Annotated in this window: 43 protein-coding genes; 24 read left to right on the forward strand and 19 right to left on the reverse strand. The window is 60.1% G+C overall.

Translation table 11 applies throughout. The features are described 5' to 3' along the window. Nucleotides 1–132: 132 nt before the first annotated feature. The 8 genes from ACM62Q_RS07210 to ACM62Q_RS07245 form a co-directional block, all read right to left on the reverse strand. Nucleotides 133–765 carry a DUF502 domain-containing protein gene (locus ACM62Q_RS07210; RefSeq protein ID WP_415035035.1) on the reverse strand — a complete coding sequence of 211 codons (633 nt, stop codon included), beginning with the start codon at nt 763–765 and terminating at the stop codon, nt 133–135. Nucleotides 766–780: 15 nt separating this feature from the next. Further along, on the reverse strand, nt 781–1,038 hold the full coding sequence (locus ACM62Q_RS07215; RefSeq protein WP_415035037.1) for an FmdB family zinc ribbon protein: 258 nt from the start codon (nt 1,036–1,038) through the stop codon (nt 781–783). A gap of 115 nt (nt 1,039–1,153) precedes the next feature. Next, nucleotides 1,154–2,551, reverse strand: a complete 1,398-nt coding sequence (locus tag ACM62Q_RS07220; protein WP_415035039.1) for an aspartate ammonia-lyase — start codon at nt 2,549–2,551, stop codon at nt 1,154–1,156. Between the two features lie 156 nt (nt 2,552–2,707). Then, nucleotides 2,708–3,736 carry a type I glyceraldehyde-3-phosphate dehydrogenase gene (gap, locus tag ACM62Q_RS07225; protein ID WP_415035041.1) on the reverse strand — a complete coding sequence of 343 codons (1,029 nt, stop codon included), beginning with the start codon at nt 3,734–3,736 and terminating at the stop codon, nt 2,708–2,710. 52 nt (nt 3,737–3,788) lie between these two features. After that, the gene (gene tkt / locus ACM62Q_RS07230; protein WP_415035043.1) at nt 3,789–5,804 is read right to left on the reverse strand and encodes a transketolase; all 2,016 of its coding nucleotides are present in this window, start codon (nt 5,802–5,804) and stop codon (nt 3,789–3,791) included. A 271-nt stretch (nt 5,805–6,075) separates the two neighbouring features. Continuing rightward, a complete protein-coding gene (locus ACM62Q_RS07235; RefSeq protein WP_415035047.1) occupies nt 6,076–7,089 on the reverse strand; it encodes a class 1 fructose-bisphosphatase in 1,014 nt (337 codons plus the stop codon). Between the two features lie 33 nt (nt 7,090–7,122). Next, on the reverse strand, nt 7,123–9,600 hold the full coding sequence (locus ACM62Q_RS07240; RefSeq protein WP_415035049.1) for an EAL domain-containing protein: 2,478 nt from the start codon (nt 9,598–9,600) through the stop codon (nt 7,123–7,125). 68 nt (nt 9,601–9,668) lie between these two features. Continuing rightward, the gene (locus tag ACM62Q_RS07245; RefSeq protein ID WP_415035051.1) at nt 9,669–10,226 is read right to left on the reverse strand and encodes a thioredoxin family protein; all 558 of its coding nucleotides are present in this window, start codon (nt 10,224–10,226) and stop codon (nt 9,669–9,671) included. 85 nt (nt 10,227–10,311) lie between these two features. Here ACM62Q_RS07245 and ACM62Q_RS07250 point away from each other — a divergent pair, with 85 nt between their 5' ends. The 4 genes from ACM62Q_RS07250 to fic all read left to right on the forward strand — a co-directional run bounded on the left by ACM62Q_RS07250 (nt 10,312) and on the right by fic (nt 14,601). Then, nucleotides 10,312–11,073 carry a 16S rRNA (uracil(1498)-N(3))-methyltransferase gene (locus tag ACM62Q_RS07250; RefSeq protein ID WP_415035053.1) on the forward strand — a complete coding sequence of 254 codons (762 nt, stop codon included), beginning with the start codon at nt 10,312–10,314 and terminating at the stop codon, nt 11,071–11,073. Beyond that, nucleotides 11,066–12,562: a polyphosphate:AMP phosphotransferase gene (gene pap / locus ACM62Q_RS07255; RefSeq protein WP_415035055.1), complete on the forward strand. Its 1,497-nt coding sequence runs from the start codon at nt 11,066–11,068 to the stop codon at nt 12,560–12,562. The genes ACM62Q_RS07250 and pap overlap by 8 nt, the downstream gene beginning before the upstream one ends. Before the next feature lie 27 nt (nt 12,563–12,589). Next, entirely contained in the window at nt 12,590–13,909 is a 1,320-nt protein-coding gene (argA, locus tag ACM62Q_RS07260) for an amino-acid N-acetyltransferase (RefSeq protein ID WP_415035057.1), read from the forward strand. Between the two features lie 86 nt (nt 13,910–13,995). Continuing rightward, nucleotides 13,996–14,601, forward strand: coding sequence for a protein adenylyltransferase Fic (gene fic, locus ACM62Q_RS07265; RefSeq protein ID WP_415035059.1), 606 nt, complete (start codon nt 13,996–13,998; stop codon nt 14,599–14,601). An 82-nt stretch (nt 14,602–14,683) separates the two neighbouring features. Here fic and ACM62Q_RS07270 read toward each other — a convergent pair whose 3' ends face one another. Then, complete coding sequence (locus ACM62Q_RS07270) at nt 14,684–15,523, reverse strand: ferredoxin--NADP reductase (RefSeq protein WP_415035061.1); 840 nt, start codon at nt 15,521–15,523, stop codon at nt 14,684–14,686. A 223-nt stretch (nt 15,524–15,746) separates the two neighbouring features. On the opposite strand from ACM62Q_RS07270, the gene icd reads away from it, so the two are divergent. The 3 genes from icd (at nt 15,747) to murI (ending at nt 18,203) form a co-directional block, all read left to right on the forward strand. After that, on the forward strand, nt 15,747–16,988 hold the full coding sequence (gene icd, locus ACM62Q_RS07275; protein ID WP_415035063.1) for an NADP-dependent isocitrate dehydrogenase: 1,242 nt from the start codon (nt 15,747–15,749) through the stop codon (nt 16,986–16,988). 84 nt (nt 16,989–17,072) lie between these two features. Continuing rightward, nucleotides 17,073–17,318: a hypothetical protein gene (locus ACM62Q_RS07280; RefSeq protein ID WP_415035065.1), complete on the forward strand. Its 246-nt coding sequence runs from the start codon at nt 17,073–17,075 to the stop codon at nt 17,316–17,318. 45 nt (nt 17,319–17,363) lie between these two features. Further along, on the forward strand, nt 17,364–18,203 hold the full coding sequence (murI, locus tag ACM62Q_RS07285; RefSeq protein ID WP_415035067.1) for a glutamate racemase: 840 nt from the start codon (nt 17,364–17,366) through the stop codon (nt 18,201–18,203). 113 nt (nt 18,204–18,316) lie between these two features. Here murI and ACM62Q_RS07290 read toward each other — a convergent pair whose 3' ends face one another. Continuing rightward, the gene (locus tag ACM62Q_RS07290; RefSeq protein WP_415035069.1) at nt 18,317–18,868 is read right to left on the reverse strand and encodes an energy transducer TonB; all 552 of its coding nucleotides are present in this window, start codon (nt 18,866–18,868) and stop codon (nt 18,317–18,319) included. Between the two features lie 113 nt (nt 18,869–18,981). Between ACM62Q_RS07290 and ACM62Q_RS07295 the strand changes: the two genes are divergently transcribed. Both ACM62Q_RS07295 and ACM62Q_RS07300 read left to right on the forward strand, forming a co-directional pair. Then, nucleotides 18,982–19,998, forward strand: a complete 1,017-nt coding sequence (locus ACM62Q_RS07295; protein WP_415035071.1) for an ankyrin repeat domain-containing protein — start codon at nt 18,982–18,984, stop codon at nt 19,996–19,998. Nucleotides 19,999–20,100: 102 nt separating this feature from the next. Continuing rightward, nucleotides 20,101–20,427 carry a hypothetical protein gene (locus ACM62Q_RS07300; protein ID WP_415035073.1) on the forward strand — a complete coding sequence of 109 codons (327 nt, stop codon included), beginning with the start codon at nt 20,101–20,103 and terminating at the stop codon, nt 20,425–20,427. 531 nt (nt 20,428–20,958) lie between these two features. Here ACM62Q_RS07300 and ACM62Q_RS07305 read toward each other — a convergent pair. From ACM62Q_RS07305 to ACM62Q_RS07315, 3 genes are all read right to left on the reverse strand, one after another. After that, nucleotides 20,959–21,147, reverse strand: coding sequence for a hypothetical protein (locus tag ACM62Q_RS07305; RefSeq protein ID WP_415035075.1), 189 nt, complete (start codon nt 21,145–21,147; stop codon nt 20,959–20,961). A gap of 142 nt (nt 21,148–21,289) precedes the next feature. After that, on the reverse strand, nt 21,290–22,888 hold the full coding sequence (gene aceB / locus ACM62Q_RS07310; protein ID WP_415035077.1) for a malate synthase A: 1,599 nt from the start codon (nt 22,886–22,888) through the stop codon (nt 21,290–21,292). A gap of 15 nt (nt 22,889–22,903) precedes the next feature. After that, nucleotides 22,904–23,677, reverse strand: a complete 774-nt coding sequence (locus ACM62Q_RS07315) for a sulfite exporter TauE/SafE family protein (RefSeq protein WP_415035079.1) — start codon at nt 23,675–23,677, stop codon at nt 22,904–22,906. Nucleotides 23,678–23,845: 168 nt separating this feature from the next. Between ACM62Q_RS07315 and ACM62Q_RS07320 the strand changes: the two genes are divergently transcribed. Beyond that, nucleotides 23,846–24,748 (forward strand): LysR family transcriptional regulator, encoded by a 903-nt coding sequence (locus ACM62Q_RS07320; protein WP_415035081.1) that lies wholly within the window; start codon nt 23,846–23,848, stop codon nt 24,746–24,748. Between the two features lie 38 nt (nt 24,749–24,786). Beyond that, nucleotides 24,787–25,140, forward strand: a complete 354-nt coding sequence (locus ACM62Q_RS07325; protein ID WP_415035083.1) for a YbaN family protein — start codon at nt 24,787–24,789, stop codon at nt 25,138–25,140. Between the two features lie 21 nt (nt 25,141–25,161). Here the strand turns inward: ACM62Q_RS07325 and ACM62Q_RS07330 are convergent, their stop codons facing one another. Genes ACM62Q_RS07330 through ACM62Q_RS07345 form a run of 4 tightly spaced genes read right to left on the reverse strand, consistent with a single transcriptional unit; the run spans nt 25,162 to nt 28,259 of the window. Beyond that, on the reverse strand, nt 25,162–25,857 hold the full coding sequence (locus ACM62Q_RS07330) for a DUF599 domain-containing protein (RefSeq protein ID WP_415035085.1): 696 nt from the start codon (nt 25,855–25,857) through the stop codon (nt 25,162–25,164). Between the two features lie 6 nt (nt 25,858–25,863). Beyond that, nucleotides 25,864–26,733 (reverse strand): HDOD domain-containing protein, encoded by an 870-nt coding sequence (locus ACM62Q_RS07335; protein WP_415035087.1) that lies wholly within the window; start codon nt 26,731–26,733, stop codon nt 25,864–25,866. Between the two features lie 20 nt (nt 26,734–26,753). Continuing rightward, on the reverse strand, nt 26,754–27,602 hold the full coding sequence (locus ACM62Q_RS07340) for a response regulator (RefSeq protein ID WP_415035089.1): 849 nt from the start codon (nt 27,600–27,602) through the stop codon (nt 26,754–26,756). 39 nt (nt 27,603–27,641) lie between these two features. Continuing rightward, the gene (locus ACM62Q_RS07345) at nt 27,642–28,259 is read right to left on the reverse strand and encodes a hypothetical protein (RefSeq protein ID WP_415035091.1); all 618 of its coding nucleotides are present in this window, start codon (nt 28,257–28,259) and stop codon (nt 27,642–27,644) included. Nucleotides 28,260–28,318: 59 nt separating this feature from the next. On the opposite strand from ACM62Q_RS07345, the gene mpl reads away from it, so the two are divergent. Continuing rightward, nucleotides 28,319–29,680 (forward strand): UDP-N-acetylmuramate:L-alanyl-gamma-D-glutamyl-meso-diaminopimelate ligase, encoded by a 1,362-nt coding sequence (gene mpl, locus ACM62Q_RS07350; RefSeq protein ID WP_415035093.1) that lies wholly within the window; start codon nt 28,319–28,321, stop codon nt 29,678–29,680. A 171-nt stretch (nt 29,681–29,851) separates the two neighbouring features. Here the strand turns inward: mpl and ACM62Q_RS07355 are convergent, their stop codons facing one another. Next, on the reverse strand, nt 29,852–30,391 hold the full coding sequence (locus tag ACM62Q_RS07355) for an NUDIX hydrolase (RefSeq protein WP_415035095.1): 540 nt from the start codon (nt 30,389–30,391) through the stop codon (nt 29,852–29,854). A gap of 178 nt (nt 30,392–30,569) precedes the next feature. Here ACM62Q_RS07355 and motA point away from each other — a divergent pair, with 178 nt between their 5' ends. The 12 genes from motA (at nt 30,570) to ACM62Q_RS07415 (ending at nt 45,014) form a co-directional block, all read left to right on the forward strand. Next, the gene (gene motA, locus ACM62Q_RS07360) at nt 30,570–31,427 is read left to right on the forward strand and encodes a flagellar motor stator protein MotA (RefSeq protein ID WP_415035097.1); all 858 of its coding nucleotides are present in this window, start codon (nt 30,570–30,572) and stop codon (nt 31,425–31,427) included. 21 nt (nt 31,428–31,448) lie between these two features. Then, the gene (gene motB / locus ACM62Q_RS07365) at nt 31,449–32,378 is read left to right on the forward strand and encodes a flagellar motor protein MotB (RefSeq protein ID WP_415035099.1); all 930 of its coding nucleotides are present in this window, start codon (nt 31,449–31,451) and stop codon (nt 32,376–32,378) included. Between the two features lie 91 nt (nt 32,379–32,469). Next, complete coding sequence (locus tag ACM62Q_RS07370; RefSeq protein ID WP_415035101.1) at nt 32,470–32,835, forward strand: response regulator; 366 nt, start codon at nt 32,470–32,472, stop codon at nt 32,833–32,835. Between the two features lie 78 nt (nt 32,836–32,913). Further along, on the forward strand, nt 32,914–35,064 hold the full coding sequence (locus ACM62Q_RS07375) for a chemotaxis protein CheW (protein ID WP_415035103.1): 2,151 nt from the start codon (nt 32,914–32,916) through the stop codon (nt 35,062–35,064). A gap of 10 nt (nt 35,065–35,074) precedes the next feature. Beyond that, a complete protein-coding gene (locus ACM62Q_RS07380; RefSeq protein WP_415035105.1) occupies nt 35,075–35,587 on the forward strand; it encodes a chemotaxis protein CheW in 513 nt (170 codons plus the stop codon). Nucleotide 35,588: 1 nt separating this feature from the next. Continuing rightward, a complete protein-coding gene (locus ACM62Q_RS07385) occupies nt 35,589–37,982 on the forward strand; it encodes a methyl-accepting chemotaxis protein (RefSeq protein WP_415035107.1) in 2,394 nt (797 codons plus the stop codon). Nucleotides 37,983–38,016: 34 nt separating this feature from the next. Then, nucleotides 38,017–40,842, forward strand: coding sequence for a methyl-accepting chemotaxis protein (locus ACM62Q_RS07390; protein WP_415035109.1), 2,826 nt, complete (start codon nt 38,017–38,019; stop codon nt 40,840–40,842). Next, nucleotides 40,843–41,844: a CheR family methyltransferase gene (locus ACM62Q_RS07395; RefSeq protein ID WP_415035111.1), complete on the forward strand. Its 1,002-nt coding sequence runs from the start codon at nt 40,843–40,845 to the stop codon at nt 41,842–41,844. Continuing rightward, nucleotides 41,819–42,430, forward strand: a complete 612-nt coding sequence (cheD, locus tag ACM62Q_RS07400; protein ID WP_415035113.1) for a chemoreceptor glutamine deamidase CheD — start codon at nt 41,819–41,821, stop codon at nt 42,428–42,430. Before ACM62Q_RS07395 ends, cheD begins: the two co-directional genes overlap by 26 nt. Nucleotides 42,431–42,449: 19 nt before the next feature. Continuing rightward, entirely contained in the window at nt 42,450–43,502 is a 1,053-nt protein-coding gene (locus ACM62Q_RS07405; RefSeq protein ID WP_415035115.1) for a protein-glutamate methylesterase/protein-glutamine glutaminase, read from the forward strand. A gap of 36 nt (nt 43,503–43,538) precedes the next feature. After that, nucleotides 43,539–43,874, forward strand: a complete 336-nt coding sequence (locus tag ACM62Q_RS07410) for an STAS domain-containing protein (RefSeq protein ID WP_415035117.1) — start codon at nt 43,539–43,541, stop codon at nt 43,872–43,874. 117 nt (nt 43,875–43,991) lie between these two features. After that, nucleotides 43,992–45,014 carry a chemotaxis protein gene (locus ACM62Q_RS07415; RefSeq protein ID WP_415035119.1) on the forward strand — a complete coding sequence of 341 codons (1,023 nt, stop codon included), beginning with the start codon at nt 43,992–43,994 and terminating at the stop codon, nt 45,012–45,014. Here the strand turns inward: ACM62Q_RS07415 and ACM62Q_RS07420 are convergent. After that, nucleotides 44,993–45,196, reverse strand: a 204-nt coding sequence (locus ACM62Q_RS07420) for an IS3 family transposase (protein WP_415035121.1), incomplete at its 5' end; no start/stop codon positions are given. The genes ACM62Q_RS07415 and ACM62Q_RS07420 overlap by 22 nt on opposite strands.

Here is a 45,196-nt window from a genome sequence, read left to right on the forward strand (position 1 = left end):
GCGCAGGTCGATGAAGATGACGCCGCCGTGGTCGCGGCGGCGATGCGCCCAGCCGCACAGGGTGACCGTCTGGCCGTTCAGGGAAGCGTTGAGTTGTCCGCAGTAATGGGTACGCATGAAAGTTGCCTTGGTTCAAGAAGCCGGATTTTTTGCCGGGATAGTTTTGTAAGGGCGCGGCGGCGGTGCCACCACACCCATGGAAATGATGTATTTGAGTGCTTCGTCCACGCTCATGTCGAGTTCGACGACATCGCTTTTCGGCAGCATGAGGAAAAAGCCGGAGGTCGGATTGGGCGTGGTCGGCACATAAACGCTGACGTATTCGCCGCTCAGATGATTGCGCAAATCGCCGCCTGGCGCGCCGGTAAGAAAGGCGATGGTCCAGGCATCGCGGCGCGGATATTCGATCAGGAGTGCCTTGCGAAAGGCATTGCCATTGGGCGCGAGCAGGGTATCGGAAACCTGCTTGATCGCCTTGTACAAGGAGTTCACCACCGGGATGCGCAACAATAGTTGGTCCCACCAGCCCACGAGCTTCTGGCCGATGAAATTGGCGGCCAGTAAACCGGTGAGCAAAATCATGGCCAGCGTGAGCAGCGCGCCGACGCCCGGCAAAGCAAAGCCGAGCAGGGTCTTGGGGTGGATGGCGCTGGGCAGGAGGCGTAAGGATTGATCCAGGGTGTCGATGATGAGCGATAGCACCCAGACGGTGATGACGAGCGGCACCCAGATCAGCAGCCCGGTGAGGAAGTAACGTTTGAGCACGGCGGCGAGGCGGCCTTAATTCGCCGCCGGGCAGGCGGCACAACCTGCGCTGTCGCCGGTCTGGCAAGGGGGCGCAGGCGGGGTTTGGTGGCCGCCCTTGAAGTCGGTGGCGTACCAGCCGCTGCCTTTGAGCTGGAAGCCGGCGGCGGAAAGTTGCTTGCTGTAAGCCTGCGCGCCGCATTGCGGGCAGGTGGTGAGGGCAGCGTCGCTCATTTTCTGCAAATGTTCCTGGTGAGCGCCACAGGCCGCACAGCGGTATTCGTAAATCGGCATGGGATTCTCCAAAACCTTGTATTGTAAATGAAAGCGGGTGGTTTTCGGCTTGTAGATGCGTGACAGCGCTCACAAAAAAGGCCTTCAAATGAAGGCCTCGGGGGAGCGGGCGGGCTCAGTTGCCCAGTGCGCCGGGAACGGTGAGTTTGTCGGCAACGAGCAGGGATTTCAGCTTGGCTTGATCCATGATGCCCAACTCTTCGGCGACGACGGCAATCGGTTTGCCGCTGGCAATGGCGGTTTTGACGATCTTGGCTGATTTTTCGTAACCGATCAGCGGGTTGAGCGCAGTGACCAGGGTGACCGATTCGGCGATGCGGTTCTCCAGCAGATCAGCGTTGGCTTCGATGCCTTCGACACAATTCACTTGCAGGGTGTGGCAGGCATTGGCCAGGTGTTTCAGGCTCTTGTGCAGCGACCAGGCCATCAGTGGCTCGAAAGCATTGAGTTGCAGCTGGCCGGCTTCGGCGCACATGGTAATGGCGACGTCGTTGCCAATGACTTCGAAACAGACCTGATTCATCACTTCCGGGATCACCGGATTAACCTTGCCCGGCATGATCGAGGAACCGGCTTGGCGGGCCGGCAGCTTGATGTCGCCGACGCCGGCTTGCGGGCCGGAGGAGAGCAGGCGCAGGTCATTGCTGATTTTCGAGAGCTTGACGGCGATGCGCTTCAGGATGCCGGAAATGTCGGCGAATGCGCCAGTGTCGCTGGTCGCAGCGATCATGTCTTCGGCTTTGACGACCGGCACGCCAGAGAATTCGGCAAGTTTCGCGGTCACGGCATCGGCGTAACCGACGGGGGCGTTGATGCCGGTGCCGATGGCGGTGCCGCCCATATTGATTTCGCACATCAGGAAGGCGGAATTTTTCAGGCGTTTTTCATCGTCGGCAATCATCGAGACGAAAGAGGCGAATTCCTGGCCCAGCGTCATCGGCACAGCGTCTTGCAGCTGGGTGCGGCCGATTTTCAGGATGCCGGAAAATTCGTCGGCCTTGGCCTGGAACGCGCCGCGCAGTGCCGCCAGGGCCTTGAGCAGGTCTTGTATGCCGTACCAGGTGGCCATTTTGACGGCGGTCGGGTAGGAATCGTTGGTGCTTTGCGAGGCGTTGACGTGGTCGTTCGGGTGGATCACGTCGTAGCGCCCTTTTTCCAGGCCGAGAATTTCCAGGGCGCGGTTGGCGATCACCTCGTTGGCGTTCATATTGGTCGAAGTGCCGGCCCCGCCCTGGATCACGTCGGTGACGAAATGGGCGTCGTAGTGGCCGGCAGCGACATCGTCGCAGGCCTGGGAAATGGCCTCACATTGACGGGTATCGATCATGCCCATGGCCAGATTGGCGTGGGCGGCGGCCTTTTTGACGTAGGCGTAGGCGCGGATCAGATTGGGCATTTCGGCCACGGTCTGGCCGCTGATGGGGAAGTTTTCGACGGCACGCTCGGCATGTACGCCCCAGTAGGCATCGTCGGGCAGGTTCTTGGAACCCAGAAAATCACTTTCTTGACGCATGGTGGATCTTTCAGTAGTGGAGGTTGAAAAAGTCGGGTGGACGGCAGGGCAAACAACGTCTGGCCATGAGTGTTTCCTTGGGGAGTGGCGGGATTACGTTGAAGAGGGTAAAACGCCCCGCTTGGACGGGGCGTTGCATGTGTGGAAAAACAGGGTTCAGCGGGCGTTCATCCAGGCGCGGGCGGCGTCAAGCATACGGCAGGAATAGCCCCACTCGTTGTCGTACCAGGCCAGCACCTTGACCAGGGTCGAGCCGTCGGCGGCCTTCAGCACCCGCGTCTGCGTCGCATCGAAGGTGGAAGAAACGGTGGTGTGGTTGAAATCGGACGACACCAGCGGCTCGTCATTGACCGCCATGATGCCCTTGAGCGGGCCGTTGGCGGCGGCGTTCATCAAGGCGTTGATTTCATCTTTGGTGGTTTCGCGTTCGGCGGTGAAGGTGAGATCGACCAGCGAGACGTTGATGGTCGGCACGCGTAGCGCGAAGCCGTCGAATTTTCCGACCAGTTGCGGCAGCACCAGGCCCACCGCCTTGGCGGCGCCGGTCTTGGTCGGGATGATGTTGGCGGCGGCGGCGCGGGCGCGGCGCAGATCCTTGTGGCGCACGTCCACCGTCACCTGGTCGTTGGTGTAGGCGTGCACCGTGGTCATCAAACCGGACTTGATGCCGATGTTGTCGGACAACACCTTGGCCACCGGGGCCAGGCAGTTGGTCGTGCAGGACGCGTTGGAAACCACGGTCATGCCGGCTTGCAGGGCGTTTTCGTTGACGCCCATGACGATGGTGGTGTCCACGTCGTCGCCGCCCGGGGCGGAAATCAGCACGCGCTTGGCACCTTGTTCGAGCAGCGCCTGCGCCTTGGCCTTGGTGGTGTAGGCCCCGGTGCATTCGAGCAGGACGTCGACACCGTGCTTCGCCCAGTCGATGTCTTTCGGGTTTTTGGTCGAATAAAAAGGGATTTTCTTGCCATCGATGATGATGCAGTTTTCGCCTTCGGTCGTCACCGGCGTCGTGAAACGGCCGTGCGTGGTGTCGTATTTCAGCAGATGGGCGTTGGTTGCCAGATCGCCGGAGGCGTTGATGGCGACGACGTCGAATTCGTTTTGCAGCCCTTGCTCGTAAATCGCGCGCAGGGTGCAGCGACCGATGCGACCGAAACCGTTGATGGCAACCTTGATAGTCATGGATGAATTCCTCTGTGTGGGTAGTACGAAATCAGGAGAGCAGCGCCTTTGATCAGGACAATAGCGCTTTCGTCTTGGCAACGACGTTGGCGACGGTGAAACCGAACAGCTCGAACAGCTGGTTGGCCGGGGCCGATTCGCCGAAGCGCTCGATGCCCAGCACGTCGCCATGTAAGCCGACGTATTTGCGCCAGAAATCTGGGTGCGCCGCCTCGATCGCCAGACGCGGCAGGTGCGCGCCCAATACCTCGAGGCGGTAGGCTTTGTCTTGGCGGTCGAAAATGTTGCTGCATGGCATCGACACCACGCGCACCGCGATGCCCTCGGCCGCCAGCGCCGCCTGCGCGTCGAGCGCCAGCTTGATTTCGGAGCCGGTGGCGATGAGCACGGCTTTGGCGTCGGCGGCCTCGGACAGGATGTAGCCGCCCCGGGCGATGTCGGCATTGCTGACGTTTTGCGTCACCGTTGGTAGGTTTTGCCGCGACAGGGCGAGCAGGGTCGGGCCGTCGGTGCGTTCGATGCCGCTCGCCCAGGCGATGGCGGTTTCGGTGGCGTCCGCCGGACGCCAAACGTCGAGATTCGGAATGATGCGCAGGCTGGGGATGTGTTCGATCGGCTGGTGCGTCGGGCCGTCTTCGCCGAGACCGATGGAGTCGTGGGTGTAGACCATGATCTGGCGCTGCTTCATCAGCGCTGCCATGCGGATGCCGTTGCGGGCGTAGTCCGAGAAAACGAGGAAGGTGGCGGTGTAGGGAATCAGGCCGCCGTGCAGCGCGATGCCGTTGGCGATTGCGGTCATGGCGAATTCGCGCACGCCGTAGTAACAGTAATTGCCGCCGCCGTTGGCACCACTTGCGCGGGTGACGCCTTTGCTGCCCTTGACGAAGGTCAGGTTGGAGCCGGCCAGATCGGCCGAGCCGCCGAAAATTTCCGGCACCGCCGGCACCAGCGCGGCGATGGCGTTTTGCGAGGCCTTGCGGCTGGCGATGTTCTCGGCCTTGTCGCGGCAACTGGCGAGATAGGCGGTCTTGGTCGCTTCCCAGGTGGCAGGCAGTTCGCCCCGGATGACGCGGCGCTCGAATTCGGCGGCCAGTTCCGGGAAGGCAGCCCGGTAATCGGCAAAGCGGCGCTGCCAGTTTTCCTCGAAAGTTGCGCCGCGCGCCTTGCCGTTCCAGGCGGCGTAGATATCGTCCGGGATCTCGAACGGCGGGTGGTTCCAGCCGATGTAGGCGCGGGCGGCGGCGATTTCGTCCTTGCCGAGCGGCGCGCCGTGGCAGTCGTGGCTGCCCTGCTTACCGGGCGAACCGGCACCGATGATGGTTTTGCAGCAGATCAGGCTGGGCTTGCCGGTTTCGGCGCGGGCGGCGAGCAGCGCTTTTTCGATGGCCTCGGCATCATGCCCGTCGACATTGGCGATGACGTGCCAGCCGTAGGCTTCGAAGCGCTTCGGCGTATCGTCGGTGAACCAGCCTTCGACGTGGCCGTCGATGGAAATGCCGTTGTCGTCCCAGAAGGCGATCAATTTGGAAAGGCCGAGCGTGCCGGCGAGCGAGCAGGCTTCGTGCGAGACGCCTTCCATCAGGCAGCCGTCGCCCATGAAAACGTAGGTGTGGTGGTCGACGATGGTGTGGCCGGGGCGGTTGAATTCGGCGGCCAGCACTTTTTCCGCCAGCGCGAAGCCGACGGCGTTGGTGATGCCCTGGCCGAGCGGCCCGGTGGTGGTCTCGACGCCCGGCGCATAGCCGTATTCCGGATGCCCCGGCGTTCTGGCGTGCAACTGGCGGAAATTCTTCAGGTCCTCGATCGAAAGATCGTAGCCGGTGAGGTGCAAGAGGGCGTAGATCAGCATCGAGCCGTGGCCGTTGGAGAGCACAAAACGGTCGCGGTCGGCCCACTGCGGGTTGGCCGGATTGTGGCGCAGATGACGCCGCCACAGCACTTCGGCGATTTCGGCCATGCCCATCGGCGCGCCCGGGTGGCCGGAGTTGGCCTGTTGCACGGCATCCATGGCCAGCGCCCGGATGGCATTGGTCAGGGGAGTGAATTTGGGGGGAAGACAGACGCTCATGATCCGGAAGCCCAGCTTGCTGAAAAGCCGGGATTATCGGCGAAAAAGGGGGGCGTTGGATAGATTGTGCTTGCTTAAAACCTTGGGGAAGCGCTTAACAAACCCGTTCGCCCTGAGCTTGTCGAAGGGCATCACCTGCAAAATCGGGGGCTTCGACAGGCTCAGCCCGAACGGTTTTGATTGATTCAGAACTTCCCAAGGTTTCCTCGGCGTTCTCCGCGTCTTTGCAGTGAATGCCGAGGTTTTAGCCCGGGTTTTAGCCCCCCAGGTTTTAGCCCACGTGATAGCTCGTCACCCGGTCCACTTCTTCCTTCGAACCGAGGATGACCGGCACCCGCTGGTGCAGGTCGTGCGGGATGATGTCGAGGATGCGCTGGCGGCCGGTGGTGGCGGCACCGCCGGCCTGCTCGACGAGAAAGGCCATGGGGTTGGCTTCGTACATCAGGCGCAGCTTGCCGCCCTGGGCGCGGACTTTTTCGTCCATCGGGTACATGAAGATGCCGCCGCGCGTCATGATGCGGTGTACGTCGGACACCATCGAGGCCACCCAGCGCATGTTGTAATCCTTGCCCAGCGGCCCTTCTTTGCCGGCCAGCATTTCGCCGACATAGCGCTGCACCGGGGCTTCCCAGAAACGCTGGTTGGACATGTTGATGGCGAACTCTTTGGTCTGTGCCGGAATTTGCACGTTTTCCTGGGTGAGCAGAAACTGGCCATGCTCGCGGTCGAGCGTGAACATGGCGACACCGCGCCCGACGCTCAAGACCAGCAAGGTGGTCGGGCCGTACAGCGCATAGCCGGCGGCGACCTGTGTCGTGCCGGCTTGCAGAAAGGCCTGGCGGGCGGCTTCCGGGGTGGAGAGGTCGGCGTTGTCCGGGCATTTCAGCACGGAAAAAATGGTGCCGATCGAAACGTTGACGTCGATGTTGGAAGAGCCGTCGAGCGGATCGAAGGTGAGCAGATACTTGCCTTTGGGGAAGCGGTTGGGCACCAGGTGGGGCAGATCCATTTCTTCCGAGGCCATGGCGGCCAGGTAGCCGCCCCATTCGTTGGCTTCGAGCAGGATGTCGTTGGACAGCACATCCAGTTTCTTCTGCGCTTCGCCCTGCACATTGTCGCTGCCGGCCTCGCCCAGCACGTCGCCCAAACCGCCTTTGCCGATGGCCACCGAGATGTGCAGGCAGGCGCGGGCGACGATCTTGATCAGAAAATTGAGGTCGGACGGTACGCAGCCAGCGCAGCGGTGTTCTTCAAGAAGATAGCGGGAGAGGGTCGGGCGTGCCATGCAACAGCTCCAGAAAGCGGGAAAAGGCGGATTTTACCCGCCTTGCTGGCGCGCGTGCAGAAAGGCAAAGGCGGCGGGGCCGTCAAGGGGCTTGCTGAAGAGGAAACCTTGCACTTCATCGCAATCGTTGCTGCGCAACAGTTCCAGTTGGTCGTCGGTTTCCACGCCTTCGGCGATGACTTTCAGGCCCAGGGAGTGGGCCAGCGCAATGGTGCCAAAGGCAATGGCGCGATCGTTCAGGTCATATTCGATGTCGCGCACGAAAGAGCGGTCGATTTTCAGGCGGTCGATAGGAAAGAGTTTGAGGTAGGCGAGCGAGGAATAACCGGTGCCGAAATCGTCGATGGCCAGATTGATGCCCATGCGCCCCAGGCGGGCGAGGATCAAGGTGGCGTCTTCCGGATTTTCCATTACCGAGCTTTCGGTGATTTCCAGTTCCAGTAATTCTGGCGGCAGCCCGGATTCGGCTAGCACGCCGGCAACAATTTCGCAGAAATCGCGCCGGCGCAGCTGGCGGGCAGAGACGTTGATGGCGATGCGCAGCGGGGCCAAACCCTGGTCGATCCAGCGTTTGACTTCGCGGCAGGCGGTGTGCAAGACCCAGTCGCCGATTTCGACGATGAGTCCGGTTTCTTCGGCAATCGGAATGAAACGGTCGGGGGCAATGACGCCATCCACCGGGTGATGCCAGCGCAGCAGGGCTTCGACGCCGGTCGGCATGGCGCTGGCGGTATCGAACTGCGGCTGGAATTGCAGGGCGAATTCCTGATTGCTGACGGCGCGGCGCAGTTTGCGCTCGATATTCATACGTTCCAGGGCGACCTGGTTCATGTTCGGGGCAAAAAACTGATAGTTGTTACGCCCGGCCGATTTGGCGTGATACATCGCGGTGTCGGCGTTTTTTAGAATGTCGTGGCTGTCGCTGCCATCGTCCGGGAAGAGGCTGATGCCGATCGAGGGGCTGGTGTGCAGTTCATTGCCGTCAGCCTGAATCGGCGGGGCCAGGCTGTTGATCACCTTGCTGGCAACCAGCGCGGCATCTGCCGGTGAGCTAATGCCGGGCAGGATGATGACGAATTCGTCGCCGCCCAGGCGGGCAACGAAATCGGTTTCGCGGATGACGGCGCTCAAGCGCGTGGCGACTTCGCGCAACAACAGGTCGCCGACCTGGTGGCCGAGGGTGTCGTTGATGGTTTTGAAACGATCCAGGTCGATGAACATCACGCCGACGCGCCAATCGTGCCGGCGTGCTTCCGGCAGCAGGTGGCTGAGGCGGGTGAGCAGGGCCAGACGGTTGGGCAGGCCGGTGAGCGGATCGTGCTGCGCGATGTGCTGCATGCGCGCTTCGTGTTCTTTGCGCTCGGTGATATCGGCAAAAATCCAGATATAACGCTGTGGCACGCCGTTGAGCTGGTCTTCTACCTGTTTGATGCGCAGGCTGGCGGGGAAGGTCTCACCGTCGGCGCGCCGCAAGCGGATCTCGCCACGCCAGCTGTGGTGCAGAGAAAGGGCGGTGTGTAATTCGTGTTGCTGCCAGGAGGTGCTGCGGTCGATGAAGTCGAAGGCCGGGCAGGCGATGATTTGCTCCGGGGTCAGGCCGGTCATTCTGCTTGCCGAAGGGTTGCTGGAGAGAATGGCCAGGCGCTCGTCGGTGACGAAAATCCCGGCCGGGGTGTGCTCGAAGACGACTTGGGCGAGTTTTTCTTTTTCTGCGCTGGCGACGCGGTCGGAAATGTCGGTGTAAATGGTGACCAGGCCGCCGTCGGCCATGGGCCGCCCGCGCACGTCGAGTGTCTGGCCGTTCGGGCGGGTGCGTTCGAAATGATGGGCCTGGTGTTGTTGGGCGCGCGCCAGCAGGCGGCTGACGATAAGCTCGGGTTCGCCCGGGCCGTATTCGCCGCGCTGCGCATTGAGCTGATAAAAATCGCCCAGGCTGGGGGCGGGTGAAGTGAAAAATTCGTCTGGCACGTCGAGCAGTTGGCGAAAGCGGGAGTTGGCCAATTGCAGACGAAAATCCTTGTCGAACATCGTGATCCCACAAGGCACGGATTCGATGACGGTTTCTAAAAGCTCGTGCTGCGCCTGCAAGGCGGCGGTCGCGGCTTTTTGCTCGCTGATGTCAGTGTAGGTGGTGATGAAACCGGCCAGTTGCCCGTCGAGCAGGAGCGGTTCGCCCTGTACCAGATGGGTGCGCCCGGCCGGGCGGGCGCGTTCGAAACGGTGCGGCAGAAATTGGCGGGCCAGAGCACAGATGTCGCGAATGTAATCTTCCGGGTTGCCCGGGCCGTATTCGCCGCGCTCGGCCGGAATGCGGATGAGGTCGGCAAATTCCACGCCTTCGACGACGATTTCTGGCGGCAGATCCAGTACTTCGATGAAGCGGGCATTCCATACGCGCAGACGCAAGTGCTGGTCGAATACGCTGATGCCTTGCGCCATGCTGGCAACGACGGCTTGCAGGTATGCCAGGTGCAGGCGGAGCGCGTCAGGGCTGGCCGGGGTTTGAGTCATGGTTGCAGCACAAAAAACAAAGTGGGGCGGATCATAGCGGAAAGTGTGTGTGTTAACAGTGTGTCAGATTAAGGCGTGCGCCATTTGATCGAGCAGCCGATCGAGGCGTTTTGTCGGGCTGGACCTCGGCCGTGTGCAGCAATGTCACGCAGCGCCAGGAAAAGTTCGCGTTCGGCATCGGCCGGTGCCGCGTGTCGCCCGCTGGCATCGAGCCGGCCGCGGTACTGTAGTTCGAGGGCGGCGTTGTAAGCAAAAAAATCCGGGGTGCACACTGCGCCATAGGCGCGCGCCGTGTCTTGTGTTTCGTCGAGTAGATAAGGAAAAGGGAAGTTGCGCTCGCGCGCCCAGCGCTGCATGTTGGGGAGGCTGTCTTCCGGATAGGCGGTGGTGTCGTTACTCATGATGGCGACGCTGCCGATGCCGTGCTGAGCCAGCTCGCGGCAATCGCGAATGAGGCGCTCGATGATGGCTTGCACATAGGGGCAGTGGTTGCAAATGAACATCACCAGAAGACCGCGCGGGCCACGGCAATCGGCGAGGCACCAGGATTTGCCGTCGACGCCGGGCAGGGAAAAATCTGCTGCCGGGCTGCCGAAGGCGCAAGTAGGCGGTTGCAGGGCGGCCATGTCTCTCTCCGTGCTGGGTGTCGCGTTGGCGTTTCACTGTTGGTCTGGCTGCGCACGACAGTCTGTGCTGCCGCATAATAGCAGGATGAATGCGCCACGTTTTTATTGTCAAGAAGCTTTAGCACCAGCCGCCGTGCTGGAATTGCCCGCACCGGTGGCACGCCACGCCGTACGCGTTTTGCGTCTTGGCATTGGCGCGGCCTTGTTTGTATTTGATGGGCAGGGCGGGCAATACCCGGCGCGGCTGTTGCGCATCGAAAAAGATCGCGTCTGGGTTGAACTGGGGGCCTGGCAGGAAATCGAGTGTGAATCGCCGCTCGACATCACCCTGGTGCAAGCTCTGCAGGCCGGTGAAAAAATGGATTTCACCGTGCAAAAAGCGGTGGAGCTCGGCGTGACGACGATCGTGCCGGTAGAGAGCCGGCGCAGCGTGCTGAAATTGGCGGGCGAGCGCGCCGCCAAGCGGGTGGCCCACTGGCAGGGGGTGGCGGTTGCGGCCTGCGAGCAATGCGGGCGAAATCGTGTGCCCCGGGTCGCCCCCTTGCAGCGTTTGGCGCATTGGCTGGCGCAGCCGGCATCCGATACATTACGCTTGGTGCTGGCACCGCAGGCGACACTCAGTTTGCACGCGCTGCCACGGCAGCGAAAAATTGAGCTTTTGATCGGTGCGGAAGGCGGGCTGGATCCGCAGGAAATGCGTGCTGCGCAGCAGGCCGGTTTTCAGGCGGTGAGCCTGGGGCCGCGCGTATTACGCACGGAAACGGCAGGATTGGCGGCGCTGGCCGCGCTGCAAACCCTGTGGGGCGATTGGGGTGGCGCAACATCATCGGGAGAAGGCAATGTTTGAATCGGCGGAACTCGGGCATTACATCGACAAAGACCTGTACAAGACAGAGGCACCGCGTTTGCGGGCGGAACTGCTCGACATTCAATACGAAGTGCTGGCGCAGAAGGCTTTCCCGGTCGTCATCCTGGTGTCTGGAGTGGATGGCAGCGGCAAGGGCGAAACCATCAACCTGCTGTATTCCTGGATGGATCCGCGCCACATCTCGACGCTTGCCTTTGCCGAGCCGAGTGACGAAGAGCGTGAGCGCCCCTATATGTGGCGTTATTGGCGGGCCTTGCCCGCCAAGGGCAAGATCGGCATTTTCGCCGGTTCCTGGTATTCGCAGCCGATTGCCGAGCGCATCCGTGGCGAGATGGGGCGCGCCGAACTTGCCGAACGGCTGGAAGAAATCAACCGTTTTGAAGCCATGCTGGTCAATGAGGGCGCACTGGTGCTCAAATTCTGGTTTCATCTTTCGCGCGAGGCGCAGAAAAAACGCCTGAAGCTGTTGGAAAGCAACCCGCACACGGCTTGGCGGGTGAGCAAAAAAATCTACGCCCGGCAAAAAACCTACGCGCAACTGCAGGCCGCGGCGAGCCATGTCTTACGCGTCACCAACACGGCCAAAGCGCCGTGGATCATCGTCGAAGGCACCGATGATGCTTACCGCTCGCTGACGGTTGGGCGGGTGATCCGCGATGCCATGCAGCGCCGCTTGAAACAGCCGGTGCTGCCGGTGCCGGTCGCGCCGCCGGTGCATCATGCGGTGGACAAACGTAGCGTGCTGGGCGAACTCGACCTCACGCAAAGCCTGGGCAAAAAAGACTACGAGCGCCAGCTTGCCCGCTATCAGGCCCGTTTATCGGCGCTGTTGCGTGATGCGCGCTTTACCCGGCGCTATTCCCTGGTGCTGGTTTTTGAAGGCTCTGATGCGGCGGGCAAAGGGGGAAGCATTCGCCGTCTGGTCGAGGCGATGGATGCGCGCCATTATCAGATCGTGCCGATTGCTGCGCCGACCGAAGAGGAACGCGCCCAGCCCTATCTCTGGCGCTTCTGGCGCAACGTGCCGCGCACCGGGCGGGTGACGATTTTCGACCGTTCCTGGTACGGTCGGGTGCTGGTCGAGCGGGTCGAGGGCTTTTGCAAAGAAGAAGACTGGCTGCGCGCCTATGCCGAAATCAATGATTTCGAACATCAACTGGAAGAAGATGGCGCTCTGGTCATCAAGTTTTGGCTGCAAATTTCCGCCGACGAGCAGTTGCGCCGCTTCAAAGAGCGCGAGGCGACCGATTTCAAACGTTTCAAAATCACCGCCGAAGATTGGCGTAACCGTGAAAAATGGGACGATTACCTGCTCGCCGCGTGCGACATGGTTGATCGCACCTCTACGGATCTGGCACCGTGGACCTTGGTGGAAGCCAATGACAAGAGCTTTGCCCGCATCAAGATTTTGCGCACTGTGTGCGAGCGCATCGAAGCGGCCCTGGCGGCTGATGAAAAAAATGACTAAAACGAGCCCTGAAACGAACCCTGAAAAATGAGCGACACGCCCTACGAACAGCATTTCGTCACCTGGTTTCGCGAGGTGACCCCGTATATCAACGCCTTTCGCGGCAAAACCTTCGTCCTCGCCTTTGGCGGCAAGGCGATTGCCAGCGAGTTCATCAAAACCCTGGCCTACGATGCCAATCTGCTGGTCAGCCTGGGCATTCGCCTGGTGCTGGTGCATGGCGCGCGGCCGCAGATCGAGGAGGCGCTGCGCGAAAAAGGGATCGAATCGAACTATCACCGGGGCTACCGCGTCACCGATGCGGAAAGCTTGACCTGTGTGCTCGATGCCGTGGGCAGCGTTTTTCTCAAGATTGAAGCTTTGCTCTCGCAAGGTCTGCCCAACACGCCCATGGCCAACAGCCGCATCCGCGTCATCGGCGGCAATTTCATCAACGGCCAGCCGATTGGCGTGCTCGACGGCATCGATATGCAATACGCCGGCAAGGTGCGCAAGGTCGATGCCGAAGGCATCATTGCCCAGTTGGGGCTGGGTAATATCGTGCTGCTCAACTGCGAAGGTCCGTCCCTGACCGGCGAAATCTTCAATCTGCAAATGGAAGAAGTGGCCGAGGCCGTGGCCGTGGCACTGAAGGCGGACAAGCTCGTTTATCTCACGGACAGCACCGGCGTCACCGACAAGAAAGGCGAATTGCTCGACGAGCTGACCGCCGACGAGGCCGCCAAGCTGCTCGCTGCGGCCGACTGGCTGACCCCCGACATGCGTCGCTACCTGCCCTGCACCGTGCGCGCCAGCCGCGCCGGCGTGGGCCGCGTGCATCTCATCAGCTATGAGCAAAACGGCGCACTCTTGCGCGAATTGTTCACCCATGACGGTGTCGGCACCGTGGTCACCCGCGAATCGCTGGAAAACATGCGCGAAGCCAAGGCCGACGACATCCCGGCGCTGATCGCCCTGATCGAGCCGATGGAGCAGGAAGGCATTCTGGTGCATCGCCCGCGCGAATTGCTGGAGCAGGAGATCGAGCGTTTCTCCATCATGCTGCACGACGGCATCATCGTCGGCTGTGCCGCGCTCTACCAGCACACCGAGGAGGAAGCCGAACTCGCTTGTTTGGCGGTCAATCCGGATCACCGCGAATGGGGCTACGGCGAACAGCTGATGAAACGCATCCTGCGCCGCGCCCGCCAGGCCGGCATCAAGCGCCTGTTCGTCCTGACCACCCGCACCGAGCACTGGTTCGTCGAGCGCGGTTTCAAATTGGGCACGGTCGATGATTTGCCGGCGGAGAAAAAAGAAATGTACAACTGGCAACGGCGCTCGAAGATTCTGCTGCGCAGTGTTTGAAATCGGCTGACCCCGTTGTCGCACAAGTTGGCGCGGAGGGGGAGATATTTCGGAGCTGAGCGCTTACGAACGATAGGAGTACGAACATGGCGTTGCCCAACAAACTGAATATCACTGACCAGCTCGAACTGAGCAAGGCCGAGGAAAAAATCAGCAAACAAAAAGCCAAGCAGCTCTTTGAAAGCAAGGATATTGACCGCATGGAAATTGGCACGTTCAAAGGCCTGGCACAGATTCATGCCTATCTGTTTGGCGATATTTATCAATTCGCTGGGGAAATGCGTGACGTCAATATCGCCAAAGGCAACTTCAGATTTGCGCCGCGCATGTATCTGCCGCAATCGCTGGAATACATCGGCGCCATGCCGGAAAATACATTCGAGCAGATCGTCGAAAAATATGTCGAGATGAATGTCGCCCACCCTTTTCGCGAAGGCAATGGCCGCGCCACCCGCATCTGGCTCGATCTGATTCTCAAGCATCGCATCCAGCGCGTCGTTGATTGGAATGCGGTGGGCAAGGAGGACTACCTTTCTGCCATGGAGCGCAGCGTGGTGAAAGACGTGGAAATCAAACACCTGCTCAAAGCCGCTCTGACCGACAAAATCAACGACCGCGAGCTTTTCATGAAGGGTATCGACGTCAGCTACTACTACGAGGGCTACAGCGAATACCGGGTCGAGGATTTGTAGAAGCAAGACATGGAAATGTGATTCTGCTGTTGGGCTCTGCTGCGGCACAAGCCGGCACAGCCCTTCGTTGAGATTGCCTGCGCTACCAGTAATTCTCCGTCGCAAAATGCCCCGGCGCGCGGCCCAAGTCGGGGCGCAGATTACGGGCGGTGAGGGCGGTGCGCACGTCGTCGAGCATTTGCGGGTTGCCGCAAATCAGGATGCGGGCCTCGTCATCGAGCGCGAGCTGTGCCGCAGTTTCCAGGCTGCCGTCGGCGATGGCAGCGTCCAGGCGTTGCGCTAACACGCCCGGCACGCTTTCCCGCGTGACGATGGGAATGAAACGCAGCTTGTGGCCGTGTTCCGCCCACAGCGGGTGTTGCGGCAAGGCGGCGATGTCGTCCCGATACGCCAGGTCGGCCGCTTCCCGCACGCTGTAGGCGAGGACGATGTGCGCGTACTGCGCCCACACTGCCGGGTCCTGCAAAATCGAAAGAAAAGGCGCGATGCCGGTGCCGGTGGCGAGCAGCCACAGGGCGTTGCCGCCGACGAAGCGGCTGGTGGTGAGATAGCCATAGGCGGTTTTTTCCACATAGACCGTGTCGCCCACGCTGAGTTTGGCCAGCCGCGAGGTGAAAGCGCCGTCCGGCACCTGGATGGAGAAGAAATCCAGATATTCGTCGTAATCCGCCGAAACCATCGAATAAGGCCGCCAGATGGTGCTGCTTAGGCCACCCATCCCCGGCCCGTCTACGCCGAGGCGGGCGAATTGCCCCGGCTGGAAGCGAAAGGCCGGCGGGCGGGTGAGGCGCAAGGAAAACAGGCGCGGCGTCCAGCGGCGCAGGCTGATGATTTTTTCCGCCGTGCCTTTGAGCAGCGGCGACGGCGGCGGTTTGCGCCAGGCGGGCGGGGCGGCAGGTTTTGCTTCGGTATCGGGCGGCATGGGATGCTCCAACGTCATTTCCGGTTTCGAGGCGGGAGAGGGGGAATGGTTCCGGGAAAATGCTTCCGGGCAAAGCACCGCCGCTGATTTGCGCTGGCGCATTTCTTTTGCTGCAATCTTTCCCCATAATGTTTAACGCAGGCTGCCGGAGACAAGCAGCCGCCGTTGGGCTGCATCTTTGGCGCGGCCTTTCTCGCTCGACAAAATCAACAAAGGAGTTGCCATGACCTCTCATATTCAGATTCCACAAGCTGGCGCAAAAATCGTTCCCGGCCAGCCGGTGCCGGACAATCCGATCATTCCTTTCATCGAGGGCGACGGCATCGGCATCGACATCACGCCGGTGATGATCGAGGTGATCGACGCCGCGGTGGCCAAGGCTTACGGCGGCAAAAAGAAGATTCATTGGATGGAGGTGTATGCCGGTGAAAAATCGGTGCGCCTCTATGGCCCGGACGAGTGGCTGCCCAAGGAAACCTTCGATGCGCTGAAAACCTATGCGGTGTCGATCAAGGGGCCGATGACGACGCCGGTGGGCGGCGGCATCCGCTCGCTCAACGTGGCCCTGCGCCAGGAGCTCGATTTGTACCAGTGCGTGCGTCCGGTGCGCTATTTCAAAGGCGTGCCGTCGCCCTTGAAACAGCCGGAGCTGACCGACATGGTGATTTTTCGCGAGAACACCGAAGATATTTACGCCGGCATCGAATGGGCGGCAGGTTCCGAGGGCGTGAAGAAGGTGGTCGCCTTCCTGCAGCAGGAAATGGGCGTCAGGAAAATTCGTTTCCCGGAAACTTCCGGTATCGGCATCAAACCGGTGTCGGTCGAAGGTACGGCGCGCCTGGTGCGGGCGGCCATCAGGTACGCCATCGACAACGACCGTAAATCGGTGACCTTGGTGCACAAAGGCAACATCATGAAATTCACCGAAGGGCTGTTTCGCGACACCGGTTACCAGATCGCGTGTGAGGAATTCGGGGCCGAGCCGATCGACGGTGGCCCGTGGTGCCGTCTGAAAAACCCGAAGACCGGGCGCGAGATCGTCATCAAGGACGCCATTGCCGACGCTTTCCTGCAACAAATCCTGCTGCGCCCGGCGGAATACGACGTGATCGCCACCACCAATCTGAACGGCGATTACATTTCCGATGCGCTGGCGGCGCAGGTGGGCGGCATCGGCATTGCGCCAGGGGCGAACATTTCCGACAGCTACGCCGTGTTTGAGGCGACGCATGGCACGGCACCAAAGTATGCCGGGCTGGACAAGGTCAATCCTGGTTCGCTCATTTTGTCCGCTGAAATGATGCTGCGCCACCTGGGCTGGAAGGAAGCGGCCGATCTGGTCATTCAGTCCATGGAAGCGGCGATTGGCGACAAAAAAGTCACCTACGATTTTGCTCGCCTGATGGAAGGCGCAGAAGAATTGTCCTGCTCAGAATTTGGCGCGGCCATGATTGCGCGTATGTAAAACGGTTTGGCCCAGCGTAAAATACGCGCCCCCGGCGAATTTTCGTGCGGGGGCTTTCCACTTTCGTCGCAACGGAGAAAAACCATGAAGAAAATTTTTGCTTTGTTTGCAGTTGCTTTCTTTGCCAGCGGCTCCGCCTTGGCTAACGCAGATTGTGCGGCGCAGGCCGTGGATAAAAATGGCAAACCTTTGGCGGGCGCGGCAAAAAGCTCGTTCATGAAAAAATGCCAGCGCGAGAGCTGCTCGACGCAAGCCATCGATAAAAACGGCAAACCTCTCGCCGGTGCCGCCAAAAATTCTTTCATGAAGAAATGCCAGGCCACGCAGTAAACGGAAATTGAGCAGACACACCATGGTCCACCAGGGAGTGCGCGTTTGAATTTTTCAAGCCATACGCTGCATTCGCCGGTGGCCGTTTTTGATTCTGGCTTCGGTGGGCTGACCGTTTTGCGCGCCTTGCGCGAACAACTGCCGGAAGAAGATTTTTTTTATTTTGCCGACACGCGCTATTTTCCCTATGGCGAGCGTCCGGCCGAATTTTTGCGCGCGCGCTGTGTGGCGATTGCGCAAGCCTTGCAGCAGGCTGGCGCCAAGGCATTGGTAATCGCCTGTAATACGGCGAGCGCCGTTGCCGCCGAGGCGATTCGTGCTGCGGTGAACGTGCCGGTCGTTGCCCTCGAGCCGGGTTTGAAGCCGGCGGTAGAACTCAGCCGCAATGGGCGCATTGGTGTGCTGGCGACGCAGCGCACTTTAGAAAGCGAACGTTTTCAGCGTTTGTTGGCAAGCTATGGCGCGGGCAAAGAAATTTTCGGAGAGGCGTGCACCGGGCTCGCCGATGCCATAGAAAATGAGGGGCCGAATTCGTCGAAAGTGGCGGCTTTACTCGATCGTTACGTTACGCCCTTGCAGGCGGCGCAGGTCGACACTGTGGTCCTGGGCTGCACGCATTACCCTTGGGCAAGCCTTCAAATTGCGCAGCGTTTGTCGCCGGGTACGCAGCTGGTCGATACGGGGGCTGCCGTCGCCCGCCAGCTGACCCGTCGCCTGCAGGCCGAACAGCGTGCCGGCGGTGGGCAAGGGCGTTTATTGGCCGGGACGAGCGCCGATCCAGCTGCTTTGGCCGACAAGCTGGAACGGCTCTGGGGAGCGAGCCTGCCGCTGGTATTTTGGGCGCCGCAGGCCGTGGCGGCGGATGTAAGGCCATGCGTTTCGTGAATCCCCCGGCCTGCAGGCCGGTAGCGCATCCGTTGCCAAACTGGTGCCGACTAAGTCCGGCAAAGTCCGTCAGAGGGCGAGTGACGAAGCGAACTGCCTTGAAGCAAGCCTCTTCAGCGCAAGCGAAAACGCACCGGCAGCAAGGCTTCTTGCGGGGCGTCTGCCGGTAGGCCGCGCAGGCGGCGCACCGCGTGCACGGCGGCGGTGTCGAGTAGCGCATGACCGCTGCTTTCCTCGATGCGCGCGGCGCTGACATTGCCAGCCGGGTCGAGGATGAAATAGACCAGCGCCTCGCCTTCCAAGCCTTGGGTGATGGCCTCTACCGGGTAGAACTGCCCGCTGTGCTGCTGTTTGGCGAATTGTTCGCGTACGCTTTGCGTCCAGGTTTTTGCCCGTGCCGCCGGGGCTTTTGGGGCAGTCGGTGGTGGCGCGGGGTGGGCAGCCGCTTCCGGCGGCAGTTGCAATTCTGGTGCCGTTGGCGGTGCTGCCGGAGGCGGGGGCGCTGCGCGCCAGCTGGCTTGCAAAGGCGGCGGCACAGTCCGCGCAGAAGGGGGTGTCGGGTGGGGCGTGGCCAGTATCAGCGCATGGGCGAGCAGGGACGCCGCCAGCGCGAACCCAAGGCGGGAGCCGGGGGCGGCGGCAGGCAGTGAGATTGGGCGCAACATGCGAGAATGGGGGATGGAATGCAACAGCTTAGGGAAGGCAGAGGATGAATAAAGCGCAGCTTGAGACGAAAAATTTGGCGTACATGCGTTGTGTCAGGCAACTGACGGCCGCCATGATAATCGTGATGGGCCTTGCGGTGAGCTGCGCGCCCTCGCTGTATGCTGCGCCCGGCACTACGGCGGTGAAATTGCCCGACCCGGTGACCTTCAGCACGCAGATGGAATTGGGCGACATGAAACTTGCCACGACCTGGCTGGATGCCGGATTATCGCCGGATTTTCTGGGCAGCCGCATCGGTTCCGGCCTGATGATCGGTGCCTGGGAAGGCAATCTGGAGTTGATGCGCTTTTTCATTTCACGCGGGGCGGAGATCGATTTGCGCAATCACAACGGCGAATCGGCGCTGGCCCTTGCGGCTTGGCGCGGCAAAATGGATGCCGTGCGCTGGTTGCTCGAACGCGGCGCGCGCATCAATGCGCCGGCGCGCAGCTGGTCGCCCTTGCATTACGCCGTTTTCGGCGGACATACGGCGGTGGCGGAATATTTGCTGGCGCAGGGCGCAGATATCGACGCGCAAAGCACCAACGGTTCGAGCGTTTTGATGATGGCCGTTTATGAAGGCCATGCCGAGCTGGCCAAAACCTTGTTGGCGCGCGGCGCACGGGTGGATGCACGCAACGACTGGGGCGATGGCGCGCTGGAGTGGGCTATGCGCAACAACCGCACCGATCTTGCGCGCCTGGTCAGCGATCCGGAAACCTTTCAGGCGGCGGTCAACCAGCCCAAGGAAAAATGGGGTACAGCGCAGCGCTCCCTGACCATGAGCCCGGAGCTCGAAACCTTACTGGGGATGCGCCAGCAGCTCAGCGAGCGCGCACTCTCGACAGAAGCCATCGATCGACGCATTGCCGCCGAGCGCGCCCGCATCGCGCGTGAGGCGTTCGAGCGGCCGCAGCTACAGCGCGCCAGCAGTCTGGAAATCACCGCCAAGCGCCAGCAGCCGAATGAGCAATCGGTGCGCATCGTCGGCCAGGAAAAAGCGCCGCGCAAAGGCGGCGCGCCGGTACCGCCGGCGACTTTTCATGGCAAAGCGAAAATGCCGATCAAGGGGCCGGTGCGCAATTATTGAGGCCATTTGTCCTGGTTCACGCCTGCCTGCCCTTCCGGGTAATTGCAGGGTTTCGTACGCTCCGGCAGACTGGCCGGTAATTCATGCTTCGAGGGGAAAAACATGCTCTATGTTGCTCGTGATGCCCAGGGGAAAATCTGCGAACTACACCCGACGCTCTGCGACACCGCGCGGGAATCAGCCCAGGCTGATGATCCCGAGGTGCTGCAGTTCATTCACGAACGCTGGCGGCAGAACGAACTCAACGAACTGGATCGCGAGTTCGTGCGGGCGCTGGAAGACACCATCGAACTGCTGATCAAAAAGAATCTCATCCTGTTTACCGAGCTGCCGCCGCAGGTGCAGGAAAAAATGTCACGGCGCAAGGAAATGCGGCAACAAGGGGGCTTTTTGCCCAGCCTGCTGGATACCGACATCATCCCGTTATAGCGTCTTGCTTTAACGCGGATTCGGCGAATGTGCGCGGATAAACGCGGATCAAAGGCTCTCGCTTACGATTTCATCCGTGTCATCAGATTTGCTCCGCGCCAATCCGCGTTCAATGCTCTACGCTCTGCGCTCGTCCGATGTGCTTTCATGCAAAAATTTTGGATCGGCTCATGACTTTCTTGTTTAACGCGGATTCGGCGGATGTGCACGGATAAACGCGGATCAAAGGCTCTCGCTTACGATTTTATCTGTGTCATCAGATTTGCTCCGCGCCAATTCGCGTTCAATGCTCTGCGCTCTGAGCTCGCCTGATGTGCTTTCATGCAAAAACTTTGGATCGGCTCATGACTTTCTTGTTTAACGCGGATTCGGCGGATGTGCGCGGATAAACGCGGATCAAAGGCTCTCGCTTACGATTTTATCCGTGTCATCAGATTTGCTCCGCGCCAATCCGCGTTTAATGCTCTGCGCTCTGAGCTCGCCCGATGTGCTTTTATGCAAAAACCTTGGATCGGCCCATGACTTTCTTCTTTAAAGCAGCCAGTGGGCAATGGCCGGTAGCAGGGCGGCAGTAAACGGGCCGTTCAAATCTATAACGATCGGCGTGGTGACGGACTTCGGCGCGAGCAAAGCCTGTGTCGCGGTGCCGGCTCCCAGGGCGCGGATGACGACTTCACCCAGGAGCTGGCAAACGAGGAGCAAGGTCAGGGCGGGAAGCATGGTCGATCAGGGAGAGGGCAGGGTAATGAAATGGCCCGCTTGCCTTGGCGAAGCAGGCCGGTGATACGCCTCCAGCTTCTTCACGGCCCAGGGTTTGGCCGTGAAGAGCTGGAGTTGCGCGGCTTTGCGTGGTTTCTGGCGCTCAGGCCATAGCTTCGTACAGCGGCAGCGTCAGGAATTCCGGGTATTCCGGGGTCAGCGACATTTCGTCGAAGATGACAGAGGCTTTGTCGTAGCTGGCGGTGTCTTCACCTTGCGCGGCAACGGCGGCCTTCACCTTGGCCAGTTCCTCGGCGATCATCGGGCGCACCATGTCGACGGTGACCTTGCGGCCATCATCGAGAATGCCCTTGGGCGAGACTACCCACTGCCACACCTGCGAGCGGGAAATTTCGGCGGTGGCGGCGTCTTCCATCAGGTTGTGGATGGGTACGCAGCCGTTGCCGGCCAGCCAGCTGCCGAGATAGTGGATGCCGACGTTGATGTTGTTGCGCAGCCCGGCTTCGGTGATCGGCGTGGTCGGCTGGAAATCGAGCCACTGGGCCGGGCCGAATTTGCCTTCGACCTGCTTGCCGAACTGGTTGGGTTTGTCGCCCAGCACCTTGACGAATTCTTCCATGGCAATTGGCACCAGACCGGGGTGGGCGACCCAGCCGCCGTCGAAGCCGTCGTTGGCATCGCGTGTTTTGTCGTGGCGGATGCCGGCCAGCGCTTTTTCGTTGGCGACCGGATCGTTCTTGATCGGGATCAGGGCGCTCATGCCGCCCATCGCCGGCGCGCCGCGCTTGTGGCAGGCCTGCACCAGGGCCAGGGCGTAGGAGCGCATGAAAGGCACTTCCATCGTGATCGCGCCGCGCTGGGCGAGGCAGAAATCCTTGTTTTTCTTGAACTTCTTGATGCAGGAGAAGATGTAATCCCAGCGCCCGGCGTTCAGCCCAGCGGAGTGGTTGCGCAGTTCATAGAGAATTTCTTCCATCTCGAAGGTGGCGAGAATGGTTTCGACCAGCACGGTCGCCTTGATCGTGCCTTGCGGCAGGCCGATGTGGTCCTGGGCCAGGACGAAGGCATCGTTCCACAGGCGGGCTTCGAGGTGGCTTTCCATCTTCGGCAGATAGTAGAAGGGGCCGGCACCCCGGGCGATTTGCTCCTTGGCGTTGTGGAAAAACACCAGGCCGAAGTCAAAGAGGCCGCCGGAAACGCGCTGGCCGTCAACGAGAACGTGTTTTTCATCGAGGTGCCAGCCGCGCGGGCGAATCTGCAAGGTGGCGATCTTGTCGTTCAATTTGTATTCCTTGCCGGCTTCGTTCTTGAACGAGAGTTCGCGGCGAATCGCCTTGTACAGATTGACTTGGCCTTGAATCTGGTTGTCCCAGTTCGGGCTGTTGGAATCTTCGAAGTCGGTCATGTAGGAGTCGGCGCCCGAGTTGAAGGCGTTGATGATCATCTTGGCCTCGACCGGGCCGGTGATTTCGACGCGGCGGCAGTGCAGGGCGGGCGGCACCGGGGCAACTTTCCAGTCGCCTTCGCGGATGTGCTTGGTTTGCGGCAGGAAATCCGGCATTTCACCGGCATCGATACGCGCCTGGCGCTCGATGCGCGCCTTCAGCAATTCCTGGCGGCGGGCTTCGAAAGCGCGGTGCAGCTGGGCGACGAAGGCGAGCGCTTCGGTGCTCAGAATGGCTTCCCATTCGGGTTTCACCGGAGCGGTGATTTGCATGCCTTGCGGTAGGGTGAGGCTCATGTTTTTCCTTTCAGATCAAGGGGTTTTGTAAAAATAATACAGGGTGAGAAAAATGCCGACGGCGACGATGAAACGGCGCAGCCACTGCGCCGGAATGCGCCGCGCCAGGCGCGCTCCCCAGTAGCCGCCGAGGGTGCCGGTGAGCAGCATGACGAGGGTGTGCGGCCAGGAAATCGCACCGGCGATGACGAAAGTTGCCACGGCCACGGAATAGATCACGGCGGAGAGCCAGTTTTTCAGGGCGTTGATCTCGTGCATGTCCTCGAAGCCCTGGATGGCCAGGGCCGCCAGCATGAGAATGCCCATGCCGGCCCCGAAAAAAGCGCCGTAAATGGAAACGACGAACTGAAACAGCAGCCCGCCCGGCCCGACCTGATGCGCGCTCGCCGCCGTTGCCCGCCGCCCGGCGAGCAGGCGGGAAAGCTGCGGGCTGAAGGCAAAAAGCACGGTGGCGAGCAGCAGCAGCCAGGGAATCAGGCGGCTGAAGGCGGCGTTCGAGGTGGCGAGCAATAACAGGCCGCCCGCGATGCCGCCGACAAAGGCGACCAAGGTGAGCCTGGGCAGCGCGGATTTGAAACGCAGCAATTCGCTGCGAAAGGCCCAGGCACCGGCCAGGCTACCGGGCCACAAAGCGACTGAATTGCTGGCATTGGCCGTCACCGGCGGCACGCCGACGGCGAGCAGGGCGGGGAAAGAGAGAAAGGAGCCGCCGCCCGCCACCGAATTCATCGCGCCCGCACCAAAGGCGGCGAGCGCGATGAGGGCGTAGTGGAGGAAGGGGAGGTCCATCGTGGGTGTTGGGCGGGGGGCTTGGATTGGAGCGGGGGTTCTTCGGTTCGGTCTGTGGCCAGCGCAAAGCCCGCCTCAAGTCTTGTATAAGAGTATATTGTGTATCAGGTGGCGCGATAAGCTGCGCTAAATGCAATTTATCTTGTACTTAATGTATAAAATCAGCGCATGGACGTTTTCAAACAAATGACCGCCTTCGTCGCCGCCGCGCAGCGCGGCAGCCTGTCAGCCGCCGCTCGCGGGGAAGGTGTGACGCCGGCGATGATCGGGCGCCGCCTCGATGCCCTGGAAAACCGCCTGGGCGTGCGCCTGATGCAGCGCACGACGCGCCAGCTGACGCTGACTTCCGAAGGACAGGTATTTTTTGAAGAGTGTCAGCGCTTACTCACCGATTTGGCCAATGCTGAGGCGGCGGTATCTTTGGGTGTCGTGCGCGCGAGCGGCCCCGTGCGTTTGTCGGCGCCGGCGGGTTTCGGCTTGCGCCATGTGGCCCCGCTGGTCGCGCAGTTCATGCAGGCCCATCCGGAAGTGACGGTGAATCTCGATTTGTCGGATCGTTTGGTTGATCTGATCAACGAAAACATCGATTGCGCCATCCGCATCGGTGAGTTGACCGATTCCAGCCTGGTCAGCGTGCGCCTGGGCGAAATGCGCCGGGTGGTGGTGGCCAGCCCGGCGTACCTGGTGGCGCGGGGCGTACCGCACCGGCCGGATGAATTGGCCGGGCATAATTGTCTGGCGCTGGGGCCGCAGCGCGGCTGGATTTTTCGTGATCCCGCCAGCGGTGAGGTGCACACGCGCAAGGTAACGGGAAGTTTTGCCTGTAACGACGGCGCAGTTTTGCACGAGTGGGCCTTGGCTGGGCGAGGGCTGGCCTGGCGCTCGTTATGGGAAGTCGGGCGGGATTTGAGCGAAGGGCGTTTGACCACGGTGCTCGACAGTTGGCAAGCGCCGCCGATGGGGATTTACGCGGTATTTGCCCAGCGCCGTTATTTGCCTCTGCGGGTACGCCTTTTCATCGAGCTTTTGCGGGAGAATTACGGCCGCGACAGTTATTGGGACAGAGGTTGAAATCGCTGGCAAAGGATGTGGCAAAGGATGTGCGTTAAGTGAAAAAACCGGTGTATCGCGCCCTCGGGGCCGCATCTGCGTTGTTGGGTTTGGTGGGTGCCTTTTTGCCGCTGCTGCCGACGACACCTTTTCTGATTCTGGCGGCCTATTTCTGGGGGCGCTCCCACCCCGAATGGGAGGCGCGTTTACTGGCGCACCCTGTATTTGGCTCGATGATCCTTGCCTGGCGTACGCGCGGGGCGATTCCGCTGCTCGGAAAATGCTTGGCGACCGCCATGCTGGCCTTGAGCGCGCTCAGCGGCTGGGTGCATTTGCCGGGCGACTGGCGCTATTTGCCGGCGCTCTTGGGGGCGGCGATTTTGCTTTGGTTGTGGCTGCGTCCCAGTCGGTAAAGCAAGGGAGGCCGGAGAGGGTCAGTCGTTTTCTTCGCGCAGGGCCAATAGCGCCGGTGAGCGGTAATCGCGGCGATAGAGCACGATCAGGATGGCGAGCGAGGCGAGCGCGCAAAGCAGCGGATTGAGTAGCCAGACGGCGGCGGCCAAGCCGAAGTAATAGGCGCGGATGCCACGGTTGAAGTCGTCGCCGGCTAGGCTGTTGGCGGCGGCCAGGCGGCGCGCGAAACGGTCGATTTCTGGCGTGCCGGCGAGCCCTTGCGGTGCGGCACCGACCAGGATGGAAAGCAGATTGAACTGGCGCAGCGCCCAGGTGAATTTGAAGTAGGCGAAAACGAAAGAACCCAGAACCAGCATCAGCTTGATTTCCAGCAATTCGCGGTTGCCCGGTGCCGCAAAGGGCAGGTCGGCAGCCAGGCCGAGCAACTGGTCGGCCGCGCCGAGGGCGGCGATCAAGCCGGCGATGATGTAAATGGTGGTGTTGGCGTAAAAGGACACGCTGGTGACCAGGTTGCCGATCAGGGTGGAATCGGTGACGCGCACATCGCGTTCGAGCAGGCGGTAAGCCCATTGCATGCGGTAACGCTGGGTGGTGCTGTTCAAGCCATGTGCGCCGCGCGGGCTATGTTCGGAAAACCAGGCATAACCGCCCCAGGCGGCAAAAAACATGCCGAGCGCCAGCCAGTCGATGAAGGCGAGATGGGGGAGGGCGTGCATTTTTGTTCAGGTGTTTTCAGCCAGACGAGCGGCCTGCACCATCTCAGCCGGCGCACTGAGGCGCTCCAGCAAGTGACTGCGGTTGATGAACAGCAACTCCTGAATGGCGCGAAAATCATCCGGCAAAGCCGGGTCGTCCCAGCCATTGGCGGCATGGCGGGCCAGATCGAGCGCCAGCGTGACGTTACGCAGATTGGCGTTGTCCTGCGCGTTGTCGTGGCCTTCGAGCAGGCTGAGCAACAACTCCGGCAGGCCCCAGCGTTCGACCAGGGGGCGCATGATGTCGCAAAGCGGCGCGCCAAAAACGCTTTCCTGTACGGCCTTGCTGCGCACCCCGGCGTGCGTGCTCAGAGATTCGCGGGCTTGCACGGCAAGATTGGGGGCAAAGCAGTGCATCAGGATGTCGACGAATTCGTGTAGCAAGGCGGCCAGCGCGATTTCTTCAAAGCGCGTGTTTTGTCGCAACAAGGCCCAGTCACGCGCCCAGATGCTGGCCTGCCGGCTGCGGGCGATGCTTTTTAGCAAACCGAGCATGGCCTTGGGGTAGGCCTTCAGTTGGTGCTCGATGATGGGTAATTCTTGGCAGCTGGTATAAAAACGTTCCGTGCCGATCATCACCAAAATGCGCTCCAGGGTGGTGATATCGGCGTTTTGCCGGGCCGAGCGGTTGGCTTTCATGGTGCGAAACAGGCGCAGTGTCATCAGCGGGTCGTGCGCGACGATCTGGGCCAGCGTGCGGGTGTTGATGTTGTTGGCGGTATCGCGCAGCGCCGCGAGGCGATTGGCGGTCAGGCGCAAAATGGGCAGCTCGATGCCGGCGAAATGCTCTACCCAGGCCGTGGCGCTGGGAAAAGGGTAGTCGATCAGCAAGCTCATGAGCGCATCTCCGCCGCGTTTTAGCGGCCAAAGAGTTTATTCAGAAAATTATGCACGTAGGCCGGGCGCACAGGTTTTACGACATAACCGCAGGCCCCCAGCTGGGCCGCCTGTTGCACCAGCTCACGCGTGGCATTGCCGGTGACCATTACCGCCGCCGTGCGTGGGCTGGCGACGCGGATCTGCGGCAAGGCTTCGAGCCCGGAGAGAATGGGCATGTTGACATCGAGAAAGAGAACGCTGGGCTGATGCAGCTCGGCGCAGCGAATGGCCTCTTCGCCGTTGCTGGCTTGGGCGACGACATCCAGGCCGTATTCGCTGAGAATGCCTTTTAAAAGCAGGCGGATGGCGCTGTTGTCATCAACAATGACAGCAGTCGGGCGTTGGGCGTTTTTGCGCGCAGCCGAGCGCGCCGGGCTGGGGGCGCGGTTGCTTTGGGCAGGGGATTTTGCGTTGGCGTTTGTCTCAGCGTTGGCGCTGGCCTCAGCGTTGGCGGCCATAGCCTGGCGGCGAGTTTCGCTGATCAACTTGAGTTCGTCGATGATTTGTTTTTGCCCGAAGGGTTTGCGCAAAAAACCGGAGGCTCCGGCGTCGGCGGCTTGTTTTTCGATATCCTCGGCTTCCGAACTGGTGATGAAAACGACGTCAATTTCCGGGTAATGCTCGCTGATGTCTTTGAGCAAACTTAGGCCGTCGGCACCGGGGAGCTGGTAGTCCAGGCAGATGATCTGCGGGCGCAGGCGATGGATGTCGTCAAGCAGCGTTGCCCCGGATTCCAGTTCACCCACCACGGGATAACCCTGGCTGTTGAGCAGGGTGCTGAGCAGGGAACGCATGGCGGCGTTGTCTTCGACGATCAGGGTTTTCATGGCGTTGAAAAAAGGCTGTGGGTTTTGCAATGCAGTGTATCAGGCAGGCTGGGGCGCAGCGTGCAGGAGGCGGCGTAGCTCATCGGCACGGATGCGCGCACGGACGCGCCCATCGCGGTGTTTGAAGCTGACCCGTTCCATTTGCGGCGCGAGAATGACGAGATTGGCATCGGTATTTTCTGTGCTGATTTGCAGCACGGCTTCGACCTTGTCGTGGCGCGGCGTGGTGTGCTGCACCTCGATGCCGTGGTTGAGCAGGAAAATTTCCACTTCCTTGGCGCTGTCGGCAAACAATAAAAGATCGATCTGGCTGTACTCGCCCGCCGTGCCATCGAGTACGGAGCCTGTGAGATAGGGATTGAACGGGGCAAGAAATTCCATCAGCTGCAAGGCGGAGCGGCGTAAAGCCTCGAGCATGGCGGGATGTTCGCCGCTTTGGTAGAGGGCGCGGTGGGCGCGCACGGCGTCTTCGACTTCGGCATTGTCGGGCAGCGCCGTATTGTTCGGCAGGCCCAGCTGACGCAGGGCTTTTTTCTTGGCTTGCAGATAGTCTTCCAGGTCGTCTTCGGCGATCAGGCGGGCGGCAACGGCGGCAATGCTGCTGCGCGGATCGCTGGCTGAGGAAAAACGTTTGCGGGAGCTGTTGCGGTGGTGCATGGCGGCTTTTGCCAAAGGGCTCGGGTAGAATGCCGCCTATTCTAACCATAGCCAGCGTCATGCACATTCATATCCTCGGCATTTGCGGCACCTTCATGGGGGGGCTGGCCCAGCTTGCGGTCGCCGCAGGGCATCGCGTCAGCGGTTGCGACGCCAGCGTCTATCCGCCGATGAGCGAACAGCTGCAGCAGGCGGGCATTACGCTGACGCAAGGCTACGATGCCGGGCAAACCGCAGTGCAGCCCGATGTGTTCGTGGTCGGCAATGCCATTTCGCGCGGCAATCCCTTGCTGGAAGCGATTCTCGACCAGGGCTTGCCCTATGTTTCAGGGCCGCAGTGGCTGGCAGAAAATGTGCTGCGCGGGCGCTGGGTGCTGGGGGTGGCCGGCACGCACGGCAAGACCACCACCAGCGCCATGCTCGCTTGGATACTCGAAGACGCCGGCATGGCACCCGGTTTTCTCATCGGCGGCGTGCCGAAAAACTTTGGCGTCTCGGCGCGTCTGGGTGCGACACCCTTTTTCGTCATCGAAGCCGACGAGTATGACACAGCGTTTTGCGACAAGCGTTCCAAATTCATCCACTATCAGCCGCGCACCCTGGTGCTGAACAATCTGGAATTCGACCACGCCGATATTTTTGCCGATCTGGCGGCGATCGAAACGCAGTTTCATCATCTGGTGCGCACCTTGCCGGGCAGTGGTTTGATCGTCAGTAACGGCAGTGAACACGCGCTGGAGCGGGTATTGGCCCGCGCCTGCTGGACGCCGGTGATGCGCTTCAACCATGCAGACGGCTACCGGGTGAGCGGTGACGATGCCAGCGGTGAGCTGATCCTGCACGGCCCCGAGGGTGAGATTGGACGTTGTCAGTGGGCGCTCACTGGCGAACACAATCGCGCCAATGCTTGTGCGGCATTGTTGGCGGCGCGCCATGTCGGCGTTTCCTTCGCGCACGGTCTGGCGGCGCTGGCGCGCTTCGAGAACGTCAAGCGGCGCCTGGAAACCCGGGGCGAAGCGCGCGGCGTCACGGTGTACGACGATTTCGCCCACCATCCGACCGCCATCGCCACGACGCTCGCCGGGCTGCGGCGCAAAGTCGGCAGGGCGCGCATCCTCGCCGTGTTCGAACCGCGCTCCAACACCATGAAACTGGGCACGATGAAGGCGCAACTGCCGAGCAGCCTGGCCGAGGCCGATCTGGCCTTCTGCTACAGCGGCGGCCTCGACTGGGACGCCGCCAGCGTGCTCGCCCCCCTCGGCGAACGCTCGCAGGTGCACGCCGATCTGGGCGAAATGGTCGCCGCAATCGCCGCCCAGGCCCGCCCCGGTGACCATGTGCTGGTGATGAGCAACGGCGGCTTTGGCGGCATTCACGAGAAACTGCTGGCGGCGCTGTCTGCTGCTGCCCGGCCCAATTAAACCAGAAAGAAACTCGGAAAAAATCGCGATGAACCTACTCTCCGTCATCCTCTGTGGAGGCTCCGGCAGCCGCTTGTGGCCTCGCGTGTCGCACCGTTTGTAGCCTTTGCGCGAGCAGTATCCGAGTAGCTGCTTGCCCTGGTCGGCGAGAATTCCTTGTCGCAGGAAATTTCAGCCTGTCAAAGGCGGTAATTCGTGTTCGTGAAAGCCAAAGCGACCTTGCGGTTTGTCGCGTAAGTAGGCTTCCAGGCAGTAGCGCACGCTGCGAAACGATAAATCGTCCCAGGGAATGGTGTCGGGGTGAAAAAGTGCGACTTCCAGGCTTTCTTCGCCGGCGGCGTAGTCCGGCGTTGTCAGTTGCCCACGGTAGAAAAAATGGATCTGGTTGATGTGGGCGATGCTGACCATGGCAAAAGGCGCGTCGATGCGCACGAGCGCGCCGGCTTCTTCCTGTGTTTCGCGCCGCGCGGCAGCGGCGGCACTTTCGCCGTTTTCCATGAAACCGGCAGGCAGGGTCCAGTAGCCCAGGCGCGGCGCTATGGCGCGGCGGCAGAGCAGGATGCGTCCTTCCCATTCGGCGACACAGCCCACCACCATGCGCGGGTTTTCATAATGAATATGCCCGCAGCGGGGGCAGACCAGGCGCGGTAGGTTGTCGCCGGGCGGAATCAGGTGCTGACCGGCAGCACCGCATGCGATACAAAACGACATGGCAGGCAAAAAGGAAAGAGGGTGGCTCGAACAGGTCTGGGCGAAAGTCTAACATTCGACGCCCAAGGGCTCGTTTTTATGCAAGTTTTTTGCGTGTTTTCTAATGCCTGTGGCTACAATAGCGGCGAACAAAACAAGTTGTCCGAGCCGCGATTGTCGGCTTTCTGAGAGGTTTTGCATGTTTTTGATCGTTGGCTACATCATCATTCTGGCGGCGTCTTTGGGGACCTACTCGGTGCACGGCAGCCTGCTCGCGCTGTGGGTGCCTATGGAGTACCTGGCGATCGTCGGCCTGACCATTGGGGGTTTCGTTGCCGGCAACAACATCAAGGTAATCAAGTCGACGGTAGCGGCCATTCCCGGCGTACTGAAGAACTCGCCTTACAACAAGGCCTACTACATCGATACGCTGGCCCTGCTGTTCGAGATTCTCAGCAAGGTGCGCAAAGAAGGCTTGATGTCGATTGAAAACGATGTCGAAAACCCGGATGCCAGCCCGATTTTTACCAAATATCCCAATATCGCCGCCGACCACCATGTGCTCGAATTCATGACCGATTATCTGCGCATGATGGTGGGCGGTAACTTGAACACGGTGGAAATCGAGAGCTTGATGGACGTGGAGTTGGAAACCCATCACCACGAAGCGGCTGAACCCGCGCACGTCATGGCCAAGGTGGGGGATGCAACGCCTGCCTTCGGTATCGTGGTGGCGGTGATGGGGGTGGTGAACGTGATGGGTTCGGTGGGTGAGCCGCCGGCCGTGTTGGGTAAGATGATCGGTGGCGCGCTGGTCGGAACCTTCCTCGGGATTCTCGTTTCCTATGGCTTCGTTTCGCCGCTGGCCGGGGTGATGGCGCAGCGTGCCGAAGAATCCGGGACGATTTTCAAAACCATAAAAATGGTGTTGCTTGCCTCCATGTCGGGCTATGCGCCGCAGGTGGCGATCGAATTTGGGCGCAAAACCCTGGGCGCACATGATCGGCCGACCTTTAGCGAGCTCGAAGAAGAGCTCAAGGCACGCAAGGGCAAATAAGCTTCTTTTCATCGAAACACCATGGCAGACGATACCCGCCCGATAGTTATCAAACGCAAGAAAGTCGTCGCTGGCGGCGCGCACGGCGGGGCCTGGAAAATTGCCTATGCCGACTTCGTGACAGCGATGATGGCTTTTTTCCTCTTGATGTGGCTGTTAGGCTCTACATCCAAGGGCGATTTGCAGGGCATCGCCGATTACTTTCAAAACCCGATGAAAGTGGCCATGCAAGGCGGCGAAGGGACTGGCGATGCGACCAGTATCCTGAAAGGCGGCGGTCAGGATTTGACGCGCCAGGCCGGGCAGGTAAAAAAGGGCGAGGTCGAAGCCAAGCGCACCACCTTTTCCAAGGAAGCGCAGCTGGAATTCCAGCGCCAGGAACGCGAGCGCCTGGAAAAGCTGAAATCCGACATCGAAAAAATGATCGAACAGACGCCGCAGCTGCTGCAATTCAAAAAACAGCTTTTGCTCGACATTACCTCGGAAGGCTTGCGCATTCAAATCGTTGATGAGCAAAACCGCCCCATGTTCGATTTGGGTGGCGACCAGGTTAAACCCTACGCGCGCGACTTGTTGCGGCAAATCGGCAAATTGCTCAATGGCGTATCGAATCGTGTCAGCTTGGCCGGTCATACCGATGCCGCGCCCTTTAGTGGCGGTATTCAGGGGTTTTCCAACTGGGAGCTTTCCACCAACCGCGCCAATGCCTCGCGCCGGGAACTGGTGGCGGGCAGCCTGGAGGCGCACAAGGTGATTCGGGTCGTGGGTCTGGGCTCGACCGTATTGTTCGACAAGAATGATCCGTTGAATCCGGTCAATCGGCGGATTAGCATCGTGGTGCTCAATCAGCGCACGGAGCGTGCCATCCTCAATGAAGAAGGCCCGGCGAGCGATGCCGGTGAGGATGAGGTGCCCTATGTGCCTGGACTGCCGGCGCCGGAAATCCGTTAATTTTTGTGGATTTTCGTAGAAATGCAGGTCTGCCCACGGTTTTCACGCATAATGCGTGGTTTGCCCCAATTAGCACGAAGGAAAGGAAATAATGGCCAAAGTCATACTTGCGGTCGATGATTCGGCCTCTATCCGTCAGATGGTGTCATTTACCCTGAAAACTGCCGGGTATGAAGTGATCGATGCAACAGACGGGCAGGATGGCCTGGACAAGGCCAGTGCGCAGGCATTCGACTTGATTCTTACCGATCAAAACATGCCACGCATGGATGGCCTGAGTTTGATCAAAACCTTGCGCGCTATGCCGCAGTACGCAAAAACGCCGATTTTGATGCTGACCACGGAATCTTCGGACCAGATGAAATCACAGGGGCGTGCCGCCGGGGCGACTGGCTGGCTGGTAAAACCGTTCGATCCGCAGCGTCTGATCGACGTCGTACGCAAGGTCATCGGCTAAATAACTCAGCAGAGAGCGGGCAGCAGAACCCGCATGAGCCGTATTAAATAACACGCAGTGGTGCCTAAGGGAGCGGGCATGGCCATCGACATGAGTCAGTTTTTCCAGATCTTTTTCGAGGAATCGGAAGAGCATCTGGCGACCATGGAATCCTTGTTGCTGGCGCTCGATGTGGCGCAACCGGACAGCGAGCAGCTCAACGCCATTTTTCGCGCCGCCCATTCGATCAAAGGCAGCGCCGGCACCTTTGGTTTTACTGATCTGGCAGAGGTTACGCACGTTCTGGAGAACGTGCTCGATCGTATCCGCAAGGGCCAGCTTGCCTTGCGCACGGATATGGTCGACGTGTTTCTTAAGGCGGGTGACGTTTTGCGCGGCATGTTGGCGGCGCATCAAGGGCAGGGGAGCAGCGATCCCGATGCGGTGGCGGCTTTATGCGCCAGTCTTGCGCAATTAGAACAAGGGCCGAGTGCTGCACCGGCAAGCCCTGTTGCGCCAGAGGCGCTTACGCAGCCCACGCCGGCGCAAAAAACCTATAGTCTCAAATTTGTGCCGACGCAACACGCGGCGAGCAGCGGGGCGATTACACAGCTGATTGCCGAGTGGCGCGCAGAGGCGACGGTCGAGGTGCTGCATCAGCCGTCCGGAAGTGCCGATGACCTGGCCTGGGAACTGCGCATCACCACCGCGCAGGCGCAAAACAGTTTGGTCGATGTGCTTGATTTCGTTGCCGAAAGCGGTAGCTGGCAATTAAAGGAAGAGGGGCGGGAAGTAACGCAAGAAGCGCAAGAAGCGCCCGTGGCCGAGTATGGATTTTTCGTCGACTTGCCTGATCCGCCCGTAGCAGACGCCCCAGGCGCTGCGGAAGCACAAGAGGACGAGGGCTTTGGTTTTTTCGCACCTCTTGCGGAGCCCTCTTCGGGGGCCGCTGCGCCCGCTGCACCCGTTGCAACGGCATCCCCCAATCCGCCCGCCAAAGCCCCGGAAAAAGCCGCCGAACCCGTAGCGGCGCGGCGGGTAAAAGCCAATGGCAACAGCGATTCCTCGATCCGGGTGAGCGTAGAAAAGGTCGATCAGCTCATCAACCTGGTGGGTGAGCTGGTCATTACGCAGGCGATTTTGCAGCAATCCTCCTTGCAGCTTGCTGAAAATCTGCCTGAGAACATGCAAAACGGGCTGACCCAGCTGGAGTCCAATACGCGCGATTTGCAAGAGGCGGTGATGTCGATCCGCATGTTGCCGATTTCGGCGGTGTTTTCGCGTTTTCCGCGGGTGGTGCGCGATGTATCGGGCAAGCTGGGCAAACAGGTCGAACTCAAAACCACGGGCGAGGCGACGGAACTGGACAAGGGTTTGATCGAGCAAATTGCCGATCCGCTGACGCACTTGATCCGCAACAGCCTCGATCATGGCATCGAAATGCCAGAGGCCCGTCTTGCCGCCGGAAAACCGGCGCAAGGCACGATTTCGCTGCGCGCCTTTCATCAAGGCGGCAGCATCGTCATCGAGGTGGAAGACGACGGTGCCGGTCTGCCGCGCGAGAAAATCCTCAAAAAAGCCCGCGAACGTGGTTTGCCGGTGTCGGATGCGATGAGCGACAACGAGGTGTACCACCTCATTTTTGAGCCGGGTTTTTCTACCGCCGACGTGGTCAGCGATGTTTCCGGGCGTGGCGTCGGTATGGATGTGGTGCGCCGCAACATCCAAGGGCTGGGCGGGCGGGTCGATATCGATTCGCAGCCGGGGGCGGGAACCCGTATGACGGTGCGCCTGCCGCTCACCCTCGCCATTCTTGATGGTATGTCAGTGGCCGTGGGCGACCAGCTCTATATTTTGCCGCTGGCCTGCGTGCTGGAGTCTTTGCAAGCCGCGCCGGATGCGATCCGCACCATGGGTAATCAGGCGCAGTTGGTGCAGGTGCGCGGGGAGTACCTGCCGGTGGTGGCATTGCACGAAATGTTTGGTTTGCAATCGGCCTGGCAAACGTTTTCACAGGGCATCATGGTCGTGCTCGATGCCGACGGCGTGCGCGTGGCCCTTTTTGTCGATGCTCTGGTGGGGCAGCACCAGGTGGTGATCAAGAGTCTGGAAGCCAATTATCGCAAGGTCAGCGGGGTGGCCGGGGCGACCATCATGGGCGACGGGCGCGTGGCCCTGATTCTCGATGTGACGGCGATTGCCGGCATGGCGCGTCAGGAAATCAAGAAAAGCCGGATGGGCGGCGGATGAGGAGTGCATCATGAATCGTGTGCAGCAGCGTGAAGCCGAGGCCGCTCGGCCAGATTTGCGCGAGTATCTGACCTTCACTTTGGGGGACGAGGAATACGCCATCGATATCCTCAAGGTGCAGGAAATTCGTGGCTACGACCAGCCGACCCTGATCGCCAACACGCCGGCCTTCATCAAAGGCGTCATCAATTTGCGCGGCATCATCGTGCCCATCGTTGATTTGCGCCTGAAACTGAATTTGCCGCAGGTCGAATACACGCCATTTACCGTGGTGATCATTCTCAATGTTGCCGGGCGTGTGGTGGGGGCCGTGGTCGATAGCGTTTCCGACGTCCTCAGCCTGACCCCCGACGAAGTGCGTGCCGCGCCCGAGTTTTCGGGGGCTTTCGATACCCGTTACATCGTGGGTTTGGCGACGGTGGATACGCGCATGCTGATCATTACCGATATCGAGCGCCTGATGCGCAGCAGCGAAATGGCCTTGCTCGACGAAGCCGCTGAATACGAAGAAGAGGATGCGTGAAATGTTCAATGTCCGTCATTTCAAAATTGGTAGCCGCCTGATTTCTACGACCATCGGTGCCTTGGGGCTGATGATTGCCTTTGTCGTTATCGCGTTGATCGGTCTGAATAAGGTGGGTGAAAAGGCGCAGCTGATTGCCGTCGAAAATGCCGCGACTTTCGACGTCATCCGCGACATGCGCGATGCCGTGGAAGATGCCGGCATGCACGCGCGCAACACCTTGCTCTATGAAGAAATCGAGCGCCAGCGCGCGGAAGAAAAACAGATAGGCGCGGCCCTGGCGCGTTACCGGCAAAGCGAGCAACAAATTCTGGCCAAGCCGCACAATGTGGCAATGCGCGATGCCCTGGGGGAACTGCCGACAGTGCAAACGCGCGCCGAGCGGGCTTTGCAGCGCCTGACCATGCTGGTTGCGGCAGGCAGCCGTCCGGCGATTGAAACGCATTTTGAAAGCTATCTCGAACCGGGCCTAGAAGAATGGCAAAAGCGCCTGGACAGCTTGCTGCAACTGCAGCGCCAATCCAATGAGCAAGCTTTGGCGGAAATCGCGGCCATTCGTGAGGAAGCGCGTTTGGTTTTGTTCGGGCTGATCATTTTTGCTGTATTGGTGATGATTCCCTCCGGCATCTGGGTGACGCGCGGCATTACCCGCCCCCTGGATGAAGCGGTGACGGTGGCCGGGGCCGTGGCGGGCGGCAAGTTCGATAACCCGATCAACACCACGGGACGCGATGAACCGGCCTATTTGTTGCAGTCCTTGGCGCGTATGCAAGACGATCTGGCCGAGCGCACGGCGAGTGAGCGGCGGGTGGCGGCAGAGGTTTTACGCATCAAGGTGGCGCTCGATGTCGGCTCGAATTGCGTGACGCTGGTCGATGCTGCCGGGCGGGTGGTGTATGTCAATGCCGCAATGCTCGACATGCTGCGCTTGGCGGAGGGGGATGTGCGCCAGGTCGTGCCAACGTTTCAGGCGCAAGCCGTGCAAGGCGGCAATTTTTCCGTGGGGAGTCTGCACGCGACCCTTTCCGTAGAGCATTTGGCGCAGATCAGTGCGCCCGTCTCTAGTGAAATTGAAATCGGCCGCCGGGTGTTTGCCCTGGTCCTGACGCCAGTGATCGATGCCAACGGCCAGCGCCTGAATACGGTGATCGAGTGGTTGGACCGTACCGGCGAAATCGCCATCGAGCGTGAGGTCGCTGAAATCGTCGAGGCCGCGGCAAACGGTAATTTTGCGCTGCGTATCGAGCAGACGGATAAACGCGGCTTCTTTTTGCAGCTATCCACGGCAATTAACCGCATGCTGGAAACCAATAGCCAGGCGCTGCAGGCGGTGGGGCAGATGCTGGCGCGCCTGGCCGAGGGCGATTTGACGGAAAAAATCGAGACGGTCTACCAAGGCGATCTGGAGCAGGTGCGTAAGGATGCCAACGGCACCATCGATCAGCTACGCGAAATTGCCATTTCGATCAAAGAGGCGAGCGACACAATCAACACGGCGGCTCTGGAAATTGCTCAGGGCAACCAGGATTTGTCGGCGCGCACCGAGCATCAAGCCTCTAGCCTGGAAGAAACCGCCTCCAGCATGGAAGAGCTGACCAGCACCGTGCAGCAAAATGCCAACACCGCGCAGCGCGCACACGGCCTGGCGGAAGATGCGCGGCGCGTGGCCGAAGCCGGTGGCACCGTGGTCCGCCAGGTGGTGGCAACAATGAGCGGCATCCAGCAGGCGAGTAACCGTATTGCGGACATCATCGGTGTGATCGACGGCATCGCCTTTCAGACCAATATTCTCGCCTTGAATGCGGCGGTGGAAGCCGCGCGCGCCGGTGAGCAAGGGCGCGGTTTTGCCGTGGTGGCCAGTGAAGTGCGTAATCTTGCCCAGCGCAGCGCCGCTGCCGCCAAGGAGATCAAGGCGCTGATCGGTGATTCGGTGAGCAAGGTGGCGGCCGGCAACAAACTGGTCGAGCAGGCCGGCAGCACCATGGAAAACGTGGTCAGCAGCGTGCAAACCTTGGCGCAACTGATGGCCGATATCTCGCACGCCAGCCGCGAACAAACAGGCGGCATCGAGCAGGTCGGGCAGGCGATTACGCAGATGGACGAAGTCACGCAACAAAATGCGGCGCTCGTCGAAGAGGCCGCGGCAGCGGCCGAAAGCTTGCAGGAACAGGCCGAATCGCTGGTTACCCTGGTTTCGGTGTTCCGTCTGGGCGCAGAGGTGCGCGCTTTGCCCAGCGAAGCCTATGCGCATTTGCCGGCAGCGCCGGCGCTACACCAGGCACCACCTGCACCACGCCAGTCGCTTTCCTTGCCGCCGTGGCCGGCATCGCGTGCATTACCCCCTGCCCTAGCCAGTGTGCCGTCGGACAGCGACGATGACTGGACTGAGTTTTGATTTGTCGGAAATTGCCAGAAACGAGGACGTTCGCATGCGTAATAATCAACCGGTAAACGACCACGAGGTTTTGCTGAGCAAAGAGCACTTGATCGTTTCAAAAACCGATCTCAAAGGCATCATTACTTTCGTCAACCGCGATTTCGTGCAGATCAGCGGTTACAGCGAAGCCGAGTTGCTGGGCCAGCCGCATAACCTGATTCGCCACCCGGACATGCCGAGCGAAACCTTTGCTGATTTGTGGCGGGATTTGCAGGCGCGCCGCCCCTGGGTGGGCTTGGTCAAAAACCGTTGCAAAGATGGCGGCTTTTACTGGGTTCGCACGGCGGTAACCCCGTTGTATGAAGATGGCAAGATGAGTGGTTACATGTCGGTGCGCCGTCAGGCGGAACGCGCCGAGATTGTTGCTGCGGAAGCCGCTTATCACAAGATACGCGAAGGCCAGGCGGGCGGCCTGCATATTCGTCACGGCAGTGTGTGCGAAGGCGGCGCAGGGTGGTTTTCCGGCTGGTCTTTACGGCAAAAAATCCGTAGCGGTTTTGCCGTTTTGCTGCTGGGCATGGTTTTGGTGGCCGCTTTAGGCTTGTGGGGGATTTTGCAGGTGCATGGCAGCGCCATTGCGATCAATGAAAACAGCGTCAAACCGGCACAATCCCTGGCGCTCATCAGCCGTTTGATGGAAGAAAACCGCAGCCAGATTCTACTTTCCTTGCAGCATGACCCGGCCGGGGCCTACCACGCGGAGCATGACCATGGTCTTGATCACCATTTGCGGCGGATCGAGGGCAATGTCGCAGAAATTTCCCGTCAGTGGGAACAGTTTTCCGGGCGCATCGACACGGACGCAGAGCGGGAATTGGCTGATCGTTACGTCGAAGCGCGGATGAACTACCTCAATAACGGGCTGTTGCCGGCGAAAAAGGCGCTGGCCGATGGGCAATTCGATCTGGCCAACCAGATTTTGCTGCAGCAGATCAATCCCGCCCATCAGGCCACGGCAAGCCGGATCGATGCCTTGCTGCGGGCGCAGGTCGAAACGGCGCAAACCCTGGTCGATCAAGGCGAGTCGGTGTATCGCGACAATTTCCTCTGGGGTCTGGCCCTGCTTGCCCTGGGGCTGGCGCTGGGGGCATGGATTGCGGCCGCCATCATGGCGGCGCTGGGGCGCTCGATCAGCGAAATTCAGGCGGTTTTCCGAGCGCTGGCGCGCGGCGACAGCAGCTATATTCCCGATGTTTCGCGCGATGACGAAATGGGCAAAGTGCTGCAGGGTTTGCAGTCCATGCAGATGCACATGAGCTTTAATCTGGCGCAGATTCAGGCCGTGGCCAACGACAATATGCGGGTGCGCATGGCCTTTGACTGCGTCAATGCCAATTTGCGTATCGCGGATATGGACGGCACGGTGCTGTACGCCAACCAGGGCCTGCTGGAGATGCTGCGCCGTATTGAACCGACGCTGCGCGAGCAGCAACCGGGCTTTACGATCGATGGTTTCGTGGGCAGCAACATCGGTGTTTTTTACGCCGATCCGCAAGCCGCGCTGCGCAGCCTGCGTGAGCTACAGGGCATGCGTACGGTGGAAATGGAGATCGGCGGGCGTATCTTCAATGTCGTGACCAATCCCATCATCAACGCGCGCGGTGAGCGCCTGGGCTCGGTCGGTGAGTGGGTGGATCGTACCGCCGAAATTCTCGCCCAGCGGGAAATGGCCAAGCTGATTCAACGCGCTGCCGCCGGCGATTTCGATGCGCGCCTGGAAACCTCGGTGATGGAAGGTTTCTATGCCGAATTGGGGGATGGCATCAATACCCTCTTCGAAACAACGGCTGCGGCCGTCGGCAAAATTGCCGAATTGCTTTCGCAGATCGCCTCTGGCGACCTGCTGCACACCGTGGACGGCGATTTCCAAGGCCTGTTCGGGCGTTTGCAAAACGATGCCAATCAAACGGTGGCACGCTTGCGCGAACTGGTGGGTGAAATTCAGGGGGCGGCAGAAATGATTACCGTCGCCTCCAAGGAAATTGCGCTCGGTAATCAGGATTTGTCGGCGCGCACCGAGGAGCAGGCCAGCAGCTTGGAAGAAACGGCTTCCAGCATGGAAGAGCTTGCCGCAACGGTCAAACAAAATGCCGAAAACGCCCGTCAAGCCAGTGTCCTGGGCGGTACGGCGCAAACCGTGGTGGAGACGGGCGGCGCGGTGGTGGGCAAGGTGGTGGAAACCATGGCCTCGATCCAGCAGGCGAGCACACGCATTGCTGACATCATCGGGGTGATCGATGGCATTGCTTTTCAAACCAATATTCTGGCGCTCAATGCGGCGGTGGAAGCGGCGCGTGCCGGTGAGCAAGGTCGTGGTTTTGCCGTGGTGGCCAGCGAAGTGCGCAATCTGGCGCAGCGTAGCGCCGCCGCGGCAAAAGAGATCAAGGCGCTGATTTCTGACTCGGTGGAACGTGTCGATGCGGGCAGCCGGCTGGTCGATCAGGCCGGTAGCGCCATGGGTGAAATCATGGACAGCATTGGACGCGTGGCGCACATCGTCAATGATATTGCCCGTGCCAGCCGTGAGCAGAGCATGGGGATCGAGCAGGTCAGCGCGGCAGTGGTGCAGATGGACCGGGCAACGCAGCAAAACGCGGCGCTCGTCGAACAGGCGGCGGCGGCGGCCGAAAGCCTGGAAGAGCAAGCGGTTTCCATGCACAATGCGGCGGCGGTGTTCCGCTTGCCGCAACGAGCGCCCGCCGCGCGAGCAAGCAGCAAGCGGCAGCCACGTTTGGCGAAGGGGCAGAAACAGCCCGCGCTGGCGCAGAAAAAACTCGCCTTGCCGGCGCGTTTGGATGATGAATGGGAGGAGTTTTAAGTGGCATTAGACCCAAAGTTTTCTTTTCCCAAACGCCCCGCCCCCGAAACGGCCCGCCCTTCGGCGCTGGCGCGGCCTCGCCCGGCGGCCGCTTTGGCGGGTACGTCGGCCGCGGCTGGAGATTTGAGCGCCCTGCTCGCCAGTCGGGAAAGCGGGACGCGGGAGTTTGCGTTTTCCGGGGCGGATTTCGAGCGGGTGCGCAAATTGATTCACCAATACGCCGGCATTTCCCTCTCGCCGGTTAAAAAAGACATGGTGTATTCGCGCCTGGCCCGCCGCTTGCGGGCGCTGGGAAAAAGTAGTTTCAACGATTATCTCGACATACTGACCCCGGGGAAGGGCGATGAATGGGAAAAGTTCGTCAATTCCCTGACCACCAATCTCACCTCCTTTTTTCGCGAACCGCATCATTTCCCCATTCTTGCCGAGCATTTGCGCAAAATCAGCGGCCGCCCCATCAAGATCTGGTGTTCGGCAGCCTCTACCGGCGAGGAACCCTATTCGATTGCCATGACGGTGATCGAAACCCTGGGCGCAGAAGTCAATAACGTCAGCATCATTGCCTCTGATCTCGACACCAATGTGCTGGCGACTGCGCGTAAAGGCGTGTACGGTATGGAACGCCTGGAGCGCTTGTCGGCGGAACGTTTGCGCCGCTTTTTTCTGCGCGGTACGGGCTCGCAGGAAGGCTTTGCGGCGGTGCGCCCGGAAGTGAAGCGGCTGGTCGAGTTTCGTCAAATCAACCTGCTCGACAACAGCTACGCCGTGCCCAGCCCGGTAGACGTGATGTTTTGTCGTAACGTCATGATTTATTTTGACAAACCCACCCAGTACAAGATTCTTTCCCGCTTTGCGCCAATGCTGCAACCCGACGGCCTGCTGTTCGCCGGGCATTCGGAAAGCTTCCTGCATGCGGCAAATCTTTTCCGCTCGCAGGGCAAGACGGTGTATGTGCTGGCGGATAACGCTGAAAAGGATGCTGGTGCAACACGCATTCGATGAGCATCTGGCGGCAAACCGCTATTTCGACCGGCATTTTGGCGCAGAAGCGGCCAAAATTTTGCCGGGGGAATATTACGTTTCAGATGCCGGCATGTTGCTCGTCACCGTCCTGGGTTCTTGCGTGGCGGCCTGCGTGCGCGACACCGAAGCCGGCATCGGCGGCATGAACCATTTCATGTTGCCCGACGATGGTGGGCGCGAAACAGTGGCGGCCTCGGCGCGCTACGGTTCGTTTGCCATGGAGGTTTTGATCAACCACCTGCTTAAGATGGGAGCCCGGCGCAGCCGTCTGGAAGCCAAGGTGTTCGGCGGTGGTGCGGTCATGGCCAGTTTGACGAGCAGCCACGTCGGCCAGCGCAACGCGGAATTCGTGTTGAAGTACCTGAAGACAGAAAAAATTCCCGTCGTTGCCAAAGACCTGCTCGATTCTTACCCGCGCAAGGTGTACTACTTTCCGCAAAGCGGGCGGGTCTTGGTTAAAAAGCTACATCGCGTGCACAACGAAACCTTGTTCAGCCGCGAAAGCGACTACAAGGCGCGTCTGTCGCAAGCGCCGGTGGCGGGCGATGTCGAACTGTTTATTTGATTGAGAGCGACCTGAATCTATGGTTTCTACGAAAATCCGCGTGCTGGTGGTCGATGATTCGCCTTTGATGCGCAGCCTGCTGACGACTATGATCAATGGTTTTACCGATCTCGAAGTGGTCGGCGAAGCGCCTGATGCGTCCAGCGCGCGCGAGGCCATCAAAGCGCTTAATCCAGATGTTCTGACACTGGATGTGCACATGCCGGGCATGGATGGTCTGGAGTTTCTCGAACGGCTGATGCGCTTGCGGCCGATGCCGGTGGTGATGGTGTCGTCTTACACGGAAGGTGCCTCGGAAGTGACACTCAAGGCACTGGAGCTGGGGGCCGTAGATTTCATCGGCAAACCGCATCTCGATGCCGCACACACAATGGAATCCTATGCAGAAGACTTGGCTGAAAAAATTCGCGCCAGCCGCGGCGCGCGTATTCGTCCTCGTGCCGCAGCGCTACGCGCGCCCATGGCGGAGCGTGCTGCGATGCCCGTGATGCATGCAACGGCAGCCGGCAAGACGATTTGCGTCGGGGCATCGACCGGCGGCACCGAGGCGCTCAAGGATTTTCTCCTGGCCATGCCCGCCCAATGTCCGCCGATTTTGATCGTGCAGCACATGCCGGAGAGCTTTACGGCTTCGTTTGCCAAACGTCTCGATGGGCTGTGTTTGCCGAAAGTGGTCGAGGCCGGGCATAACGAGCGCATCGAAACCGGGACGGTGTACATCGCGCCAGGGCATTCGCATTTGCGCATCAAACGCACGGGGGGTGGTTTGGTGACGGAATTGTTGCGCAGCGAACCGGTGAATCGGCACCGCCCCTCGGTGGATGTGTTGTTCGATTCAGCCGCCGAAGTGTTGGGACGCCAGGCAATCGCCGTGATTTTGACCGGTATGGGCAAGGACGGCGCGCGCGGCATGTTGCGCATGCGCCAGGCGGGCGCGCGTACTTTTGGGCAGGATGAAGCGAGTTGCGTCGTTTATGGCATGCCGCGCGAAGCCTTCCTCATCGGCGCGGTCGAGGAGCAGGTGGCGTTGGAAGACATCTCCCGGCGGGCGCTGGCGGCAAGCATGGGTTGATTTCTGTTTCTGCTTGCTGAAACTAAGGGTTAAACTGTGTCAGAACTGTCTGAAGTGGGGAATGTGATGCAAATCAGCTTGGCGCGCGAACATACGACAGCGACCGTGTCTTTGAACGGGCGTTTTGATTTCAACACCCTGCCGGATTTTCGCCAGATTTGTGATGCTTTGCCGGGCGAGGCAGAGCTGCAGCGGGTGCAGGTGGATTTTCTCGCGGTTGATTATCTCGACAGTTCCGCTTTGAGTGTGCTGCTCATGTTGCGCGAAAAACTCATGGGCGCGGGCAAGGAGATTGTGCTCACGGGCGTGCATGGCAATGTGCGGCAAGTGTTGGATGTGGCAAATTTCAATCGGCTTTTTTCCATTGTTTGAATAATGTGCCTGTGGGTGATTTGCGAGATACATGGTAATTTTGCCGTCAGTGCTGGATTTGCACGGGTGGTTGGCGGTATTTTGTCGTAAGGCCCGATGCGTGGCGAGGAACAGGAAATGTCAGAACTTTTAAAAAATATCGATGCTCGCACCAAGCTGGCGGGAACCAACAAGCTGGAAATCCTGCTCTTCTTCCTGGGCGAAGATCAGCGTACCGGTCGGCGCGAAACCTACGGCATCAACGTTTTCAAGGTGCGCGAGGTGATGCGCACGCCGCAGATCACCGCAGCGCCGGAAATGCCCGCCTCGGTCGAGGGCATGGTCAGCCTGCGCGGTGCGCTGGTGCCGGTGATCGATCTGGCGAAATACACGGGGATTTCTTCTGATACGCCGCGTGAAATCATGATCGTTACCGAATACAACGGCCATACGCAGGGCTTTTTGGTTGAGGGTGTCGACACCATTTTGCGCCTGGACTGGAGCAAGATGCGGGTGCCGCCGGAAATGCTGATGGCGCAAACCGGCGGGTTAGTTACGGCAGTGACCGAGCTGGAAGATAATCGCCTGGTGATGATGATGGACGTGGAAAAAGTCCTCGCTGAAACCACGAACATCGATAACGAAATTTTGTTCCGCAGCGTGCCGCAGGTCGACCGTCCAGATCTGACCGTGTTTTATTGCGACGATTCCAGCGTGGCGCGCAAGCAGATCGAGCGCACGCTCGAAGCCATGGGTCTGAAAGGTTTGTCTGCCGTCAATGGCCGCAAGATGTGGGAAGAAATGGAAAAGGTCGCGGCCTATGCCAAAACCCAGGGCAGAGAAGTCTCCGAGCTGATCAATCTGGTACTCACCGACATCGAAATGCCGGAAATGGATGGGTACATCCTGACCAAGAAAATCAAATCGGATCCGCGCTTCGCCAATATCCCAGTGATCATGCATTCCTCGCTTTCGGGCATGTCGAATCAAAAACTGGGGCAATCGGTGGGGGTGGATGAATATGTGCCGAAATTTGAGCCACAGCGCCTATCGGAAACCTTGATGCGGCGTCTGGGCGTCGGCGAGGATGCGGCGATGAGTGAGCTTCCCTCGGTTTTTCGTCTGCCAAGGGATGGGTTTCATGCTACCAGTTTTTCCTGATCTTGGCGGCTGATCCAATTCGCCAAGAACTGCACAGGCGATTGGTAGCCGAGGGTTGAGTGCTGCCGTTTTCGGTTGTAAAAAACCTCGATGTACTCAAAGCTAGCGGCTTTCATGTCGGCATGCGTGGCATAGCGCATGCCATGCACCCGCTCGTTCTTGAAGCTGTTGAACCAACTCTC

The organism is Azonexus sp. (assembly GCF_047638095.1).
In the GTDB taxonomy this organism is placed as follows: Bacteria; Pseudomonadota; Gammaproteobacteria; order Burkholderiales; family Rhodocyclaceae; genus Azonexus.

Coding starts and splice junctions, on each gene's coding strand:
- motA (WP_415035097.1), top strand. CDS start 30,570: ATGTTTTTGATCGTTGGCTACATCATCATTCTGGCGGCGTCTTTGGGG.
- ACM62Q_RS07390 (WP_415035109.1), top strand. CDS start 38,017: ATGCGTAATAATCAACCGGTAAACGACCACGAGGTTTTGCTGAGCAAA.
- ACM62Q_RS07250 (WP_415035053.1), top strand. CDS start 10,312: ATGAATGCGCCACGTTTTTATTGTCAAGAAGCTTTAGCACCAGCCGCC.
- ACM62Q_RS07245 (WP_415035051.1), bottom strand. CDS start 10,226: ATGGCCGCCCTGCAACCGCCTACTTGCGCCTTCGGCAGCCCGGCAGCA.
- ACM62Q_RS07335 (WP_415035087.1), bottom strand. CDS start 26,733: ATGAGCTTGCTGATCGACTACCCTTTTCCCAGCGCCACGGCCTGGGTA.
- ACM62Q_RS07315 (WP_415035079.1), bottom strand. CDS start 23,677: ATGGACCTCCCCTTCCTCCACTACGCCCTCATCGCGCTCGCCGCCTTT.
- ACM62Q_RS07320 (WP_415035081.1), top strand. CDS start 23,846: ATGGACGTTTTCAAACAAATGACCGCCTTCGTCGCCGCCGCGCAGCGC.
- ACM62Q_RS07240 (WP_415035049.1), bottom strand. CDS start 9,600: ATGACTCAAACCCCGGCCAGCCCTGACGCGCTCCGCCTGCACCTGGCA.
- ACM62Q_RS07280 (WP_415035065.1), top strand. CDS start 17,073: ATGAAGAAAATTTTTGCTTTGTTTGCAGTTGCTTTCTTTGCCAGCGGC.
- ACM62Q_RS07270 (WP_415035061.1), bottom strand. CDS start 15,523: ATGCCGCCCGATACCGAAGCAAAACCTGCCGCCCCGCCCGCCTGGCGC.
- motB (WP_415035099.1), top strand. CDS start 31,449: ATGGCAGACGATACCCGCCCGATAGTTATCAAACGCAAGAAAGTCGTC.
- gap (WP_415035041.1), bottom strand. CDS start 3,736: ATGACTATCAAGGTTGCCATCAACGGTTTCGGTCGCATCGGTCGCTGC.
- ACM62Q_RS07345 (WP_415035091.1), bottom strand. CDS start 28,259: ATGCACCACCGCAACAGCTCCCGCAAACGTTTTTCCTCAGCCAGCGAT.
- pap (WP_415035055.1), top strand. CDS start 11,066: ATGTTTGAATCGGCGGAACTCGGGCATTACATCGACAAAGACCTGTAC.
- ACM62Q_RS07300 (WP_415035073.1), top strand. CDS start 20,101: ATGCTCTATGTTGCTCGTGATGCCCAGGGGAAAATCTGCGAACTACAC.
- ACM62Q_RS07380 (WP_415035105.1), top strand. CDS start 35,075: ATGAATCGTGTGCAGCAGCGTGAAGCCGAGGCCGCTCGGCCAGATTTG.
- mpl (WP_415035093.1), top strand. CDS start 28,319: ATGCACATTCATATCCTCGGCATTTGCGGCACCTTCATGGGGGGGCTG.
- ACM62Q_RS07375 (WP_415035103.1), top strand. CDS start 32,914: ATGGCCATCGACATGAGTCAGTTTTTCCAGATCTTTTTCGAGGAATCG.
- icd (WP_415035063.1), top strand. CDS start 15,747: ATGACCTCTCATATTCAGATTCCACAAGCTGGCGCAAAAATCGTTCCC.
- ACM62Q_RS07305 (WP_415035075.1), bottom strand. CDS start 21,147: ATGCTTCCCGCCCTGACCTTGCTCCTCGTTTGCCAGCTCCTGGGTGAA.
- ACM62Q_RS07215 (WP_415035037.1), bottom strand. CDS start 1,038: ATGCCGATTTACGAATACCGCTGTGCGGCCTGTGGCGCTCACCAGGAA.
- argA (WP_415035057.1), top strand. CDS start 12,590: ATGAGCGACACGCCCTACGAACAGCATTTCGTCACCTGGTTTCGCGAG.
- ACM62Q_RS07355 (WP_415035095.1), bottom strand. CDS start 30,391: ATGTCGTTTTGTATCGCATGCGGTGCTGCCGGTCAGCACCTGATTCCG.
- ACM62Q_RS07235 (WP_415035047.1), bottom strand. CDS start 7,089: ATGGCACGCCCGACCCTCTCCCGCTATCTTCTTGAAGAACACCGCTGC.
- ACM62Q_RS07385 (WP_415035107.1), top strand. CDS start 35,589: ATGTTCAATGTCCGTCATTTCAAAATTGGTAGCCGCCTGATTTCTACG.
- tkt (WP_415035043.1), bottom strand. CDS start 5,804: ATGAGCGTCTGTCTTCCCCCCAAATTCACTCCCCTGACCAATGCCATC.
- cheD (WP_415035113.1), top strand. CDS start 41,819: ATGCTGGTGCAACACGCATTCGATGAGCATCTGGCGGCAAACCGCTAT.
- ACM62Q_RS07340 (WP_415035089.1), bottom strand. CDS start 27,602: ATGAAAACCCTGATCGTCGAAGACAACGCCGCCATGCGTTCCCTGCTC.
- aceB (WP_415035077.1), bottom strand. CDS start 22,888: ATGAGCCTCACCCTACCGCAAGGCATGCAAATCACCGCTCCGGTGAAA.
- ACM62Q_RS07290 (WP_415035069.1), bottom strand. CDS start 18,868: ATGTTGCGCCCAATCTCACTGCCTGCCGCCGCCCCCGGCTCCCGCCTT.
- ACM62Q_RS07405 (WP_415035115.1), top strand. CDS start 42,450: ATGGTTTCTACGAAAATCCGCGTGCTGGTGGTCGATGATTCGCCTTTG.
- ACM62Q_RS07415 (WP_415035119.1), top strand. CDS start 43,992: ATGTCAGAACTTTTAAAAAATATCGATGCTCGCACCAAGCTGGCGGGA.
- ACM62Q_RS07370 (WP_415035101.1), top strand. CDS start 32,470: ATGGCCAAAGTCATACTTGCGGTCGATGATTCGGCCTCTATCCGTCAG.
- ACM62Q_RS07295 (WP_415035071.1), top strand. CDS start 18,982: ATGATAATCGTGATGGGCCTTGCGGTGAGCTGCGCGCCCTCGCTGTAT.
- ACM62Q_RS07330 (WP_415035085.1), bottom strand. CDS start 25,857: ATGCACGCCCTCCCCCATCTCGCCTTCATCGACTGGCTGGCGCTCGGC.
- fic (WP_415035059.1), top strand. CDS start 13,996: ATGGCGTTGCCCAACAAACTGAATATCACTGACCAGCTCGAACTGAGC.
- ACM62Q_RS07220 (WP_415035039.1), bottom strand. CDS start 2,551: ATGCGTCAAGAAAGTGATTTTCTGGGTTCCAAGAACCTGCCCGACGAT.